Source organism: Cupriavidus sp. CP313, from assembly GCF_054072015.1.
On sequence record NZ_JBSVZB010000026.1, the window covers coordinates 1 to 54920 of the forward strand.

Genomic DNA, 54920 nt, shown 5'->3' on the forward strand with positions numbered 1-54920 from the left:
CAGTGGGTATGCAGTGAATGCGGTGCTGTTCATGATCGCGATGTGAACGCTGCGCTAAATATCCTTGCCCGATCGGGACATCGATCGCCTGCAGAGGGAATCCCCTCTCTTTAGGGCGGGGAGGATGTCAAGGTCTTTCCCTCATCAATGCGCGTCTGCCGACGGGCCCTTCGGCGCTCCAACCTTGCGCATCAGCGGCACCATGGCGGTGGCGATCGCGAAGCAGACCAGGATCAGCAGGAAGATGTCGCCAAAGGTCTGGGTCTGCGCTTCGCGCCAGGCCAGCCCCCACAATTGCCTGAGCGCCGCGGTCTGTGCATCGAGCGCATCGTGCCCGACCGCCACGAACTGATCGCTGATCCCTTGCAACAGGTTGCCCATGGCTTCATTGCGGATGTTCAGGTGCTCTGCCTCGCGCAGGAAGTGCATGTTGCCGCGGTTGTTGAGCGCGGTCGCGCAGGCCGCGATGCCGATGGCCCCGCCCAGGTTGCGCATCAGGTTGAACAGCCCGGACGCAAGCTTGAGCCGATCCGGCGGCAGGCTGCCCAGGGTCAGTGTCACCGTGGGCGCCACCGCGAACTGCTGGGCCATGCCGCGCAGCGCCTGCGGCAGCAGCAGTTGCGCCGCGCCCCAGTCGTGCGTGATGGGCGCGAAGTACCACATCGACACCGCAAACAGCCCCAGGCCGATCATCATCAGCCAGCGCAGGTCGACCCGGTTGGCCAGGAAGGCATAGAGCGGGATCGACGCCATCTGGAACACGCCCGTCGAAAACACCGCCAGCCCGATATCCAGCGCGCTGAAGCCGCGCACGCGCCCCAGGAACAGCGGCGTCAGGTAGATGGTGGCAAAGATGCCGATGCCGGTGACAAAGGAGAAGAAGCAGCCAAGCGCGAAGTTCCGGTCCTTGAGCGCACGCAGGTCCACCACGGGGTTGGCATAGGTCAGCGTGCGCCAGATGAAGCCCACGCCAGACAGGCCGGCGATCCAGGCGGTGGCCAGGATCACGTCGTCGCCGAACCAGTCCCAGCGCGGCCCTTCTTCCAGCGTGTATTCGAGGCAGCCCAGGAACAGCGCCATCAGGCCCATGCCCAGGTAATCGGCACCGCGCACCAGCGACCAGTCGGGCCGGTCGACCTTGACCAGCAGCGGCACGGCGATGGTGACGAAGATGCCCGGCACCAGGTTGATGAAGAACAGCCAGTGCCAGGAATAGTGATCGGTGATCCAGCCGCCGATGGTGGGCCCCAGCGTCGGCGCCAGCGAGGCCAGCGCGCCGACCGTGGCGGCGGCGATGACACGCTGGGGGCCGACGAAGAAGGCAAAGGCCGTGGTGAACACCATCGGGATCATCGAGCCGCCCAGGAAACCCTGCAGCGCCCTGAACACGATCATGCTGTTGATGTCCCACGCCACCCCGCACAGCAGGCTGGTTACCGTGAAGCCCGCCGCGGAGGCAGCGAACAGCCAGCGCGTCGACATCACGCGCGACAGCCAGCCGGACAAGGGAATGACGATGATCTCGGCGATCAGGTAGCTGGTCTGCACCCAGACGGTTTCATCGGCGCCGGCCGAGAGCGCGCCACCGATATCGCGCAACGAGGCGGAAACGATCTGGATATCCAGCAAGGCGATAAACATGCCCACGCACATCGTGCTGAAAGCAAACACCTTGGCGCCGGTGGACATCGTGTCTGGCGTCGCCACCACGGCGGACGCAGGGCTGGTCAGGCTGGCCGTGGTCATCACTGCACCTGCTTGCCTGGCTGCGTGTTGACCTGGGCGATAACCGACAGGCCCGGGCGCAGGATGCCAAGCCGGGCATCCTGCTCATCCAGGCGGATCCGCACCGGCACGCGCTGGACGATCTTGGTGAAGTTGCCGGTGGCATTCTCCGGCGGCAACACGCTGAACTGCGCACCGGTGGCGGGCGCCAGGCTTGCAATATGGCCATGGAAGACCCGCCCCGGCACAACATCGGCTTCAATTTCGACCGGCATGCCGGGGTGCATGTGCGCCAGTTGCCCTTCCTTGAAGTTGGCGTCAACCCACAGCCCGCTGGCCGGCACGATGGACAGCAGCTGGCTGCCGGCACCGGCAAAAGCGCCGACGCGGGCGCGCCGGTTGCCCACGGTGCCGTCCACGGGCGCGCGCAGTTCCGTATAGCCAAGGTTCAGCTTCGCGATGTCGCGCTCGGCAATCGCCTGCGCCAGTGACGCCTGCGCCTGCTGCTTCTGCGTGCCGATCACGTCCAGCTGGCGCTGCGCGGCCAGCAGCGAGGCACGCGCCTTCTCGCCATTGGCCTGGGCCTGCTTGTAGTCCGAGTCAGCCTTCTGCGAGCTCTGGATGGAGACAGCCGCCTTCGCCACCAGGCTGGCGTAGCGCACCTGGTCGTCGCGCGCCCGTACGGTGTCGGCATTGGTGGCCGCGATGCCGGCCTTGGCCTGGGCGATGACCGCCTCCTGCAGGCGCGCGGTGGCATCCAGGTTTGCCAGCAGTGCCTGTTGCGCGGCCACGGCGCCGTCGGCCTTGGCCAGTGCGGCGCGGTAGTCGCGGTCGTCGATGCGGACCAGCACATCGCCAGCGTGGACCGTCTGGTTGTCCGTCACCGCGACTTCCGCGATGTAGCCGCCGACCTTGGCGCCGATCACCGTGACATCGCCGCCGACATAGGCGTCGTCGGTACGCTGCAGGTGGCGAGCCGATGTCCACCAGTGGTAGCCGTATCCGATCGCAGCCAATCCGGCAACAACCAGCGCGCCGGTCGCCAGCAGCCGCTTGGGGCTGGCCTTGGATTTCGAAGCGGGAACGGGTTCGGTACCCGCCCGTTCAGTCAGCGTATTACTGCTCATGGCACTTCCTTTCTGCTTTCAAGGCTTACCCCGCCTGCGAGGCGGCGTAGGTGGAGGGTTCGGTAGGGTTCGGGAGAGTTCAGGTCAGGCTTCGGCCGAGCGGTTCAGCCGCCGCCGCAGGCCGTCGGTAGCCGCCGGGCCGGGGGCGATGTGGAAATCAGGGTCGGTGACGGGGCGGCCGCTGGCGGCATCGACCAGTACCGGCTCGACACGCTCGCCAGTGAGTCGGTTGGCCAGCTGCACGCTTTCGCCCTCGGACGCGAGATGCTTGTTGCCCCAAGCCAGCATGGCCAGCAGGACCGGGCGGAAGTCATGGCCACGCTCGGTCAGGATGTACTCGGAACGCGGCGGGCGGTCGCAGTACAGGCGGCGCTCCAGCATGCCCTCCTCGACCAGCGAGTGCAGGCGGCGGGTCAGCATGTTGGGGGCGATGCCCAGGTTCTGCTGGAACTCATCAAAGCGCGTCACGCCGTAGAACGCTTCGCGCAGGATCAGGACGCTCCAGCTGTCGGCTACGCGGGCCACCGTGCGGGCGATGGGGCACGGCGTTTCAGCAAGCGGGTTTCTGTGCATGACTGGCTTCCTCCGAAAATGGGGTTGCTATCAATTTGAAAGTTAGTCTAGAGTAGTAACTATCATCATGCAAGTTAGTTTTTGGCTTGTGCTTTATTCGTCGCTGTTGAAAGGTGTCCGTCATGCCCCAAAGTCCATTCCGTCCCTCGCTCCGGCGCACCAGCGCCGGTATCGCCCGCCTCCTGCCCACCCTGCTTGCGGCCAGCGCCGCGGCCACCCTGGTGGCCTGCGCGGCCGGCCCCGATTACCGCATGCCGGCCTCGGACATGCCCGCGGCCTACCCGCACGCAGCGGCGCTGGACGCCCGCGACGCGGCCCAGCCGGCGCCGTCTCTGGACAGCTGGTGGCTGGGCTTTGACGATCCCGCGCTGACGCGCGTGATCCAGCGCGCGCTGGAGCAGAATCTCGACCTGGCGGCTGCCATTGCGCGGGTCGACCAGGCCCGCGCCGCGGCCAGCCACGCCGGCGCCGAACTGCTGCCGCAGGCATCGTTGTCCGGCAGCGTGACCAGCCAGCGCCAGTCGCTGGAAGGACCCTTGGGCAGCCTCGGCAAGAACGCGCCGGGCTTTGACCGCAACAAGACGCTGTACAGCGCTGGCGTGGGGGCAAGCTGGGAGATCGACGTGGCCGGCGGCCTGCGGCGCGGCGCCGAGGCCGCCAGCGCGGAGGCCCAGGCCGCGGAAGCCGAGCACCTGGGCGTGCGCGTGCTGGTGGCCGCCGAAGCGGCCGATGCCTACTTCCGCGTGCGCGGCGCGCAGCAGCGCATCGCCATCGCGCAACAGCAGGTGCGGACCAATGCAAAGCTGCTCGAGCTGGTGCAGTTGCGGCTGGCCGATGGCATCGGCGCGGAGCGGGAACGGGCCCAGGCGGAAGCGCAGCTTGCACAGACCCGCGTGACCATCCCGCCGCTGCAGATCGAGCTGGAAACGCAGCTGAACCGCCTCGATGTGTTGATGGGCGCGCATCCGGGCACCTATGCCGCCGAACTCCTGACGCCGACCGAGCGCACCGCCGTGCCGCAGATCGCCGTGGCGCAAGGTCCGGCCAACCTGCTGCAACGCCGCCCGGACGTGATTGCCGCGGAGCGCCGGCTGGCGGCATCCAATGCCCGCATCGGCGTGGCCACTGCCGAGTACTACCCGAAGCTCTCGCTGTCAGCGCTGCTCGGCTTCGAGAGCCTTTCCGCCGGCAAGCTGTTCACGGCGTCCGCATTCCAGCCCGCCGCGATCGCGGGACTGCGCTGGCGGCTGTTCGACTTCGGCCGGGTGGACGCCGAAGTGGCGCAGGCCAAGGGCGCCAACGCCGAAGCCCTGGCCACCTACCTCAAGGCCATGCTGCGCGCCACCGAGGACGTGGAGAACGCGATCATTACGCTGACCCAGCTGGAGTTGCAGGGCAAGGAGCTGACCGTGGAAGTGGCTGCCCACGCCCGCGCGCGCGGCGCCGCCGAGGACGCCTACAAGGGCGGCGCAGTCAGCCTGTTCGAAGTGCTGGAGGAAGACCGCCTGCTGCTGGCCGCGCGCGACCAGCAGGCACGTGTGGGCGCCGATAATGCCCGCGCGGCAGTGGCAACGTTCCGTGCGCTGGGGGGCGGCTGGTAACGTAGCGGGCGGCGGCTCAACCCACCCTGAGCTGCGCCTCCAGGCCACCGCCCTCGCGATTGCGCAGCGTCAGCGAGCCGCCGATCGCCAGCGCAAGCTGGTGAGCAATCGCGAGGCCCAGGCCGGTGCCGCCGGTCTCCCGGTTGCGCGATGCCTCAAGCCGGACAAACGGCTGCAGCACGGACTCGAGCTGCGCTGCCGGGATGCCGGGCCCGCGGTCAAGCACGCTGATGATCACCACGCCGCCGTCCTCGCGGTGCACGCTCAGCTCCGCCGCCCCGCCGAACTTGAGGGCGTTGTCGGTCAGGTTGGTCAGGATGCGGCGCAAGGCGTGCGGGCGCGTCTCGATGGCGCCGCCGGCACTCTGCAGGATGGTGACGGCCTTGCCGGTGTCCTGGTAGTCGTAGACCAGGCTCTCGACGAACGACCCGATGTCGATCCGCGACGGCTTCTCGCCATCGCCATGCGTGGCGCGCGCGTAGGCCAGACCCTCCTTCACCAGCGTCTCGATCTCGGTGAGGTCTCGCACGAGCTTGCGCTTGTCGTCGGAGTCTTCCGCCAGCTCCGCACGCAGCTTCATCCTCGTGATCGGCGTCTGCAGGTCGTGGGAGATCGCGGCCAGGATCTGCACGCGCTCCTCGACAAAGCGGGCAATGCGCTCGCGCATGGCATTGAATGCGCGCGCGGCACGTACCAGTTCGGTGGGCCCGGTCTCGCCCAGAGGCTGGGTCCTGGCATTCGGGTCGAGCGCGTCGGCGGCATTGGCCAGCGCCACCAGCGGGCGGATCGCCAGGCGCACGGCAAGCCAGCAGCACAGGACCAGCAGCAGCAACTGGATCACCAGCACATAAGGCAGCCATTGCGCGACCGGCGTCGGCTTCGGATGCACGTCGATGGTCAGCGGGCTGCCATCGCTGAGGGTCAGGTGGGCCTGCATGCGCTTGCCCTCGCCGGGGATGGACTCGATCCTGACCGGGAAGCGGCCGCCGCTCGCCTCCATGATCCGGTCCGCAACTTCCGTGGCCTGCGCGGACATCTCCGGCACGCCTTGCAGCCCCGGCCCCAGTATGTATTGGTAGGCGCCGCGATTCACGTGCCGCAGCCACTGCGGGCGCTCCGCCGCGGGCAGGCGGTCCAGGATGGCGATCGACGTGGAGACGTCGGTCTCCAGGGTGCCGAGCATGACCTGGCGCGCGGTGATGTAGCGCTCGGCAAACAGTACGCCGAACGACAGGCCATGGGCGACGATGAGCCCGGCCAGCAGGATCAGGAACAGCCGCGAGCCCATCGTACGGGGCCAGGGCAAGGCACGGAGATTCACTGGCGTGCCTCCCGGATCTCCACGGGCGTCGAGAAGACATAGCCCTCGCTGCGCACCGTCTTGATGTAGCGGGGCTCGCGCGCATCGTCCTTGAGGTGCTGGCGCAAGCGGCTGACCAGCAGGTCGATCGAGCGTTCGAACATTTCCGCTTCGCGGCCCTGCGTGAGGCTGAGCAGCTGGTCGCGGTTAAGCACGCGCTGCGGATGGTCGACAAAGACGCGCAGCAGCCGGTATTCCGCGCCGCTCAGCGCGACGATGACGCCATCCTGGTCAATCAGGTGGCGCGCGGTGGTGTCCAGCTGCCAGTCGCCAAAAGCAAGCAGCTGCCCGGCCTCGGTGATCTGCAGGTTGGGCGGAAGCATCCGGGTCCGGCGCAGCACCGCCTTGATGCGGGCCAGCAGCTCGCGTGCGGCGAAGGGCTTGGCAAGATAGTCGTCGGCGCCCATTTCCAGGCCGACGATGCGGTCGGTCTCGTCGCTGCGCGCGGTCAGCATCAGCACCGGGGTGGCTTTGTGCTTGCCCGCCCGCAGTTCACGGCACAGCACCAGGCCATCGTCGCCCGGCATCATCACATCGAGCACGATCAGGTCGACGCTGTTGACGTCCAGGAACGAGCGCATGTGCCGCCCGTCTGGCACCACGGTAACGCGCAAGCCGTTCTTGGTGAGATAGGTGGAGACCAGTTCACGGATTTCGCGGTCGTCATCCACGATCAGGATGTGGTCGGTGTGTGCGTCCATCGGCGTCACCTTGGCATTTTGATTGAAAACCGCCAGGCGCGGCGCCGGGCACAGAAAGAGTAACGCAATACGGCGCGACGGGTATTCCCCCATCGCGCCGTCGGGAACCACCTGCGGTGCGCCGGCGCGCGCCGCGGGTGTGTCCGCTCAATGCCCTGCGCTCTGGCCGCCGTCTACATGCAGGATCTCGCCGGTGACGAACGGTGCGCTGTCGAGATACAGGACAGCATCGACGATATCGCGCATCTCGCCCATATGCCCCATCGGGTGCAGGGCGCCCAGCGCCTCATGGGTTTCCGGCGCGTGCATCGGCGACTTGATGATGCCGGGCGCGACCGCGTTGGCGCGGATGCCTGTCTTGGCATACTCGATGGCAAGCGACTTGGTGGCGGCGTTCAGGCCACCCTTGGTCAGCGAGGCCAGCACCGACGGCACGCCGCTGATCGCATGGTCGACCAGGCTGGTCGTGATGCTGACCACGTGCCCGCTGCGGTGCTTCTCCATTTCCGCGATGGCCAGCTGCGTGATATGGAAGAAACCCGTCAGGTTGATGCCCGTGACGGCCGCGTAGTCCTCGTCGGTATAGCTGGTGAACGGCTTGGCGATGAAGATGCCGGCGTTGTTGATCAGGGTGTCGATGCGGCCGAACCTTGCCACGGCCTCGGCGATGACGCGGCGCGCCGTGGACGGATCGGCGATATCGCCGGCAACTGCCAGGATGTCCTGGTCGTCCGACGGCTTGATGCTGCGCGCCGTGGCGACAACGCGATGGCCACGTTCCCGGAACGCCTTGACCAGTTCAGCGCCAATGCCTTGCGATGCGCCCGTGATGACAACGACTTTCTGTGCTGCGCTCATTTTCTTGAACCTCGATGTAGATTGAATCGGCTTGCTTGCCGATCGGGCCGGCGGCTCCGATGGGTTCCAATCTAGGCAATTCGCTTCCGCATTCGAAGACCCTGGCGGCACAAACAGTCTTGCGCCACAAGCACAAATAGAGCGGGACGAATCCTCCGGCGCGCCTGGCGCGCGCAGCCTCGCAGTCACTTCGGCTCCGGCCACGGCCCGGACATCGACTTCTGCCAGTGGCGCACATATGATGGATGCATCGCTTGATCCGGTGCGGCCTGCGGTCGCAAGCCAAAGAAATGAAACGGCAATTCGATGACCTTCAGCTTGGCAGCATCGAGCTGTTCTGCCTGGCCGCGGAGCTGGGCAGCTTTACCGCGGCGGCAGTGGCCGCGGGCGTGACGCCGCCCGCAGTCAGCCGCACTGTGCAAAGGCTGGAGGAGCGCCTGGGGGTGCGGCTCTTCGTGCGGACCACGCGGCAGATCCGCCTGACCGACGAAGGACGGGTGTATTTCGAGCAGAGCCGCGGCGCACTGGCGCAACTGGTGGACGCGGAGCGGCAGATCAGCGGCCAGCAGGCTGCCCCTGCGGGGCGGCTGCGGATCAGCCTGCCGACCCCTTACGCGCACTATCGCGTGCTGCCGGTGCTGCCAGCATTCCGCGAGCGCTACCCCGAAGTCGAGATCGACGTGCACATCAGCAACCGCAACGTGGACTTCGCCGATGACACCTATGACTTGTCGGTGCGCGGGCGTGCGCCGGATGACTCGAACCTGATCGCGCGCAAGCTGGAAGAGGCGGAACTGGTGGTGGTGGCAACGCCCGGGTATCTGCGGCGTGCCGGCACGCCGCAGTCATTGGAGGACCTGCTCAGGCATGAGTGCATCCAGTTCGAGCGCCCGAGCAGCGGCCGACGGATCCCATGGACGTTCCAGGTCAACGGCGAGGACACGGATATCGTGACCACCGGCTCGTATGCGGCGTCAGAGGACATCCTGGGCGGGGCAACGCTGGTGCGCGCCGGCGCGGGCCTGTTCCAGACCTACCGCTTCGTCGTGGAACAGGACCTGCGCGACGGCACGCTGGTGGAGGTGCTGAAGGACTACGGCGGCAGTACGCGCCCCTTTGTGCTGCTATACCCGTCCGCGCGCCACGTCTCGCGCCGGGTACGGGCGTTCGTCGACTTCCTGGTCGAGAAATTCTCGGCGTAACGGCTCACGCCGCGCTTATGCAGGCCGGATCTGGGCAATGACCACGAGGATCACGGCCGCATTCGCCGGCTGCTGGAAATGCGAGGAAATGGTTCGCGCGTGGCCGGCCTTCTCTGCCAGCACCTCGCCAAACAGGTCCGAGGCACCGTCGAGGACCGCCGGCTGCCCGAACCAGCCGGGCGCGCTGGAGATATGCCCGTCGACACGGACGATGTGGTCCAGGCGCTCGAAGCCACCCAGGTAGGCATGGATCTGCGCCAGCACGTTGAGCGCCGCCAGCTCGGCGGCACGCTTGCCCTGCCCGACATCCAGGTCCTTGCCGATCTGGCCTTGCCAGACCACCTTGCCATCCTGCAAGGGCAACTGCCCGGAGATGAACAGCAGGTCGCCGGCCTGGCTGACCGCGGTATAGCTGCCCAGGGGCTGCGGGGGCTGCGGCAGCACCAGGCCGCGCGCTGCGAGTCGTTCTTGCACAGACATACTGGCTCCAATCAGGTGGGGGTCACGCGACTAACTCTATGTGCGCGCCGGCCTGGGATAAAGGCATGGCGGGGAACAGGAATTGGTACCTGGGGTAACAAGTCGGATGCCCGGCCGGCTTGCATGCCTCGGTACCAGCACGGCCGCCCCTACGCAGGCTGCAGTTCGTCGCCGCGCGCCATGCGCCGGATCGCCTGCGGCGGTTGGCCGAACGCCCGCAGGAAGGCACGCCGCATGCGCTCGCGGTCGCCGAAGCCGGTATCCCGCGCCACCACATCGATGGCATGGCGGCCGCTTTCCATCATCAGCCTGGCCGCCTCCACGCGCAGGTGCTCCACGGCCTTGGCGGGGGTCTGCCCGGTCTCGTCACGAAATGCGCGCGCGAACTGTCGCGGGCTCAGGTGCGCCGCATCCGCCAGTTGTTCCACCGAAAGTTCCTGTTGCAGGTTCTGCCGCGCAAAATCCAGCGCGGCACGAATGCGATCCGAGCGGGGTTCCAGGTCCAGCAGTGCCGAGAATTGCGACTGCCCGCCGGCGCGCCGGTGATACACGACCAGTGACTTCGCCACATCGCGCGCAACCGCGCCACCGGCGTCTTTCTCCACCAGCGCCAGCGCCAGGTCGATGCAGGCCGACATCCCGGCGGAGGTCCAGACCGGGCCATCGATGATGAAGATGCGGTCCTCTTCCACGCCGACGTTCGGGAAGCGCCGCCGCAGCTGCTCCGCGTAGTACCAGTGCGTGGTGGCGCGGCGGCCATCCAGCAGCCCGGCCTCGGCCAGGTTGAAGGCACCGGTGCAGGTGGCGCCGATGCGCCGCGAAGTCCGCGCCGCACGTTGCAGGAACTTCACCAGGGCGGGCGCCGTGGGCAGCACTTCGTTGTCTCCCACCACCAGCACGGTATCGAAGCGGCGCTTGCCGAACGGCTCGGTGCTGACGGAAAAGCCACCGGAACTCAACACGGGGCCGCCATGCTCGGACAGCAGGTGGACCTTGTACAGCGGCTCACCAAGCGAGCGGTTGGCGAACTCCAGCACCGTCGAGACCGCTAGGTTCAGCACCTGGAAGCCGGGATAGAGGGCAAGGGCCACGTGATGCATGTCGGTCTCCTCAGGGCAGTGAAAGGCATTCTGCGCGCTGGCAGAAAAGGTGGCATCTACGACATTGGTGTCATCGCCATTGTGCTCCTAATCTTCGTTACACGCAGCCGGCCGATCCAGCGCCGACCGCCACGAACGTCCCCTCCCTCACTGAATCTGGAGCTTTGACATGACCACGAACAACCATTCCGGCACCGCCCTGATCACCGGTGCTTCGTCCGGCATCGGCGCCATCTATGCGGACCGCCTGGCGCGCAGGGGCCACGACCTGATCCTGGTGGCGCGCAACCGCGCGCGGCTGGAAGCACTGGCCCGCCGCATCACCGACGATACCGGCCGGTCGGTCGAGATCGTGACCGCGGACCTTGGCCAGGCAGCCGATGTACGACGCATCGAAGAGATCCTGCGCACGGATGCGAGCATCACCACGCTGGTCAACAACGCCGGCTTCGGCGGCGCTGCACCGCTGCTGGAATCGGATGTCGACACGATGCAGGCAATGATCGAGCTCAACGTCACGGCCCTGACCCGGCTCACCTACGCCGCCGCCCCGGCCTTCGTCGCGCGCGGCGAGGGCACCATCATCAATATCGCCTCGGTCGTGGCGGTCGCGCCCGAGATCCTGAACGGTGTCTACGGCGGCTCCAAGGCCTTTGTACTGGCCTTTAGCCAGTCGCTGCAACATGAGCTTGCCGGCAAGGGCGTGCGCATCCAGGCGGTCCTGCCGGGGGCCACCCGCACCGAGTTCTGGGACACCGCCGGCCAGCCGGTCGAGAACCTGCCGCAATCGATGGTCATGAGCGGCGACGACCTGGTCGACGCGGCCCTGGCAGGGCTGGACCAGGGCGAGGTGATTACCGTGCCGTCGTTGCCCGACGTGGCCGACTGGAACACGTTCGAGGCAGCACGCGCCACGCTCGGCCCCAATCTTTCGCGTGACCAGCCCGCCGCCCGGTACGGCATTGCCCGGTAACTGACGGCTCCCCGGCGTGCGCGGCCTTTACACCACCTCCCCCGGCGCGCGGTATCCGGAAAGCGCTCCGGCCGCCGCGCGCCTCCTCCCTGCCACCTACGCCCGTTGGCGCCTCCCATGGTCCTTTTGTACCGCTATGTATCAAGCACAGGGGACGATACGTGCCCTGACAGAAACAGGGTCTCCACGCTATAGGGCAGATACACCGGTTTCCTTTAATGCATCTCGTGGACCGACGGCATGCGTCGACAAGACGATCCCCCGGCCGCGCAGTTCAACCCAGACCTCAAGGAAACCGACCATGATTACCGATCTCACCAAGCGCATTGTTCTCGCCCTCGCCCTGGCAGCTGCCGCCGCCGGCGCCCAGGCCGCCGGTCCCGGCGCGCGCGATCCGTTCAGCGAAGGCGCACGTTCCGTGCAGGACGCACGCAACGCGTTCACCGACGGCGCCCGCGCCGTGCAAGACGCACGCGACCCGTACACCGAGGGCGCGCGCAATGTCGATCCGTACGACAAGGGTGAACGCATCCTGGCCGGGTGGGACCGCACGGGTCCGTCCGCTGATCCGGCGCGCTCCGCCGATCCCTACCTGGACGGCGCCCACGCCTGACGCCCCGCATCGCCGCTATTCCGCGGCGCGCGGCGCAGCCGTGGAACCCCGCACGATCAGTTGCGGCGTCAGTTGCACTGTGACGGCATCGGAAGCTGGCTTGTCGATCTTCCTGAGCAGGAGCCGGGCTGCCTCCTCGCCCATTTCGTGGACGGCGATGCGCACGGTGGTCAGCGGCGGCGTCAGGGCGTCGGCGAAAGGCATGTCGTTGTGGCCCACCACCGAGACGTCTTCGGGGCAACGCATGCCGCGCTCGCGCAGGAAGTCATAGCAACCCATCGCCACCAGGTCATTGCCGGCGGCAATGGCGGTCATCTGCGGGAATGCCGCGAAGAGTTGCTCGCAAGCGAGCCGGCCGGCTTCACGCGAATAGCTGGCGGCTTCCATGACTTGCCATTCCCCGCGGCGCAGGCGGTGGCGCTTTACCGCCTGAAGGAAGCCCTCGCGACGCAGGAAGCCGGTCGACAGCGAGGCTGGCCCGGCAATATGCCCAATGCGGCGGTGGCCCAGGCCGACCAGGTGGTCGACCGTCTGCCGCATGGCCAGCAGGTTGTCGCTCACCACGCAGGACACCCGGCCCGTGTCTTCGCCCCGGTTGACCGTGACCACGGGGATATGCTGCTTGAGGCAGTAGGCGAGTATCGGATCGTCCCGTTCCGCGGTGGCAAGCACCAGTCCTTCGACTTGCCGACCGATCATCTGATCGATGATAAAACGCTGCCGGCTCTTGTCGGTACCGGCATTGACCACGATCGGCACGTAGCCTTGCTGCGCCAGCACCGATTCAATCCCGGCCAGGATGGGCGGAAACACCGGGTTGGAGATATCGGGCAGCACCACGCCCACCAGTCCGGAACGCTGGGTGCGCAGCCCCGCCGCGATGCGATTGGGGCGGAAGCCGCGGGCCTCGGCAACCTCCAGGATGCGGGCCGCCACGTCCTCAGCCACCAGGTGCCGCGTGGCCGGGTTCATCACTCGCGAGACGGTCGAGTAATGCACGTCGATCTCGGCAGCCAGGTCTTTCAGGGTGAGGCGCTTGCGCTCGGGCATGACGGCAGTTGGCGGGGCGGCAGCCCGGGGAGAGTTGGAATACGCCATTCTAAGCCACCCCCGCGCCGTCGCCGCACGCCTGCAGGCTACGCTACTGCCCCGCTTTCACGCCGGATTGCCTGACCACCGGCGCCAGCTTGCCGATCTCCGCCTGGATATAGGCGGCAAACTCCTGCGGGGACGAGCGCTTTGGCTCCGCGCCCTGGGCGGCCAGGCGCTCGCGCACATCCGGCGCGGCCAGTGCCTTGCCGATCTCGGCATTGAGCGCATCGACGACTTCCTTCGGGGTGCCGGCGGGCGCCAGCACGCCGAACCAGGAGTCGAACGCGTAGCCGGGGAAGCCGGACTCCGCCACCGTGGGAATATCCGGCAGCGCGCTGGCGCGCCTGGCCGTGGTGACCGCCAACGCCCGCAGCTTGCCCTGCCTGACGAAGGGCATGGCCGATACGCTGGGCGCAAACATCATGTCGCCCCGGCCAGCCATGACGTCGGTCAGCGCTTCGCCCGTGCCCTTGTACGGGATATGGACGATGTCGATGCCGGCCTGCATCTTGAACATCTCGCCGCTCAGGTGGGTGGAGCTGCCGGAACCCGCCGAGTCGAAATTCAGCGCGCCCGGGGTCGCCTTGGCGGCGTTGACGACGTCCCGCACCGACTTGTACTTGCTGCCGGCATTGACCACCAGCACATTGGGGACCGTGGCCACCAGCGAGACCGGTGCGAAGTCCTTCACCGTGTCATAGGAGAGCTTGGGATACAGCGTGGCGTTGATGGCGTGCCCGACCGAAACCAGGATCAGCGTGTAGCCATCCGGCGCCGCCTTGGCCACGCCGGTGGCGCCCAGGGTGCCGCCGGCGCCGGGGCGGTTGTCCACGATCACCTGGTAGGTGCCGCCCTCGCCCATCTTGCTGCCGATGATGCGCGCCAGGATGTCGGTGGCACTGCCCGCCGAGAACGGCACCACCAGCCGGATCGGCTTGCTGGGATATTGCGGTTGCGCGTGGGCGGCGGGTGCGGCCGCCAGCATGAGCGATGACGCCAGCGCCAGCACGGTGCCTTGGATGGATCGAATCATTCTGTGTCTCCTCACTCCAGAAGCGAGCGCGAGCACCGCGCATCGCCGTTGAATGCGGCGCGCCCATGCCGGGCGTGCCGCCCCCTGCCTCAGAAGAAGTGCCGCATGCCGAGCGCGACCGTCTGCGGGTCTGCACCCGCGCTCACGCCCAGTTCATTGATGGCAAAGTCGTAGATCGCATTGCGCTTGTTGTTGATGCGGCTGTAGTACGCATACAGCGCGGTGCGCTTGGACAGCGGATAGTCGTAGCCGACCGTGATCTGCGTGGCGCCCGTTTCCGCGCCACTGCGGAAGAAGCCCACCGTCTCGGTCGCGTTGCCCGCGCCATTGCTGGCAAGGCCAAAACCGACGCGCACGCTGCCCGGCCCGAGCTTCTGCACCAGCGAGGCGTAGTACCCGTTACGGGTCAGGTCACCCGTCGCGGTGCGGTAGTGGAGGCGTTCATAGAGCAGCGCCACGGTGGTGGTCGGGAACTTGTACGAGACGCCCGCCTTCATCGCGTCATCGTTGCGCCCGGCGGTCTGGTAGTGCTGGTGGACTTCATAGGCCAGCGCCACGTTGAGCGGGCCGTTGTCGTAGGCGGCCGAGAACGAATACAAGCCGGGATTGCGCGGTACGGTGGTCTTCTCCTCGTTCACGCCCCACGCCGCGGCGCCGCTGAAGCCGGCAAACGACGGCGACTTGTAGACGATGATGTTCTTCTGCCGGCGGTCGAACGAGCTGGTGTCCTGCACGTTGTCGGAACTGGAGGTGGAGCCGTTGCCGATCAGCGCCATATAGCCGGCAGTGGTCGGATAGTACGGGTCGTAGGCCAGCGTCGATTCGGTGTATGGGGTCTGCCAGTGCCCCAGGAACAGCGTGCCGGCATCTCCCTGCAGCCCCACCCGCGTATTGCGCCCGGCCACCTGGCCCTGGCCGGTATCGAGCGAGAAATTGCTTTCGATCTGCCAGATGGCCTTCAGGCTGCCGCCCAGGCCCTCTTCGCCGCGCATGCCGAAGACTGAGCGGTTGTTGGTCAGGCGCCCAACGCCGCCAAGGCGGGTGCCGTCGGTCGCCGTGTTGGCATAGGAGTACTCCAGTGCCGTATTGATGCGCCCGTACAGTGTCACGGCTGACTGCGCGCAGGCCTCGCCGCCACAGGCTGCGGTCATGGCCAGCATGAGCAGATGGCTACGCTTTCTGATGGATTTCATTTGTCTCCCCTGGTTTGTCGTGGTTGTTGTGGGCGGGCCGTCTGCTCCGCTCTTTTGCAATCGTTTGCAGTCCGGCCCGAAAAGATCAGCCCTTGGGATACGGCATCGCCAGCAGCAGCAGCGCCGGCCGGTTGCCCGGGTTCGACACCTGCCGCGCTTCACCCGGCGCCAGGCGCACGGAATCGAACTGGCCCAGCGTCACGCGCTCGTCGGGCGTGGCGATACAGACTTCGCCTTCCAGCACGACGTAGTGCTTTTCCACCGGCGAGGCATCCATCGACGTATGGCCGCCCGGCAGCAGCACCGAGACCCCCATCCACAAGGCTTCGGACGGTCCCGCTTCATGCCCTTGCAGGCGCAGGCAATGCATGCCTTCATGATTGGCCGGAAAGTAGGCCGGCGCCTGTGCAAAGCGGGTCGTGTTCATGGCTGGAGCACCACGCGTTCGGTCGCGCCTTGCAGGACCGCCCGGTAGGCCTCCTTGGCATTGGAGAGCGAATAGGTGTAGTCCGAGAGGACCGGGAACGGCCGCAGCGCACCCGAGGCAAACATCGGTGCGAGCTGGTCAAGGATGCCCGCGCAGGCGTTGCTGTCCAGCGCAAGGGTGTCGACGCCCACATAGGTGTGCTGGCCACGATAGAAGGCGAAGATGTCGAACGGCACCGGCTTCTCGATGGTCGAGATGAAGATCTGCGTCGCGCCGATCGCCATGGCCTGATTGGCCTGTTCGAAATACGGGCTTCCGACGGTGTTGTAGACGATGTCCGCACCGTGCCCGTCGGTCTCTTCGCGCACCACGGCGGCGATGGATTCGCTGCTGGCATCGATCATGCGCACGTCGCCGGTGGCATGACCGCGATAGGCTTCCGCGGTGCGCTCCACGGCAAAAACGCGCGCGCCGAGCGCCGTGGCAATCTGGATGGTGGCCTGCCCCACCTTGCCATTCCCGCCGCACACCAGCACGGTGCTGCCAGCCTGCGGCATGCCCGCGCGGCGCAGCCCTTCATAGGCGGTGATGAACGGCACACCCACGGCGCCGGCTTCCAGCAGCGTCACCGACGCCGGCTTGGCGCGCACGGCGCTGGCCTGGATGCGCAGATACTTGCCATGCGTGCCATCGCGGCGGATGCCGAGCTCGCCGCCGCTGCCCCAGACCTGCTGGCCCAGCAGTTCGGTGGGACCGTCGACCACCAGGCCTGCGTAGTCGCGGCCCGGCGTGCGCGGCCAGACCGCATGCGGCATCATGCCGAGCGTTGCCTTCACGTCGCTCGGGTTCACGCCGGCGCTGGCCACTTCGATGATGACCTGACCCGGCGCCGCTTCCGGACGCGGCACGCCGAGCAGCTCCAGCTGCAGGACATCGATATTGGCGGCTTTTTCGCTGACTCGAATGGTGTTCATGGTGATTCCTTCCTGAAATGTTTAGTTCTGTATGGCGGGGGATCAGGCGTCGCGCAGCCCAAGCGTGCGCCGGGCCTCGGCCGACGATGCAATCTCGCCGCCGAGCGACCTGACGATGTCGCGCGCCTTGGCGACCAGCGCCGCGTTGCTTGGCGCCAGCACGCCCTTCTCCAGATAGATGTTGTCTTCCATGCCGACGCGCACGTGTCCGCCTGCGAGCCATGCCTGGGCGACGATCGGGAACTCCGCGCGGCCGATGCCGAATGCCGACCAGTGGGCGCCGGCGGGCAGCATGTTGCGCGCGTAGAAGATGGTTTCCGGCGTGGGCGCAAAGCCGTACTTCACGCCCAGCACCAGGGTCCACAGGCCGGGACCGTCCAGCACGCCTTCACGGATGAAGTCGAGCGCCATGTTGAGGTCGCCGGAATCGAAGATCTCCAGCTCGGGCATGACACCGGCCGCGCGGATCACGCTGGCCATCTTGCGTACGTTGGTGGGCGTGTTGATGACCACGTCGCCGCCGGAGTTCATGGTGTTCAGGTCGAGCGAGCAGACGTCCGGGCGCAGCGCCGCGATATGTTCGACGCGCTTCGCCGGATGCAGCAGCGTGGTGCCCGGCGCGGCCACCCGCGGCTCGTCCTCGCTCGGCACGAAGCGGCCGCCGGGTCCGGTGGTGAGGTTGATGATCAGCGAGCGGTTGCGTTTGCGGATGCGGTCGATGACATCGGCGTAGTAGTCGAGCGACATCGACGGGCGCCCGGTTTCGGGGTCGCGCACGTGGATGTGGGCGGCAGCTGCGCCGGCCTCGGCGGCTTCCAGCGCGGCGTCGGCAATCTGGGCCGGCGTGACCGGCAAGCCGGGGTGCTGCTCCGGGGTGACGATATTGCCAGTCACCGCGCAGGTGATGATGGTCTTGCGTGCGTGCATGAGCGAAGGTCAGTGATGGAAATGCGGTTGGGTAAACAAGCAGGGCCTGGCCTATCCAAGCTGGCGGCCGCCGTCCACGACGATGGTGGTGCCAGTGGCAAAGCGCAGTGACGTCGCGCAGGCCGCGATGGCATCGGCCACGTCCTGTGCCTGGCCGACGCGCTTGAGCGGCGTCGACTTGGCGGCGCGCTCGTTGAAACCGCTGTCGCGTCCCGGCACGAAGGCGGTATCGACCACGCCCGGTGAAACGTTCAGCACGCGGATATGCGGCGCCAGCGCGCGCCCGAGCGACATCGCCATGACATCGAGCCCGGCCTTGGCGGCGCAGTACGCAACGTTGCTGCCCTGCCCCGTGCGGCCGGCGATGGACCCGACATTGACCACCAGCCCGTCGCCATTGGCGCGCAGGTGCGGCGCGAACGCACGGATCGCAGCAAACTGCCCGCGCCAGTTGATGGCAAACAGTTCATCGATCAGCGCATCGTCCAGGGCGTCGAGGTCGGCGTGCGGGATCGCCCGCGTAAAGCCTGCAGTGTTCACCAGGATATCGACGCGGCCGTAGTGATGGCTGACCTCGTCGGCCAGCGCGCGCAGCGAGGCGCTGTCGGCAACCTCGGCCACGGCGGCAAGATGGTTGCCGGCCGGCAAGGCCGCCGCGGCACTGGCCGCCTTGTCGGCGTCGCGCCCGGTCAGCACGACGCTGGCGCCAAGCCGCGCCAGCGTTTCACCGGCGGCAAAGCCGATCGCGCCGGTGCCGCCGAGGATCACGGCCACCTTGCCGGAAAGAGAAGTAGCACTCATGGTTTCGATGTGGGAATGGTTCAACGTAAGTCGATCGGGCCGTCAGTCGATCGGCGGCTTCGGGAAGGTCTGCTCGCCAGGCTCGAGCGTGAAATCGAACGCCAGCGTGTAGAACGGCGCCGGCACATCGCCCCACGGGCTGGGGCCTTGGTGGTGCAGCCGGAGATCGCCAACCAGTTGCCGATGCACGCCGAACGTGACATCGGATTCAAGCTTGTCCGGCGTGTCGGCAAACACCTGGGTGACGAGCGTCCGGTAGCCCGGCGCCGCGACGATGAAATGGATATGCGCCGGCCGGTAGGGATGGCGCTGCTGCGCGGCCAGCAAGGTGCCTACCGGGCCGTGGGTCGGCACCGGATAGCCGGCAGGCCGTACCGTGCGAAAGTGATAGCCACCGCTTTCATCGGTATGGAAGCAGCCGCGCAGGTTGCGGTCGGGCTGGGTCGGATCCTGGTTGTCATACAGTCCCACCGGCGACGCCTGCCAGATCTCGACCAGCGCGCCTGGCAGCGGCGTGCCATCGGTCGCCCGCACGGTGCCGCTGACCAGCAGCGGCAAGCCAGGCGCGTCGTCCTGCACCACGCAGTCACCGCAGTCATAACGCGGCGCGTTGGCGCGATAGAACGGGCCGAGCAGCGCACCGGGCGTGCGCCCGTCCCTGGTGCTGTTGTTCATGGCGGTCACCAGGGTCGACAGCCCCAGCACGTCGGCAGCCAGGACAACCTCGTTGTGTTTGGCATTGGTCGCATGGCCGAGACTGGCGATATACCCCAGGGCAAGCTCGAATTCCTCGTCGGACAGCCGCACCTCGGACAGGAACCCGTGAAGGTGCCGCACCAGGGAATCCATGACGAAGCGCAGGCGGGGATTGGTGGTATTGGCCATGGCCGCCTGGACCACGCCTGTCACCGAGTGTTCGTCCTCGATCAACGCCAGACGCTCGCCTTGTGGCGCCTGCCGCTCGCTGGAAGTTTCCATTTTTTGCCTCCTTTGCAAACGTTTGCATTATCGGCGGTTTCGACGGATGGTCAAGGTCGAAGTTGGTCACCGCCACAACTTGCAACGGCTGCCATTCGACCAGAATCACAATCAAAACAAGGGGGTACGGAGGATTTTCAGGAGAAACCCTAGGTGAAAGCAGAGGCGCTGAATGTGGCGCATAGGCCTGTCCGAGTCCCCTGCCGATGCGGCTCCCCAACCCGTTCGCGCATGAATTTGTACCCGTCTGTATCACGCAGCCGCAACGATACGTGTTCCGACAGAGACACCCCTCGCGCGCTACGGGCCCGATACATCGATCGCCTTAAATGCATTCCGTGGCCCGGCGGCGAACATCAACGATGCCAGTCCCTGCCGCGCAATACCGAACCCATACCCTTGAGGAAAAAGATCATGACCACCCACATCGCCAAGCGTTTTGTCTTCGCCATCGCCCTGGTTGCCGCCGCTGCCGGTGCGCAGGCCGCCGCACTGCCCCAAGTAGGCGCGCGAGACCCGTTCACCGACGGTGCCCGCTCCGTACAAGAGGCACGCAGCCCGTACAGCGATGGCGCGCGTGCAGTCGACCCGTTCACGGACGGTGCGCGCAACGTTGACCCGTACTACGACGGCGCGCGCACCCTGTCCGGTTTGGACCGCACCGGCGTTTCGGCGGACCCGGCGCGCAGTGTCGACCCCTATCTTGACGGCGCCTACGCCTGAACCCCAACTTTCTGAATGACCAAGGAACACATCATGACCCGTATCGAAAAAGTGCTGTACACCGGCAAAGTCCACATCACCGCAGGCGGACGCGACGGCGAAGCCCATAGCGATGACGGCCGGCTGAACCTTCAGCTGTCCTCGCCGGGCACCAAAGGCCCGGGCACGAACCCGGAGCAATTGCTCGCCACGGGATGGTCGGCGTGCTTTATCGGCGCGATCGGGCTGGCCGCCGGCAAGATGAATGTGAAGCTGCCGGCCGAGCTTTCGGTCGACGCCGAGGTTGACCTGGGCATGGCTGGCGAGGCCTATTTGCTGCAGGCCCGGCTCAATGTCCACATCCCCGGCATCGACCGTGAAGTGGCCCAGGCACTGGTGGATACCGCGCACCGGACCTGCCCGTACTCGAAGGCCCTGCACGGCAACGTCCACGTCGAAACCAACCTGGTCTGACGCACACCGTGACCTGCCTGAGGCAACCGGGCAGGTCATCTTCCAGAAGGAGGCTCCCATGCCGAAGATTGGCATTTCGGTGCAGGCTGCGGCACTGAATATCCCGCCAGGCACGTTCCATGGCATTACCCTGATCGGGGCCGTGGTGGCTGCCGTTACGACTTTTCTGACGCTCACCGCAGCGCTACCCGCCTGGGCCATGTTCCTTGGTTGGGTCGCATTCAACACAGGCTCGCAGACGGCGCGCGAAGGCGCAGCGAACCTTGCGGCATTCCTGCTCGGCATTGTCTTCGGTGCTGCGACCGGACTGCTGATTGGATGGCTGACGCCGCGCTTCGGTGACCTGGCTACACCGCTCGCGGTGTTCGGCGACGTGGTACTCGTGCTCAGCCTGCGCGCGCTGCCACGGATCAACAATCCGCTTGCCTATTTCCTTGGCCTGATCAGTTTCTTTGCTGCGAGCCAGCCACCGTCGCTGATGTTGCTAGGGGCGCTGGCCGCTGCCGGTGTGCTCGGCGCGATCGGCGCCGGTATCAGCAACGTGCTGCAAGCGCGACTTGCGCGCGCAGTCTGAGCCGGGTTGTCTGCGCCTGCGACGGCCGTCGCAGGCGCCTCCTTCCCGGTTCCTGACATCCCTTCCAATTTCCACGAGCACGAATCATGCGCACGCTTCTTCGCACCGCAATGGTTGCGGCCGGCATCGCCGCGATCTATTTCATCGGCACGGGCGCCAACGCCCTCCGCCCCAGCGTCGGGGACCAGGGCGGCGCGCCCGAGTTCGCGGGCATCAACCAATGGCTGAACTCGCCGCCGTTGTCGATGGACGCATTGCGCGGCAAGGTCGTGCTGGTCGACTTCTGGACCTATTCGTGCATCAACTGCATCAACACCTTGCCGTACGTAAAGCAGTGGCACGAGAAGTACAAGGACCAGGGGCTGGTCGTCGTGGGTGTGCACACGCCAGAGTACCCATTCGAAAAATCGACCGACAACGTGCAAGCAGCGCTCAAGCGCTTCGATATCCGTTATCCGGTTGCACAGGACAATGCGTATGCCACGTGGTCGGCATTCCGCAACCAGTACTGGCCGGCCAAGTACCTGATTGATGCCAACGGCCGGATCGTCTACCAGCACTTCGGAGAGGGAGGCTACGCCGAAACCGAAGCAGCCATCCGCAAGCTGCTGGCGGACCGCAAGTAACCGCACGACCACGCGAGGGGAGTTCATTGTATCTACCCTGCCGAAGGATGGATGGACACGCTGAATCCATGGCCATCCTCTCTCGCATCTGGCGGCGGCGCCTCAACAGTACGGTACCTATTCGCCTGATGACGGCACAAGCAAGCAATACCGGCGGTGCCTGATCGAAGGCAGGCCAAAGGACACTGATCATGACCCTGCTGATACTCGCCTACCTTGGGGGTGTACTGACCATCCTGAGCCCGTGCATCCTGCCCGTCCTGCCCTTTGTCCTCAGCCGCACCGGCCAGCCGTTCCTGCGCGGCAAGCTGCCGATGCTGGCCGGCATGGCACTGACCTTTTCCGCCATTGCCACGCTGGCGTCGGTGGGCGGCGCATGGGCCGTGCGCTTCAACGAGTACGGGCGCCTCGCCGCCCTGGTCCTGCTGGCAGTCTTCGGGCTGTCCCTGCTCCTGCCGAAGCTGGCGAATACCCTCGCGCGGCCTGTGGTGGCGCTCGGCAACCGGCTGGCTGCCAGCAGCTCGACCACGGCGCCTTCGTCCTCGCAGGCTTCTCCATGGAGCTCGCTGCTGCTTGGCGTCGCCACCGGCATGCTGTGGGCCCCTTGCGCCGGCCCGATCCTCGGTCTTGTGCTGACAGGTGCGGCCCTGAATGGCGCGAGCGTATCGACTTCGCTGACGCTGGCGGCCTATGCCGCCGGGGCAGCCACCTCTCTAGCCGCCGCGCTCGGCATCGGCGGCCACGTCCTCACTGCAATGAAGCGGTCAATGGGCGCTGGTGAATGGCTGCGTCGAGGTCTGGGTGCGGGTGTGCTGGGCGGGGTACTTGTCATCGGACTCGGTGCCGACACCGGCCTGCTGGCACGCTTGTCCGCCAGCGGACCGGCATGGATCGAGCAGGCGCTGGTCGATGCGCTGCGCAAGGAGCGGCTTGCGCCGCAAGCGACGAATGACGCCAACCGCGGTGGCGTGCTGCTTGCCGCAAATGACACACCCGTGCTCGTCCCGAGCCACTTGCCCGTGGAGGGTCGCCTGCCTTCGCTCGATGGTGCAACGCAATGGATCAACTCCCCGCCGCTGTCGCGCGACCAGCTGCAGGGCAAGGTCACACTGGTCTATTTCTGGACCTACTCCTGCATCAATTGCATTCGCACCCTCCCCTACCTCCGGGCCTGGGCGGAGAAGTACAAGGATCGGGGCCTGACGGTAGTCGGCGTGCATACGCCCGAGTTCGCCTTCGAGAAGGCACCGGCGAACGTCCGCCGCGCGATCGCAGATTTCCGCATTGGCTTCCCCGTGGCAGTCGATAACGACTACCGCATCTGGCGCGCATTCAGGAACAGCTACTGGCCGGCCGCCTACTTTGTCGACGCCCACGGCAATATCCGCCACCACCAGTTCGGCGAGGGCAACTACGCCAATTCCGAGCGCGTCATCCAGTCGCTGCTGGCGGAGGCGGGCAATCGGTCGGTGGCACGCGATGTGGTCGCCCCCGACGCGCGTGGCGCGCAGGCGGCACCGGACCTTGACAACATTCGCTCCGTCGAAACCTACGTCGGTTACATGCAGGCGGAGAATTTCGCCTCTCCTGGGGGCACCCGGCAGGACGCACCGCGCGCGTACACAGTCAGCAAGCTTCGCCTCAACGAGTGGGGCCTGTCAGGCAGCTGGACCGTCGGCGCCGAGCAGGCAACGCTCAACCGCGCCGGCGGCGGGATCGCCTATCGCTTTCACGCGCGCGACCTGCACCTTGTGCTGGGGCCTGCAGCCGATGGCCGGGCAGTGCGTTTTGTAGTAACGGTCGACGGCAAGCCCCCAGGCGACAGCCACGGCGCGGACACCGATGCAGCCGGCAATGGCGCGGTCACACAGACACGGCTCTATCAGCTGGTACGCCAGGCGGGCGACGTAGGCGAGCGCACTTTCACGATCCGGTTCCTGGACCCCGGTGCCCAGGCTTATGCCTTCACCTTCGGCTAGTGTCCTGTCCCGCAAATAGCTTGATAAATGAAATCGTCCAGTTGCTCGTCAGGCTAGGCGCGAGGAGGCGCCATAGCCGTAGCTATGGCAACGACGAGCAACGACGCATGGCGGGCAACTGGGCGATTTCATATCGAGTTTATTTGCGGGACAGGACACTACGAAACAAGCGCAGAGCGCTGCTCAATCTTTGCTTGCTTCCTGCCCGATGTGCCGGACATCGGTGCCCTTGACGATGTAGATCGTGAATTCGGCGATGTTCGTGGCGTGGTCGCCGATGCGTTCGATCGCCTTGGCGATGAAGAGATAGTCGAGCGACACGGAGATCAGCTTCGGGTTCTCCATCATGTAGCTCATGAGCTTGCGCACGAAGCCGCGGAATTCTTCATCGAGGGCGCGATCTTCTTGCACGATTTCTGCCGCGGCAGCGGCGTCGAGCCTGGCAAAGGCATCCAGGGCCTTGCGGAGCATTTCGACAGCGAGCGCAGTGGAGACGCGGAGCTCGGAAAAGTCGATGGTCGGGCGCGACACCTCGCAGATGATGTGCTTCGAGCGCGTCGCGATGTGGTAGGCCTCGTCTCCTGCACGCTCCAGGTTGGTGATGGTCTTCGAGATTGCCATCAGCAGTCTCAGGTCGCGAGCCGTGGGCTGCCGCCGGGCGATGATGTCGCTGCAATGCGCGTCAATTTCGACTTCCTGCCGGTTGACACGCGCCTCCGTCGCGATGACGTTCTCCGCAAGGCTCACATCGAATGTCTCCAATGCACGGATTGCCGACTGAACCTGTGCCTCGATCAGCCCGCCCATCTGCAAGACTTCCGTGGAGATATCGGCGAGGTCGGCATCGAACTGGCTGGACAAGTGTTTCTCGGTCATGGGGCGTCCCCGTTCAGCCGAAACGTCCGGTGATGTAGTCTTCCGTGGCCTGCTGAGTTGGCTTGAGGAAGATCTGGCTGGTCTGGCCATGTTCGATCAGCTCGCCGATGTACATATAGGCGGTGTAGTCGGACACCCGAGCCGCTTGCTGCATGTTATGGGTCACGATCAGGATGGTGACGCGTGCCCGCAGCTGGCTGATGAGTTCTTCGATACTGGCCGTGGCAATCGGGTCCAGTGCCGAGGTGGGCTCGTCGAACAGCAGGATCTCAGGGTCGGTGGCCAGGCATCGTGCGATGCAAAGGCGCTGCTGCTGTCCGCCGGACAAGGTCATAGCCTGGGCCTGAAGACGGTCCTTGACCTCGTCCCACAGAGCAGCATCCCGCAGGGCCACCTCAACGCGTTCATCGAGCATGGACCGACTCTTCGCCCCTCGCAGGCGCAGCCCATAGGCAACGTTTTCGTAGATCGACTTGGGGAAGGGATTTGGCTTCTGGAAGACCATGCCGATGCGCATGCGCACTTCTATGGGATCGACTCTGGGATCGAGGATGTTGGTGTTGTCGGGATAGAGGCGGATGTCGCCCTCGTACCGGTTGCCCGGGTAGAGGTCATGCATGCGGTTGAAAGATCGCAACAAGGTCGACTTGCCGCAGCCAGAGGGGCCGATCAGGGCAGTGACACGCTTCTCCTGGATGGGCAGGTTGACGTCCTTGAGCGCCTGGAAGGTTCCATAGTAGAAGCTGAAGTTGATCGCAGCCGCCTTCACGGGAGTCGGATCCAGGGCATGCGCCTTCAGCTCTTGCGCGATGGCATTGCGTGCCGGAGCGGCGTAACCGGCCTGGTCTGACACGGGAATGGCGTTGCTTACCACTTGATGTCCCTCCTCAGGCGATAGCGAATCCAGATCGCAAGTCCGTTCATCGAAAGTGTCATCAGGACCAGGATAAACCCGGCTGCCGCGGCGTTCTGCTGAAAGGCTTCCTCGGGGCGGGATGTCCAGTTGAACATCTGGATCGGCATCACGGTGAATCCTGACCAGAGCCAATCGAGATTGATCCAGGGGAATCCTGGCTCGAAGGGCGACGGGGGCAGGAAGGCGATAAAGGTGAGTGCGCCGATGGTGATGATGGGGGCAGTCTCGCCAATGGCGCGCGACATGCCAATGATGACACCGGTCATGATGCCGGGCATGGAGTATGGGACGATGTGGTCGCGGGTTACCTGCCACCGGGTGGCACCCAGTCCGTAAGCGCCTTCACGAATATGCTGCGGGATGGCGCGGATCGCCTCGCGTGTGGCCACGATAACGACCGGAAGAATGAGCAGAGCGAGCGTCAGGCCGGCGGAGAGGATGCTCTGGCCGAAGCCAAAGGCATAGACGAAGATCCCCAGTGCGAGCAGGCCATAGACGATGGAAGGCACGCCAGCCAGGTTGGTGACGTTGATCTCGATCACGTCGGTGATCAGGTTCTTGGGTGCGTACTCTTCCAGGTAGGTGCCGGCGGCAATCCCCAACGGAACGGCGGCGATGGCCGTCACCAGCATCACAAGCAAGGATCCGACCCAGGCGGAAAGTATGCCGGCCTGCGCAGCCCGCCTCGACGGGAAGTTGGCGAAGAACTCCGGTGTGAGACGTTCCCAGCCCGTGTAGGCCATCTGGACGAAGAGCGCAACGAAGGTCAGGATGCCGACAAGCAGGGCGATAAAGCCTGCAATGGCGAAGAACAGGTCCCAACGCTTATTGGACTTGATGATGACGCGCATCGCGTCGAGTGGCGGCTGGTGCATGGACGTACCCTTCAATAGGCCTCGCGATAGCGGCGGCGAATGATGTGCCCCAGAATGTTGAAGAGCAGCGTCATCAGCATCAGCGTCAACCCCGCGGCGAAGATGGATTGGTAGCCGATAGAGCCATGCGCGAGGTCGCCCAGCGCCACCTGCACGATGTAAGCGGAGATGGTCTGGGCAGGCTCCATGGGATTGATGGTGAAGTTTGGCTGCATGCCGGCGGCCACCGCAACGATCATGGTTTCGCCCACGGCACGGGAGATCCCCAGGATGTAGGCGGATAGGATTCCGGACAACGCGGCCGGCACGACGACTCGCACCGACGTCTGGAAGCGTGTGCCGCCCATGGCATAGGAGCCTTCGCGGATGCTCATTGGCACCGCCCGCATCGCGTCTTCGGCCAGCGAACTGACATAGGGGATGATGGCGATGCCCATCACGAGCCCGGCCGAAAGCATATTGAAGCCCGGCAGCGAAGGGATCAGCGCTTGCAGCAGCGGCGTGATGACCGTGAGGGCGAAGTAGCCGTAGACGATGGTGGGTATGCCGCCAAGCAATTCAAGGAACGGCTTGATGACTTCCCGGAGCGAGGGATTGGCGAACTCCGAGAGATAGATGGCAATCACGGTGCCAAGCGGAATGGCGACGGCCAGCGCGACCAGTGATGTGGTCAAGGTGCCCAGCAGTAACGGCAGGATGCCGTAGCGGGGTTCTGCGAAGAGCGGCGTCCACAGCGTATCGGTGAAAAATTGCCGGACGGGAATGCTGCCGAAGAAGTGCGCCGACTCGCTGACCAGGACCCACACGATGCCCACGGTCGCAATCACCGAAACCGAGGCGGCAAGAAAGAGGACGCCCTCGATCACGCGTTCCTTTGTGTTCCGGAAGGCTTTTCTGGCAAGCCGCTCGCTGACCACATGTGGGGTGATGTCCGTGGGAGCGGTTGCGGTAGAGGGTTCTGGCATGGCAGCCTTCAGGCGAGCATCCTGGCCCTGGCGCGGGTGCCGGCCCGCGCCAGGCATCGGTTACAGCTTTGCTTCGCGAGCCAGCAGCGAATCGATGGTGGCCGCCACGTCGGGTTCACCGCCAAACACCGTGCCAAGCTTCTTCTTCGCCAGGTGCTCCGCTGCAATCGTATAGGCCCTGGCGGGGAGGGGCACATATTTCACCTCGGAAGCCAGGCGCGCCCCGTGCTGAAGGTAGTAGGCAACGAAGTCCTTGACCTCGGGCTTCTCGAGCGACTTCTCATTGACGTAGATGAAGATCGGCCGCGAAAGCGGATTGTATGAACCATCCAGGACGGCACTGGCGCCCGGAGCCACGGCCTTGCCGCTCTTGTTGACGATAGAGACGGCCCTCAGTTTGCTCTTGTTCTCTTCATAATAGGCGTAGCCAAAATACCCGAGGCCGTTCACATCGCGCGAGACGCCCTGCACCAGGACATTGTCGTCTTCGGAGGCGGTGTAGTCGCCGCGGGAAGACTTGGCCTTGCCGACAATGGCTTCCGTGAAATAGTCAAAAGTACCCGAATCCGAGCCTGCGCCGAACAGCTTCAGGGGTGCGTCCGGGAACGAAGGATCGACTTGCTTCCAGGTCGTGACCTTGCCTTGTGCCGCCGGCTCCCACATCTTCTTGAGCTGCTCCACAGTCAGTTGCCTGACGAAAGTGTTCTTCGGGTTGACGACGACAGTCAGCGCGTCGAAGGCAATAGGAAGCTCGTAGTATTTGACGCCCGTCTGCGCGCACGCTTCCATTTCCTGCTTCAGGATAGGGCGCGAGGCGTTCGAGATATCGGTCTCGCCGCGGCAGAATTTCTTGAAGCCGCCGCCGGTGCCGGAGATGCCCACAGTGACTTTGGCCGCCCCTTTCCTGGCCTTCTGGAAATCTTCCGCTACGGCTTCGGTGACCGGATAGACGGTGCTGGAGCCGTCGATCTTGACAATGGCCTGGCCGTGCACGGCCTGGGTGCTGATCGCAAACGCAGCAACCGCCAGTGCAGCGTGAGGATTGAAGCGCATCTTGAACCCCCTTCGTGTCGATGGGTGGACAGAGCCAGAATAGAAACTGCGATTCTGCAAATCTAGTTCTATGAATGCATTGCGACTAAACGATGACAGTGAAGTGACTGTCCGTGACAAGTGCGTAAAACGTCCCCCCATGGTCTTGCGGGATGACGTGAACGCCTCTACAGGTCGCTGCTCGATCACCTTCAGAAGGGCTTTCCGTGCGACGTTCTAACGTTTGCGCGCGTAGAGACTCGGTGGTTGGCCGACGTGCCGGCTGAACGCGGTGCTGAAGGTACTTGCCGAGCCGTAGCCGACGCGTTCAGCAACTTCGGCGATCCCGAAGTCATGGCGACGGAGCAGGTCCTTCGCCACGGCCATGCGCCAGGCGACCAGGTATTCCATCGGTGGCATGCCCACGGCGCGCGTGAAGCGCTCAAAAAAGGTCGAGCGCGACAGCGCGGCCTTCTTTGCGAGTTGAGCCACCGTCCACGAGCGTGCAGGATCGGCGTGCATCTGGTGCATCGCTGACGCGAGTCGCGCATCGGCCAGGCCGCGCAGCAACCCCGGGGGCGCGTCCTCCCCCGACGTTGAGCGCAGCGCTTCGATCAGCAGCACCTCCACCAGGCGCGTGAGCACGAGGTCGCGGCCCGACCTCCGTTCACCCGATTCCTCGCCGACGAGCCGAACGATTGCCGAAAGCCGCTCGGCGCCGCGCACATGCACCAGCGCCGGCAACAGCGACACCAGTAACGCAGCATTGGACGAGTCGAATACGAAGTAGCCGCCGAGCATACGCACGTCGGGACGTCCACCGCGCCTGCCGTGACGGACTTCGCCCATCGGCGCGGACGTCACTTTCGGGTCGATGCGCTCAGGCGCCACCGGCTCAAAGCCCGACAAGGTGAAGCCCGGCGTTGCCGGCAGGAGCACGAAGTCGCCCGCCTCAAGCGTGAGGGCATGCTGGCCGTCGACGGCGAGACGACAACTGCCCTCGAGCACGGCGCAGAAGCTTGGCTGGCCGTAGTCAGCGTAGCGAGCACCCCAGCGACCGGCGCCGCTGATGCATTTCGAGAACACGGCACGCGGCTGAAGCAGCGAGATGACTTCTGACAGGGGATCGCTCATCGCCGGACGATTGCAAATGAAATCTGGACTTTTCATTGTAGGCAGTCCGCCGCATCCCCGCTATCGTTGCCGACATCAAAACCACCACCGAGACCCCCATGAAAACCGTGCTGATTACCGGCTGCTCCTCTGGCTATGGCCTTGAAACCGCGCGCCACTTCCACTCGCAGGGCTGGAACGTCATCGCCACCATGCGAACGCCGAACCAAGACCTGTTGCCCCGATCCCACCGGATCCGCGTGCTGGCGCTCGACGTGACGAAACCCGACAGCATCGCCGCCGCGCTTGCAGCGAGCGGGCCCATCGACGTGCTCGTCAACAACGCGGGCATCGGCCTGTTTGGCGCCTTCGAGGCCACTCCGATGGCCACGACGCGCGAGGTGTTCGAGACCAACACGTTCGGTGTGATGGCGATGACCCAGGCGGTGCTGCCCCAGTTCCGTGCGCGCAGGTCGGGCGTGGTGGTGAACGTGACCTCGAGCACGACGCTGGCGCCGATGCCGATGGTGGCCGTCTACACCGCGAGCAAGATGGCCATCGAAGGCTTCACCGCGTCGCTCGCGTTCGAGCTCGAAGCGTTCAACGTGAGCGTGAAGCTGGTCGAGCCAGGCTACGGACCGACCACGCGCTTTACGAGCAACGGGGGACCGCGCATGGAGGGCCTGATCCCCGAGGCGTACGCGCCTTTCGCGCAGCGCATCATTGCTTCATTCTCGCAACCGGCAGCGGTGACGACCGAGGCCGATGTGGCCGAAGCGGTGTGGCGTGCCACCAGCGATACGTCCGGGCTGCTTCGGTTTCCGGCAGGTGCCGATGCGGTAGCGCTGGCTCATTCGGGATAAGCGGCGAAGGGCGTCTGGCCCTTCGACGGTTCGCCGCACCAGGTATCGGAGCCCAATCGCCCCGGATGCTGGCACATCCCGACACGCCCGAGGCATAATCGTGAAACTGGTTTCACCGAGACCCGAACCCTATGCCTCGCCCTGTTATCCGACCTGTGTCCGACCAGAAACCTGCAGAGAAACTCACCATCCAGGACGTTGCCGACTATGCGGGCGTCTCCAAGGCAACCGTATCGCGCTACCTGAACCGTGGCGGCGAGCAGTTGTCCGCGGACGTAGAGGCGCGCGTCGCCGCGGCCATCCGCGCGCTCGGCTACAGCCCCAGCCCGATGGCGCAGGGGCTCAAGCGCGGCAAGTCGCGCCTGATCGGGCTGGTGGTCGCGGATGTCTCCAATTCGTTCTCTGTGGCCGTGCTGCGTGGCGTAGAAAAGGCCTGTCGCGACGCCGGCTATATGGTGATGCTGTTCAACCTCGGCAATGACGAGCAACTTGAGCGCGAAGCCATCCGCTCGCTGTCGGCCTACCGGGTTGAAGGCTTTATCCTGCACACGCTGGGCCACGATGCCGGCGCCCTGGCCGATGCGGCGCAGTTGGGCAAGCCAGTCGTACTGGTCGACCGCAAGGTCGGCGATGCCGAAGTCGACCTGGTGGCCCTGGACAACCAGACCGCCGTCCAGGAAGCTGCCGGCCACCTGGTCGAAGCCGGCTATCGGCGCCTGCTGTTCATCAGCGAGCCGATCAAGGCCATCAGCTCGCGCAACGAGCGGGCCCGGGCCTTCCAGGGCTTTATCGCCGAACACGCGGACACGGTTGGCGGGACCGTTTTTGAAGCCCAGCGGGGTGACGACGATGCCCTGGATGAAGCGCTCCGCGCCCTGCGCCGTGGCGCCGGACAGGCACCGATTGCCGTGCTGGCGGCCAACGCAGTGATCTCGCTGCGCGTGGCCGCATCGGCCGCCAGACTGGGTTGGCAACTTGGCGCCGACCTGGGGCTGATCGGTTTCGATGATCCGGAATGGGCTGCACTGGTCGGTCCTGGCCTCAGCGCCATTTCCCAGCCCACCGACGATATCGGGCGCGTCGCCACCAACTGCCTGATCGAGCGCCTGCAAGGCGCGCAACTGCCGCCGCGCCGGGTGCTGTTGCCCGGCACGCTGGTCACGCGCGGATCCACCCGCCGCGCCTGATTGCAGAGCCCTTCCCCACCGGCGTCCGCCGTGCCCGCCTGATCCACGCCTGCACCCGCTTCGCACGTCCAACGGGTGCCTGACGTGCCTGTTTCCGCATCCGCCAAACGCAGCTTTTGCCCGTAAGGGTTTCCACTGCTGGATCTCTGAAACCGGTTTCCTATAATTCTGAAACCGGTTTCAAGACGGTGCTTGCCAAACGCTGCGACGCCAGCGACACATTCCATAACCGTGCAGGAGACATTGATGAACGTCCAACGCTTGTTGCGCCGCGTAGCCGCGCCCGTGCTGACTCTGCTGGTCCTGACCAGCGCCGCTTTCACCGCCCAGGCGCAGACCGTCGCCGAGATCGTCAAGAAGGGCAAGGTCACCATCGGCGTGGTAACCGGCGCGCCGCCCTTCGGCACCACGGACGCCACCGGCAAACCCGCCGGCTATGACGTCGACGTGGCCAACCTGCTGGGCAAGTACCTGGGCGTGCCGGTCGATATCGTTCCGCTCACCTCGCCCAGCCGGATTCCGGCGCTGGAGGCCGGCAAGGTCGATTTCCTAGTCGCGACGCTGGCGCCGACGCCCGAGCGGGCGCGGGCCATCATGTTCAGTGCGCCCTACAGCGCGTTCGAGCTGACCATCTTTGCGCCCGTCGCTGCCAAGTACGCAAAGCTGACGGAGCTCGGGAAGAAGAAGGTTGGCGTCACGCGCGGCACCACGCAGGACACCGCGCTGACCCGCCTGGCCGTGCCCGGCATGAATATCGTCCGCTTCGAGGACGATGCCACCTGCGCGCAGGCGCTGATCAGCAACCAGGTCGAAGCCATTGCCCTGCCCAATACCACCGGCAACGAGATCATGAAGGCGCGCGGCGCCGGCAAGTTCGACGCCAAGTTCGCGTTCTCGGTGCAACCCAATTCGATGGCCGTGCGCAAGGACGCTTTCGAGCTGCGCCAGTGGCTCAACACCACCATCTCCTACGTCAAGCTGAATGGCGAACTCGACGCCATTGCGCAGAAGTGGACCGGCAAGGCGCTGCCCGCGCTGCAGGCGTTCTGAACCAGGCCGTCTGAGGTTGCGCGCCGGCGCCAGCCGGCGTGCCAGGAGACCCACATGAACTACCAATTCGAATGGACCCCGGTGCTGTCGCAGCTGGATCGCTTCGCGGAAGGCGCGGCGATGACGCTGGCGCTCAGCTTCGGCTCGATCCTGCTTGGCACCGTGGTCGGCACCGCCGGCGCCATTGCTGCCGCGTTTGGCGGCCTCTGGCTGCAGCGCGCCACCAGGGCATACGTCGAAGCCATCCGCAATACGCCCTTCCTGATCCAGCTCTTCATCATCTTCTTCGGCTTGCCAACCGTGGGCCTGCAGATCGATGCCGTCACCGCCGCGGTGATTGCGATGACCGTCAACCTCGGCGCCTACTCGACGGAAATCATCCGGGCCGGCCTGCAGGCGGTGCACCGCTCGCAGCTCGAGGCCGCCGCCGCGCTGGGCATGACACGCTGGCAGTTGATCCGCCACGTCGCCCTGGTGCCGGCCTTCGAGAAGGTCTATCCGGCCCTGACCAGCCAGTTCACGCTGATGATGCTGACGTCGAGCGTGGTGTCGACGATCTCGGTGGAAGAGCTGACGGCGGTCGCCAGCCAGGTCGATTCGCAGACCTTCCGCACCTTCGAGAGCTACATCCTGGTCATGTTCATCTATATCGGCCTGGCACTGCTGCTGCGCGCCATGTTCGCCGTGATCGGCAACCTGGTGTTCAAGCGGCGCCGCGTGGTGGCGCGCGCACGAAAGCTGGCCCGCACAGGCCGGATCGTGCCGCTGGCGCAAACGGAACTGACGGCAGCGGTTGCAGGGAGCGCGAAATGATTACCGAGTTCTCCTGGAATCATCTTGAAATCCTGCTGCTGGCAGCACGCTGGACGCTGTGGGTGACCTTGCTCGCCTTCGTCGGCGGCACGCTGGCCGGTTTCCTGGTGGCACTGGCACGCACCTCCGGAAGCCCGCTGCTGCGCCTCGCCAGCACGGCCTATATCCAGGTCGTGCAAGGAACGCCGGTGCTGATCGTGCTGTTCCTGAGCTACTACGGGCTCTCCGTGCTCGGGCTCAAGCTGTCGCCGATGGTCGCGGCCATGCTGGCGATGTCGATCTACGCCAGCGCCTATCTTGGCGAGATCTGGCGCGGCTGCATCGAGGCCGTGCCGCAGGGGCAGTGGGAAGCCAGCGAAGCGCTCGCCCTCACCCGCTGGCAGCAGCTGCGCTACGTGGTGCTTCCGCAGGCCGTTCGGCTGGCCTTGCCGCCCACGGTGGGGTTCTCGGTCCAGCTGGTCAAGAACACCTCGATCACTTCCATCATCGGCGTCATCGAACTGACCCGCGCCGGCCAACTGATCAACAACGCGACCTTCCAGCCTTTCGCGGTCTTCGTCGTCGTCGCACTCATCTACTTCGCGCTCTGCTTCCCGCTGTCGGCGGCAGCCCGGCGCATGGAAAGGAGGCTCCATGTCAATCGTTGAAGCACAAGGCGTGCACAAATCGTATGGCTCCGTCGAAGTCCTGAAGGGCGTTTCGTTTGCGATCGATCCCGGCCAGGTGGTCGCCATCATCGGCCGCAGCGGCTCCGGCAAGAGCACCATGCTGCGTTGCCTGAATGGCCTGGAGACGATCAACGCCGGCAATATCACCGTCGCCGGGCACAAGCTGGATCACGACCGCAAGCGTTTGCTCGACCTGCGCCGCGACGTGGGCATGGTGTTCCAGAGCTACAACCTGTTTCCGCACCTGACCGTGGGCCAGAACATCGCGCTGGCGCCGGCCATCGTGAAGAAGCTTGCCGCAAGCAAGATCGACGGCATCGTCGACCGGGTGCTGACCCAGGTCGGCCTGCTGGACAAGAAGGACTGCTACCCCGAGCAGCTCTCGGGCGGCCAGCAGCAGCGTGTGGCCATCGCCCGTTCGCTGGCGATGGAGCCCAAGGTGATGCTGTTCGACGAGGTCACCTCCGCGCTCGACCCCGAGCTGACGGCGGAAGTGCTTCGGGTCATGGAGAACCTGGCCGCCTCCGGCATGACCATGGTGCTGGTCACGCATGAGATGGAGTTCGCGCGCCGCATGGCGCATACCACCATCTTCATGCACCAGGGCAAGGTCCACGAGGCGGGGCCGTCGAAAACGCTGTTCGCGCAGCCGCGGACACCGGAACTGCAGCAATTCCTCAGCGCGGGAGCACTGAAATGAGCCAGTGGCAAGCAGATGGTTCTTCACGCCCGCCGGTGCTGATCTCGCTGACTGCCTATGGCGCCGACCTCGCCCTGCGCGACGGACAGGCTGCGCTGGCACGGATCGCCGCGGCAGCTGGCGCGGACGGCGTGGAATTCCGCGGCGAACTCCAGTGCGGGCACAAGGAAGAAGTCAGGGAACAACGCGAGGTCGCCGGGGAGCATGGACTGAGCGTGGTCTGGTCCAGCCCTGAGGGCCTCTGGAATGACGCAGGCAGCCTCGATACCGCCGCGCTCGACCGTGCCTTCACCACCGCGCTGGCGCTCGGTGCGACCCGGGTCAAGATGTCGCTTGGCGGCTATCGGGAAGGCACGCCGCTGGAAGCGCTGCTTCCCTGGCTGCGGCACGATGGCATCGAACTCGTCGTGGAAAACGACCAGACCGCCCAAGCCGGCACCGTACCGCCGCTGCGCGATTTCTTCGCGCGTACCACCGCGCTTGGCGAGAGCGTGCCGATGACCTTCGACATGGGCAACTGGCACTGGACCGGCGAAGACCCGCTCGATGCCGCGCAGGTCCTCGGCGCCGGCGTCGGCTACGTGCACTGCAAAGGCGTGCAGCGCACGCCCGCCAAATGGATCGCGGTGCCGCTTGACCAGTCGGCGGCACCATGGCGCAGCGTCTTGCGCCGCCTGCCCACGCACGTTGCGCGTGCGATCGAGTTCCCGCTGCAAGGCGAAGACCTGGTGCAGGTCACCCGCCGTCATGTCGAACTGCTGCGCTCGGTGGAGATCCCCGCATGAGCCCCGATCTTGACGTGGTCACCCTGGGCGAGGCGATGCTGATGCTGGTCGCCGGCGAAGCCGGCCCGCTCGAAGGCGCGCAGACCTTCCACAAGCGCACCGCCGGTGCCGAGACCAATGTGGCCATCGGCCTGTCGCGCCTGGGCCTGAAGGTCGGATGGGCCAGCCGGCTGGGCGACGACTCGATGGCCCGCTACCTGCTCGGTGAAATGCAGCGCGAAGGCGTGGATTGCAGCCAGGTGGTATGCGAGCCCGGTGAGCGCACCGGCTTCCAGTTCAAGGGCCGGGTCGACGACGGCAGCGATCCTCCCGTCGAATACCACCGCCGCGGCTCGGCGGCGAGCCGCATGAACCCGGAACACCTGGACGACCGGTGGCTGCGGCGCTCGCGGCACCTGCACGTCACCGGCGTGTTCCCCGCGCTGGCCGCAGGCACGCAGGCTGCCACGCGCCAGGCCATCGCCACCATGCGCGCCGCCGGCCGCACGATCTCATTCGATCCCAACCTGCGGCCCACGCTGTGGGCCACGCCCGAGTTGATGCGGGAGACGCTGAACGACCTCGCGCAGCAGTGCGACTGGGTACTGCCCGGCATCGAGGAAGGCCGCTTCCTCACCGGCCATGCCGAGCCGGAACGCATTGCCGCTTTCTACCGTGCGCGCGGCGCCAGGCTGGTGGTGGTGAAGCTTGGTGCCGACGGCGCCTATTTCGATGGCGAAAGCGGCACCGGCCATGTCGAGGCATTCAGCGTCGAGCGTGTCGTCGACACCGTTGGCGCCGGCGATGGCTTTGCCGTGGGCGTGATCAGCGCGCTGCTGGAGGGCCGCCCGGTGGACGAAGCCGTCCGGCGCGGCGCCTGGATCGGCGCCCGGGCGGTGCAGGTGCGGGGCGATACCGAAGGCCTGCCGACCCATGCCCAATTGGCGGCCGCCAGTTTGTGAAGCCACAGCAAGGATTACCCATGCGCAAGAATGTTCTGGTGTTCCGCCCGATTCCCGATGACCTGCTCGCCAGGATCGAGTCGGAGCATGACGTGATCGTGGCCGACCCGCGCCAGCCGGCACAACGGCCGGCTTTCCGCGCCGCGCTGGCAAAAGCCCACGGCCTGATCGGCTCCAGCGTGAAGCTGGGCGCGGTGGAACTCGCCGAAGCCGGCCGACTGGAGGTGATCTCGAGTATTTCTGTGGGCGTCGACAACTACGATCTCGCCTACCTGCACCGGCGCGGCATCACTCTGTGCCATACGCCCGGCGTACTCACCGAGACCACCGCCGACACCGTCTTCACGCTCATCATGGCCACGAGCCGCCGCTTGGTCGAGCTCGCGGCCCACGTAAGCGAAGGCCGCTGGACCGCCAATATCGGAGAAGGACTGTTCGGCTGGGACGTGCACGGCAAGACCCTGGCGATCCTGGGCTTCGGACGCATCGGCCAGGCCGTGGCGCGCCGCGCCGCGCTCGGCTTCGGCATGGAGGTGCTCTACGTCAACGAGACCGCCGCGGAGCCGCCCGACCTGGTGGGACGCGCCATCCGGACGGAAATCGACGACGCCTTGCGCCGAGCCGATATCGTCGCCGTCACGCTGCCCCTGACCGAGAGCACGCGCGGCCTGATGGGCCTGCGCGAGTTCGCGCTGATGAAGCCGGGCGCCATCTTCGTCAACGGCGCCCGCGGCCAGATCGTGCAGGAAGACGCGCTGCTAGCGGCGCTCGAGAGCGGCCACCTGCGCGCGGCCGGGCTGGACGTCTTCGCCACCGAGCCGCTGCCGCAGGATTCGCCGCTGCGTAGCCATCCCAAGGTGACCGCCCTGCCCCATATCGGCTCGGCCACGCACGAGACCCGGCGTGCCATGGCCGATCTCGCCACACGCAACCTGCTGGACGCGCTCGCCGGGCGGCAGCCCGCCGCGCGCTTCGACCTGGCGGCCATTGCCGCCCAGGCAGCCGCCTGATTTTCCGCGCAAGGACAACCCGCAATGCCCGGTTCCATTCCCACGCTGTGCGGCTCGATCATGGGCGAGCCCTTCACCTTCAATGTGCGCATCCACAATGCCGCCTACCGGGCGCTCGGGATCGACTACACCTTTGTGTGCTTCGGGGTGCAGGACGTGCCCGGCGCCGTGCAATCGATCCGCGCGCTCGGCGTGCGCGGCATGAATGTCTCGATGCCGCACAAGCAGGCCGTGATCGCGCATCTCGACCATCTCGACGAGACCGCCCGTGCCATCTGCGCGGTCAACACCATCAACAATATCGATGGCGTGCTGACTGGCTACAACACCGATTGCATCGGCGCTGTCCGGGCGTTCCAGGAGGTGACGGATGTGGCCGGCAAGCGCATCGCGCTGCTGGGCGCGGGCGGCGCGGCGCGGGCGATGGCCTATGGCTTGCGCGAGGCCGGCGCGAGCGTGACCGTGTTCAACCGCACCGCGGCGCGCGGCGAGGAACTGGCCGCCTCGCTTGGCCTGCGCTTTGCCGGCGGGCTGACGGACTTCCGCGCGGCGGACTTCGACATGCTCGCCAACGCGACCGCCGCGGGCTTTCGCGCGCCCGATGTCAACCCGGTCGCCGGACAGCTCGCCGCACACCTGATCGTCATGGACGCTGCCTTTATCCCGGTCAGAAGCAAGCTGATCCGGGATGCCGCCGCACTTGGCTGCCGCACCATCGACGGCACGCGCATGATGCTGCACCAGGCGTGCGCCCAGGTCGAGTTCTACACCGGCTGCGCACGCGCGCCGATCGAGGCGATGGAGGCGGCGCTGCTTGAGGAGATTGCCCGCCTGTCTTGAGCCCCCCGCCGCCCTTGGCGCTTCTGGATCGATGCGGACGCGCTGCCTCACTTGCGGAGGTTGGTCTTCGCCACCAGTGCCTTCATCACCGCGTTGTCTGCCGCGATCATCGCCTTGAACGTCGCCGCGTCGGCATAGGCAATGCCCAGGTTCTGCCGGCGCAGCGCTGCCACGAAGACAGGATCCGCCACAGCTTTGCGGCTGGCGGCCGCCAGAGTTTCAAGCACTTCGGGTGGCGTGCCTTTGGGCGCGGCCAGCCCGCGCCATGTGCCGATCGAGAGGTCGATACCACGTTCACGCAGCGTCGGAACGTTCTCGAAACCCCTGACCCGCTGCTCGGCCATCACCGCGAGCGTCTTCACCTTGCCTGCGGCGACATAGGCCGATACCTCGGCGGGACTGACGGCCACCGCGTCGATATGCCCGCCCATCAAGGCCACCAGGGCCGGCGCCGCACCGGAGAACGGCACATGATTGAACCTGACGTGCGCCTTGTCCTCCAGCGCCGTCGCCGCCAGGTGCCAGATCGAGCCCGGACCGGAATTCCCGACCTGCACCTCCCCCGCGTGCGCCTTGGCGAATTCCAGGAACGCCTCGATGGTGTTCCAGCGCGAGTCAGCCTTGACCGTGATGGCAGACGGATCGGCATTCAGGCGTGCGATCGGCACCAGCTGGGCGGCGTCGAGCGTGGTCGGCCCGAGATGCGGGACGATCACGGCTTCGGCGATGATGATGCCGAGCTTGTAGCCATCCGGCTTCGCGCGGGCCACATCCGTCATGCCGATTGCGCCGCTGGCCCCTGGCTTGTTCACCACAGTCAGCGGCTGTGAAAGGTACTTTCGCATGGCTTCGCTGAAGGCCCGCGCAACCGTGTCAGTACCACCGCCCGCGGCGCTCGGGACCACGAGTTCGACAGGATGATCCGGGTAGGGAGCCGCGGGCGCCTGGCCGACGGCAGCAAGTGAGGCCAGCAGGGCGGCCATGTGAAACAGCTTGCGGGGCAATCGCATCCGTGGCTCTCGATTCAGGTCAGGCAGTCCGATGTCACGACGTGGATGCCGGGCGCCGCACCCTTCGCACACGCCACCATGGCCCTGGCGATCTGCTGCGCGGGATTAAGGCGCCAGCGACGAGGCAATACCGGCCCGAGCACTGTCAGCGCGGTCACCATGGCGCGTTCCCCGAAGCGGAACTCCGCGCGCTGCCCGCCGATCAATCCCGGGCGGACGCAGGTCAGCGACGCAAAGCCAAGCCCCGCCAGGTCGCGCTCCAGTTCGCCCTTCACCCGGCTGTAGAAAATGCGTGAGGCCGCGTCCGCGCCGATCGCGGAATTCAGCACGTAGGCTGGCGTGCCATGGTGCCTGGCCAGGCGCGCGACGGCGAGTGGATAGTCATGGTCCACGCGCCGGAATGCCTGCTCGGAGCCGGCAGCCCGCATCGTGGTGCCGAGCGTGCAGATGACGGCATCCGCCTGCCACCATGGCGCATCCTCCGGCAGCCGGTCGAAGTCCACCACCGGCGCCAGCAGCTTCGGGTGCGCGGGCAACGCGCGCCGGCCCGGCGCCACTACGCTACTCACGCCCGGGTCGGCAAGCGCCTGTTCCAGGACGTGGCTTCCGACCAGTCCGGTCGATCCCACCAGCAGCAGCTTCATGTTCAGCCTCTCCGTCAGTGCGGCGCTCAGCCATGATGCGATGCTTCCAGGGTATCGCGCTTGATCTTCTTTGCCAGCGACCACTTGTGGACTTCGGTCGGGCCATCGTAGATGCGAAACGCACGCACTTCACGGAAGACCTGTTCGACGATGGTGTCGCGCGACACGCCCATGCCGCCGAGGATCTGCACGCAGCGGTCAGCCACGCGGAACAACGCATCGGACACGGCCACCTTGGCCATCGAACTCTCAGCGGTACCCAGGGAACCGCCGTCGAGCACCCCGGCGCACCAGTCGATCATCAGTGCGGCCTGCTGCAGGTCGATCAGGTTCTCGGCCAGCATGAAGCCCACGCCCTCGTGGTCGATCAGCAGCTTGCCGAAAGCCTTGCGCGTGGTGGCGTAGGCGCGCGCGATCTCGTCGGCACGTGCCACACCCCCGAACCAGCGCATGCAATGCGACAACCGCGCCGGCGACAAGCGAACCTGCGCATAACGGAAGCCCTCGTCCACCTCGCCCAGCACCTGGTCCTGCGGCACGCGCAGGTCGTCGATCAGGACCTGCGCATGCCCGCCCGGCATGGAACTGTCGATGGTGTCGAGCAGGCGCTCGATGCGGATCGCCGGATGCGGCAGGTCGACCAGGAACATGGTGGCCTGCGCGCGCTCACCATCGCCGGTGCGCGCCATCAGGATGCCGACCCTGGCCCCTTCCGCACCGGTGATGAACTTCTTGCGTCCGCGGATCACCCATTCGTCGCCGTCCCTGACCGCGGTGGTCTGGAGCATCGACGGATCGGAACCGGCCCCGCCTTCTTCCGCTGGCTCGGTCATGAAGGACGCGGAGCGGGCGTCGCCGCTGACCAGCGGTGCAAGGAAGCGTTGCTGCTGTGCGTCCGTGGCGACCTTGCCCAGCAGGAACATATTCCCCTCGTCCGGGGCCATGGTGTTGACCGCGACCGGCCCGAGGGGCGACAAGCCCGAGCGCTTGAGTACGGCCGCGGTTTCGAGCTGGGTCAGGTGAGACCCGTCGGCCAGGATATGTGGCGTCATGACGCCGGCCGCGCGCGCCTTGTCGCGAAGCTCGGCGACCAGCCCGGCCGTCGGGCCATGGGCTTCGCAGCGCACATCGCGCTCATAGGGCACCACGACGTCGCGGACAAAGCGCTCGACGCGATCGGCAATGACACGGCTTCTTTCTGTGGGACAGGCGGTGAACATGGTGAGCCTCATTGTCAGGACAGGATCAGATTGTAGGACGGCACACCGCGGGGCCGCTGTCACGGAAGGCCACTCGCACAAGGAAATTCCCGACAGCTGGCCTTCAGCCCGCTTCCTGTCGCCTGACTGAGTAATCGCATTACGATTACTAGTATGTGGATTTCACCTATACATATGCTTATTACAATCGACTAGTATTGCTTCAATCGAGCACGAGGGCACAAAGCGATGTCACTTGTATTGAAGCTGAAAGACCTGTTGGGACACGATGCGGTTCTCACCGAACCCGCCGACGTTGCCGCCTACATCGAGGACTGGCGCGGCCGCTACACTGGCCCGGCGCTCTGCGTGGTGCTGCCGGCCTCCACCGCGCAAGTCGCCGCGGTGGTGCAGGCCGCGGCCCACGCCAACGTGCCCGTGCTGCCGCAAGGCGGCAATACCAGCTTGTGCGGCGGCGCCGTACCGGCCCCGGACGGCACGCCGCCCATCGTCATCAGCCTGGCACGCATGCGGCGCATCCGCGCGATCGATGCGGCCAACAACTCGATGGAAGTCGAGGCAGGCTGCGTGCTGGCCGCGATCCAGCAGGCGGCCGCGGAACAGGGGCGCCTCTACCCCGTGAGCCTGGGCGCCGAAGGCTCCTGCCAGATTGGCGGCAACATCGCCACCAATGCGGGCGGCACCGGCGTGCTGCGCTACGGCAACACCCGCGACAACGTGCTCGGCCTTGAAGTGGTCCTCCCTGACGGCCAGGTCTGGAACGGCCTGTACCGCTTGCGCAAGAACAACACCGGCCTCGATCTCAAGCACCTGTTTATCGGCTCCGAAGGCACGCTGGGCGTGATTACCGCCGCCACGCTCAAGCTGCACCCGCTGCCCACCGCGCACGCCATGGCGTGGCTGGCGGTGCGCACGCCGCAGGCGGCACTGGAGATGCTGGGACGCTTCCAGCAGCGCTGTGGCGCCACCCTGTCCGCCTTTGAAATGCTCAACGACGTGCAATTGCAGATCGTGCTCGATCACGTGCCCGGCCGCCGTGCGCCCTTGCCTGCCAGCCATCCCTGGCACGTGCTGGTGGAACTTGCCGACACTGGCCGGCGCGAGCTGCTCGACGAGGTGCTGCAGGAAGTGCTGGAGCAAGGCGTGGCCGAAGGCCTGGTCGACGATGCCGTAGTGGCCGCCAGCGGCGCGCAGCGCGAAGCCATGTGGCAGGTGCGGCATAGCGTCTCCGAAGGCAACAAGAAGGCGGGCCTGGGCCTGAACACCGATTGCGCCGTGCCGGTCTCGGCGGTGCCGCAATTCATTGAGCGCGCCACCGCGGCGGCGCATGCGGTCCTGCCCGATTTGCCGATCATCGTCGTGGCCCACCTGGGCGATGGCAACGTTCACTTCATCCCGCTGGTGCCTTTCCCGCAGTGGGAAGCGCTGCCAGGGCGCGATGCCGTGGCCGCCCGCATCAAGCACGCCATCGACCAGGTGGCTTACGAACTGGGCGGCACCTTCAGCGCGGAACATGGCATTGGCCAGGTCCTGACCGAGGAAATGGCGCAGTTCAAGCCGGCGGTCGAGATCGCCATGATGCACGGCATCAAGCGCATGCTCGACCCTCGCGATCTGTTCAACCCCGGCCGGCTGCTGCCGTCCCCACCTTCCCAGCAATAACGGCAATCAAGGAGCTCGCATGAACGACCACAGCCCCATCAACTCTTCTCGCCGGCGTGCCCTCAAGGTCGCCGCTGCCGGCCTTGGGACGCTTGCCGCGCCCGCCGTGCTGCAATATGCGCGCGCGCAGTCCAAGCGCATCGTGGTGCGCGACGACGGCGGCATCTACACCAAGGCCTACAGCGCGGTGTACTACAAGCCGTTCACCGAGAAGACCGGCATCGAGGTCGTGGGCGTGCAGGCCAACGCCGAACCGGTGGCGCAGATCCGCAGCATGGTCGAGACCAGGAACTACACCTGGGACATGGCCAAGATCAGCCAGCCGGCCATCCTGCTGCTGACGCAGGGCGGCAAGGTCTACCTGGAAAAGCACGGCCTGGAGGGCGACGCTACCGTCAAGACCATTCCGGCGCATTTCATGTCGCCCTATGGCGTGGGCACCAACGTCTACAGCACGGTCCTGGCCTATCGCACCGACGCCTTCAAGGGCCGCAAGGCACCGTCGTCGTGGGCCGACTTCTGGAACGTCAAGGACTTCCCCGGCCGCCGCGCCCTGCGCAAGCACCCGTTCGACACGCTGGAAGAGTCGCTGATGGCCGCCGGCACGGCGACCTCTGCGCTCTATCCGCTCAATGTCGACCAGGCCATCGCGAACCTGGAGAAGATCAAGGCAAACGTGGACGTGTGGTGGAACTCCGGCGCCCAGGTAGAGCAGATGCTCAAGTCCGGCGAGGTCGACATGGTGGCCACCTGGGTGTCGCGCGCACAGAGCGCGGCCGCCGCCGGTGCCCAGGTCGGCATCGTCTGGAACCAGAACCTGTGGGGCGTGGACAACTGGTCCATCCTGGCCGGCACGCCGAATGCGCAAGCCTGCCGCGAATTCATCAAATTCGCGTCCGACCCGAAGCGCATGGCCTCGCTGGTGGAGTACTTCCCGGCAGGCGTGACCCAGCCGGATGCCTTCAAGTACATCAAGCCCGACGTCGCGAAGAACTGCCCGACCCACGCCGACAACATCAAGTCGGGCGTGCAGATCAACGCCAAGTACTGGCTCGATAACCAGGCCGCGGTGATGGAAAGGTTCAACGGCTGGATCCTCAAGTGATCTGAACCTCTTCACCAGACACCACAAGCAACGACACCATGCCGAACTTCAAACTCAAGATTTCCGGGCTGACCAAGCGTTATGGCGACTTCGTCGCACTGGCCCCGACCGACCTTGAAGTGGCCGAGGGGGAATTCCTTACCCTCCTGGGCCCTTCGGGCTCGGGCAAGACCACGCTGCTGAGCCTGATCGCCGGCCTGGCCGTGCCGGACGGCGGCCAGCTGCTGATCAATGGCAAGGACGTGACCTATGGCGCCCCCTACGAGCGCGATATCGGCATGGTGTTCCAGAACTACGCGCTGTTCCCGCACATGACGATTGCGGAGAACATCGCCTTCCCGCTGAAGATGCGCCGTGTCGACGCGGCCACGGCCAGGCGCCAGGCACTGGAAGCACTGGAAATGGTCCGCCTGCCCCACGTCGCGGCGCGCTTCCCGAAGGAACTCTCGGGCGGCCAGCAGCAGCGCATCGCGCTGGCCCGCTGCCTGGTCTACAAGCCGTCGATCATCCTGATGGATGAACCGCTGGGCGCCCTGGACAAGAAGCTGCGCGACCACATGCAGCTGGAAATCAAGCGCATCCACCGCGAGCTGGGCACGACCATCGTCTATGTCACGCACGACCAGGAAGAGGCGATGACGATGTCTGACCGCATCTGCCTGATGAACGGCGGCAAGATCGAGCAGCTTGGCACGCCGTCGGACCTGTACTTCCGCCCGCGCACGCTGTTCGTGGCCGACTTCCTGGGCGAATCGAACCTGTTCGAGGGCACGGTCACGGAAGTGCGCGGCGACCACGTGGAGGTGGCCCTGGCACAGGGCGGCGCCGTCGCCCACGCGGTCACCAATGCGCCGGTGGCAGCCGGGGGCAAGGTGCGGGTCATGGTGCGGCCGCAGAACATCGCCATGGCCAACGGCGTCACCGCTGCCAATGCGGTCAGCGGCAAGGTGCTGGACAGCATGATCACCGGCAGCCTGACCAAGCTGTACGTGGAATCCGACGCCGCCGGCCAGACCCCGGTGGTGCTGTCTTACCCCACCTCGATGGGCGCTTCCCGGCATGCGGTCGGGCAGCAAGTCACGCTCACCTGGCAGCGCAGCGACGCTGTCGCCGTCCCGGATTCCCTATGACCGCCGTCGCCCTGCAACGCCGACCCCGACCCTGGCTGCGGCCCGCCTTGCTGGCCGCGCCGCTGGTGCTCCTGTTCGTGGTGCTGCTGGCCTACCCGGTCGGCCAGCTGCTGCTGCTGAGCGTCTACAGCGACGGTGCCTTCACGCTGGCCAAGTATCGCCAGCTGTTTGCGTCGTCGGTGTACGTCGACGTGATGCTGATCACGCTGAAGATCTCGCTCTGGACCACGCTGCTCTCCGTGGTTGCCGGCTATCCGGTGGCCTACCTGATCTCCTCGCTGTCAAAGGACAAGAAGGCAAAGTGGCTGTTCTGGGTGCTGCTGTCGTTCTGGACCAGCTTCCTGGTACGCGCCTTTGCCTGGATCGTGATGCTGGGCCGAAATGGCGTGGTCAACCAGCTGCTGACCGCCGCGGGCCTCCAGGACGCGCCTTCCAGCCTGCTGTACAGCCTCGGGGCCGTGCTGGTGGCGATGGTGCACGCGCTGATGCCGCTGGCGGTGCTGACCATGCTGTCGGTGATGGAGAACATCGACCGCAACCTCCCGCGCGCGGCACTTACGCTTGGGGCACGGCCTGGCACGGCGTTCTGGCGCGTCTACTTCCCGCTCTCGATGCCGGGCGTGGCGGCTGGCGCCATCATGGTGTTCGTCACCGCCGTCGGCTTCTTTATCGTGCCCGCGCTGCTGGGCGGACGCAAAGAGATCATGGTCGCCCAGCTGATCATCGACCAGGTGCAGCAGACCATGAACTGGGGCTTCGCCGGCTCGATCTCGGTGTTGCTGCTGCTGGTCGTGCTGGCGGTGTTCGCCCTGTATGACAAGGTGCTCGGGCTCTCGTCGATGGCTGGCGGATCGGAGCAACGCACCCGCTCCGCTGCCGCGCACGATGGCGTGCTGCATCGGCTCGGCGACAGCGTGCTTGGCGCACTGGGAGCGGTCAGCGACAAGCTGCTGGCCCTGGTGCCGCGCGGCCGGCGCGAGCCGCAGCCGGGCGACTCGCTGCCGCTGCGCACGATCGTGCTGCTGGTGCTGCTGTTCCTGAGCGTGCCCGCGCTGCTGATGATCCCGCTGTCGTTCGCCGACAAGTCGGGCCTGAACTGGCCGCCGCGCGGCTTCACGCTGCAGCACTACCAGGACATGCTCGCGTCGCCGCTGTGGATGCAGGCCGGGCTGCGCTCGCTGCTGGTTGGCCTTGGCGCCGCGGTGCTGGCGCTGCTGGTCGGCACGCCGGTGGCCTTCCTGCTGGCGCGCTCGCAGATGCGGGGCAAGTCGCTGCTGCTGGCGTTCGTGCTGTCGCCGATCATCATCCCGCGCATGATCATCGCGGTGGGGATGTTCTACTTCTTCGCCAAGGTCGGGCTGGTCGGCACCTCGCTGGGCCTGATGATCGGCCACACGGTCATTGCCGTGCCCTACGTCGTCATGACGATGATGGCGGTGCTGCGCAACTACGACACGCGGCTCGACCTGGCGGCGCAAAGCCTGGGCGCCAGGCCCTGGCAGACGCTGCGCTACGTGACGCTGCCGATCCTCGCCGCGGGCCTGTTCTCGTCCTTCCTGTTCGCCTTCGCCACCTCGTTCGATGAGCTGACGATCGCCCTGTTTGCCTCTGGCGGACTGAGCGCCACCCTGCCCAAGCAGTTCTGGGACGAGGTGACGCTGCAGCTTTCACCGGTGATTGCCGCGGTGTCTACCTGCCTGTTCGTCTTCGTTACCCTCCTGATCACCTGCGCGGAGCGCTTGCGCCGCAAGAGCGCCGGACGCTGAGACCCCTATCCATGAACAACAAGCTTACCGCCGCCGGCCTGCGCGGCATCTTCCCCGCCATCCCGACCCCCGTGACGGCCGACGACAGGATCGACCAGGACGCCACGCGCAAGCTGATGGCCTACCTGCTGGGCAATGGCGTTTCCGGCGTGGTGCCGCTGGGCGGCACCGGCGAATACGGTGCCCTGGCGCGCGAAGAGCGCGTCCGCATGGCGGCCCTTTGCGTCGAAGCAGCGGCTGGCCAGGTTCCCGTCATTCCCGGCGTGCTCGACCCGGGGTTCCACGATGCGCTGGATGCGGGCAAGGCCTTTGCCGGCGTCGGCGCCTCGGCCCTGATGGTGCTGACGCCCTATTACACCTCGCCGACCCAGCAAGGCATCCGCGACTATTTCCTGCGCTATGCCGACGCCTCGCCGGTGCCGGTCATGATCTACGAGATCCCCTACCGCACGCGGATCGCGATCGCGCCCGAGGTGCTGCACGAGCTGTCGCGCCACGAGAACATCATCGGCATGAAAGCCTGCAACACCGACATGTACCACTTCCTCAAGGTGGTGGCGGGTGTCGACGACAGCTTCAGCGTGTTCAGCGGCGAGGACAGCCTGTTCCCACTGCACATGGCGGCGGGTGCCAGGGGTGGCGTGGTCGTGACCGCCTCCGTGCTGCCGCGCACCTGGCGTGCCATCTATGAACTCGGCGTGGCCGGCAAGACCGCGGCAGCGGTGCGCCTGCACCGCGAGCTGATTCCGTTGCTGGACCTGGCCTTCTCCGAAACCAATCCGGGGCCGCTGAAATCCGTGCTCGACCTGGTGGGCGTGACCGCGCCGAAGGTGCTGGCACCGCTGGTAGCGCCGGCACCCGGGCTGCAGGCACAGCTGCGTGCCGAACTGACGCAGCGGCTGCAAGCCGAGGCGGCCCTCGCCTGAGGCGCCGACGACCATGCTGCCGGCCATCAAGGACTATCGGGAACTGGCGCGGCGCCGGCTGTCGCGCTTCGCCTTCGACTATCTGGAGGGAGGCGCGGAGGACGGGCGCACGCTGGCACGCAACCTGGCCGCATACCAGGCACTGCTGTTCCGGCCGCGCGTGCTGCGCGACGTCACGGAGATCGATCCCGGCATGGAGATCTTCGGCCGCAAGTACAGCCTGCCGTTGCTGGTAGGCCCCACGGGGCTGAACGGACTGTACTGGCCGAAGGCCGAAGAGGCGCTGGCACGGGCCGCACACGCAGCGGGCCTGCCCTTCGTGATGTCGACGGCATCGACCTCGCTGATCGAAGACGTGCGCGCCGCCACCGACGGCGACTTGTGGCTGCAGCTCTACGTGCAGCGCGACCGCTCCATCGCCGAGAACATGATGGCGCGCGCACGCGCCGCCGGCTTCAGCACCCTGATGCTGACCGTCGACACCATGGTGCACGGCAAGCGCGACCATGACATCCGCAACGGCTTTCGCATGCCGGTGCCGTGGACGCCCCGGCTGCTGGCCGACCTGGCGGCCCATCCGCGCTGGTGCCTGCGCATGCTGCGCCAGGGCGGCTCGCCGCAGCTGGTCAACCTGGCCCGCAGCAGCGGGCTGGCCAACGACCTGAAGACGCAGGCGGCAGGGTTGAGCCGGCAGATGGACATGTCGCTGTGCTGGGACGACATCGCCTGGCTGCGCCGGCACTGGCACGGGCCCGTCATCATCAAGGGTATCCTTACGCCGGCCGACGCAGAAATCGCCGCCCGCCAGGGCCTGGATGGCATCGTGGTCAGCAACCACGGTGGCCGCCAGCTGGAAGGCGCGCCCAGCGCGGTCGAGATGCTGCCCGCCATCGTCGCGGCGGCGGGCAAGATGCAAGTATTCGTCGATGGCGGCGTGCGGCGCGGCGCCGACATCGCCAAGGCGCTGGCAATGGGCGCCCGCGGCGTGCTGGTAGGGCGCGCACCGCTGTACGGGCTGGCGGCGCGCGGTCCCCGCGGCGTGGCGGAAGTCCTGGCCATCCTGCGTGGAGAATTCGAGACCACGCTGCGGCTGCTCGGCATTCCGCAGGCAGCACATCTGGACATTGCCGCGCTCTCGGACGACCATGCCGCGCGGCTGGCCGCACTGTAAATGGTGAAGACAATGGCAAGGACGAGCAGGAGGTTGTGTGGATTCAGGTAATGAAGGCAACGGGCTGCGCACAAGGCGCGAGCGTTCGTCCCTGTTCGTCGGTTCGGTGGAAAAGGCCTTCCAGGTGCTGGAGGCCTTCCACGGCCCGGACCGCCGCCTGATGTCGATGGCGGAGATCGCCCGGGCGGCCGATCTCGACCGCAGCGCAACGCAGCGGCTGGTGCACACCCTGGAACAGCTGGGCTACATCCGGCGCCTGACTGATTCAGCGATGTATGGGCTTGCGTCCAAGGCACTGGGCCTGTCGTACAACTACCTGCGCTCCAACGACCTGGTCGAGCGCGCATCGCCCTACCTGCTCGATATCAGCCGCACGCTGGGAGAAACCGCCAACCTGCAGGAACTCGACGGGCACGAGATCGTGTTCCTGGCCCGCTTCCCCGGGCAGCACCTGATCAACGTCGATTTCGGGGTCGGGTACCGGCTCCCGGCCGTGTACACCGCGTCCGGGATTGCGATCCTGTCGAAGCTGCCCGAAGCGCAGCGCCGGGAGGTGGTGCAGGCGACCGCACTGACCCCCATCACGCCGTTCACTGAAACCGACCCCGACAAGCTGATGACGGCGATCCGCGAGGCCGGTGAACGCGGCTATGCCGTGGCCATGAACCAGACCGTGGTCGGCGACATCTCCGTCGCAGCCGCAATCACCGACCACCGCGGCCTGCCGGTGGGGGCCATCAACATCTCCGTCCCGTCCACGCGCTGGACGCTGGAAACCGCCCAGGCCAAGCTGGCCCCGCATGTGCAAGTGGCGGCCATGTCGATCTCGCAGGCGAAGCGGATGAGTTTTCAGACGGCATGAGCGATGCCAGAAGCCAAGCCAGCGCCTGAGGGAAGCCAACGCTCCTCGCTCGAGGCACTGCTGACTGAAGTGCGCGGCTGCCGCGCCTGCGCAGGGCATCTGCCGCTCGGCCCGCGCCCGATCGTGCGCGTCGGGGCCGACGCACGCATCCTGATCGTCGGCCAGGCGCCGGGGATACGCGTGCATGAAACCGGCATTCCCTGGAACGACGCAAGCGGCGACCGTCTGCGGCAGTGGCTTGGGGTCGATGCCGCCACCTTCCTCGACGAGTCGCAGTTCGCGATCATCCCGATGGGGTTCTGCTATCCCGGACGCGGCAAGAGCGGCGACAACCCGCCGCGCCGCGAATGCGCGCCACTGTGGCTCGACCGGCTGCTGGCGGAACTGCCGTCGATCGAGCTGACTTTGCTGGTCGGCCAGTACGCGCAGCGCCATTTCCTCGGGGCACGCCGCAAGCCGACGCTGACCGAGACCGTCAGGGCATGGAAGGACTACGCGCCCGACTTCGTGCCGTTGCCGCATCCGTCACCGCGCAACCAGCCGTGGTTCAAGCAGCATCCCTGGTTTGAGGGCGAGGTGCTGCCGATCTTGCGCGAGCGGGTCGGGCTGATCTTGCGGCATGGGCCGGGACGAAACGGCTAGGCGCGTCCGGGACCACTGCCGCGCCCGGCCCGAGGGAGTGCGCCCCCCCGGCCGGCATCAATCGCTGGCGGTGAAGCCGGAGGCCTCGACCACCGGCTTCCATTGCGCGCGCTGCACCTGAATGAGATTGCGCAGGGCTTCGCCCGACTTGCCATTCATTTCCATGCCGAGTGCCGACATCTTCTCGCGCACCGCCGGATCCTTCACCGCGTCCAGCAGGGCTTTCTCGATCCTTGCCACGGTAGCCGGCTGGGTACCCGCCGGCACGAAGGCGGCGTACCAGCCAGACGCCGCCTCGAAGCCAGGCGCGCCTGCCTCGGCCAGCGTTGGCACATCGGGCAGCAAGGCCGAGCGGCGGGTTCCGGTGACACCGAGGAAGCGGATCTTGCCTGCCCGGTACAGCTCCATCTGTCCCGCCACGGCATCGATGCCCAGCGGCAGCGTCCCGCCGATCTCATCGGTCAGCATCATCACCGCGCCCCGATAGGCCGTCGGCAGCAGCGGGACACCGATCGCCTTGCTGAGCGACAGCACCCCGAAATGAATGCTGCCGCCGAGTGTGACCAGCCCCACCCCGCCCTTGCCGGGCTGACGCTTCACCCACGCCAGGTATTCCTGCATGGTCCGGTATGGCTGGTTGACGCCGGCCGAAGCCACCAGCGGCACGTCGGCCAGGTAGGCAACCGGAACCAGGTCTTTGTCGGGATCGTAGGGCAGGCGCTTGTAGGTCAGCGGAAAGATGGTGATCGGCGCCACAGGCGAGATCAGCACGGTCTTGCCATCCGGCGGCGCGCGCATGACGTTCTCCAGCGCCAGCCGCGCCGAAGCGCCTGGCCGGTTCTCGACCAGGACCGGCGCGTCCAGCGAGACACGCAACTTCTCGGCCAGCGTGCGCGCGAGAATGTCCAGCCCACCACCGGCCGCGAAGCCGATGACAATGCGCGTGGGCACGTCGCCGCTGGCGGCGGCAGCGGGGATGGCACCGGCGCCAAGGGCCAATGCCAGCGCGGCGGCCAGCCGTCGCAAGGTGGTTCGATACGGCATGAGGGTCTCTCTGGTTGACGGCATAGGGATGCGCTCAGGCAGGCTGGCGCGTGGTGTGCGCCTCCAGCGGGTAGATCGGGCGGCGCAGATTGCGGAAGGGAAACTGGCTGTAGTCCGAACTGCAGACCCCCGGACCAGCGACCAGCACGATCTCCTTTGCAATCGGCTCGAACCCGGCGCGGAAGTGCTGGCGCGACTTGATCAGGATGAACCTGCGGCGCGACAGGTCGATGCCCGCGTGCGTGAAGACGCCGGTATCGAAGGGTTCCTGCGGCTTCTCGCAAACGACCACAAGCGTGCCGCCGACATCCAGCACCACGGTACGGCCCAGGCTCAGCTTCATGCCGGTGAACATCGGGCCAGTGACCTGGTAGTTGCCGTCGGTAATGCACTGCACCCGGCCGCTCAGCCGGAGCGGGCGGCCCTTCAGGTCCAGCGCCGGCATGTCGATCTTGCCTCCCACATCCAGCGTGACGGACTGCCCGACGCCGGCGGTAATCAACTCCGCCACGGCACCCGGATCCCAGAACGGCCCGGCGACCACGCCTTGGAGCCCCTGGCGCAGGACTTCGCCCAGCACCGTCATTCCATCCGTCGGCCCGCCCGCGCCACAGTTGTCGCCATGGTCCACCAGCACGACCGGGCCCTGCGTGAGCGTCTTGGCGCGCGCGATGGATTCCGCCATCGGCTCGATCGGGAAAACGAAATCAGCCCGGCGTTCCCACGCCATGCCGCAGAGTTCGTCGAGCAGCTGCCGCCCTGCTTCGATCCTGGCGGCATCAGCCACGATCACCACTGCCAGGCCGGTATGCGGGATATCGGCAAGCGGAAAGCCACCGAACACCGAGGCGTTGAGCACCTCGCCATCGCGCTCGGCCGCCATCGCACGCTCCATGATGTCCTTCATGGGTTGCGCGCGCGGGGTCTGGCGCAGCATGTGGGTGAGCATCGGCAGCGTGCGCCACAGCAGGACCGGGCGGGCCTCGCCTCGCAGCGCCGCCATCAGGGTACGGGCGGCGCGTGCGCCGGTCTCGTACACGTCCACGTGGGGATAGGTGCAGTAGCCGGCGATCACGGTCGCGTTTTCAACCAGCGCAGCGCTGAAGTTGGCGTGGAAATCCAGCGATACCGCGATCGGCACCTCGGGCGCGGCGGCACGGATGCGTGCCAGCAGTTCGCCTTCGGCATCCGGATAGCCCTCGGCCACCATGGCGCCGTGCAGGTCCAGCATCACGGCATCGCAGCCTGCACGTACTGCCTCGACAATGCTGGCCGCCATCGACTCGAATGCTTGCGCTGTCACCATGCCACTGGGCACCGCATTCGCCATCAAGGGCATCACGAACTCGTCGCCCTGGCGGCGTACCAGATCGATGAACGCGGCCGCGGCGCTGTTGGTGCCCTGGCAGGCACGCACCGCGTCGTCGCCGTAAAGCGGGCCAGCGGTGCTGCCGCGGTTGAACGCGCTCAATGGCGTGACAATCGGCGAAAAGGTATTGGTTTCATGCCGCATCAGGGCAATGACAAAGCGCATGGACTGGCTCCGACAGCGTGAAAGGTTCAGTTGGATTCGAGATCGACCGCGCGCGCGATGGCGCCGTAGCGGATCGTTTCCGCTTGCAGGAAGCGGCGGGCCTGCTCGGGGGTGGAAAGGACCGGCTCATAGGCAAGCGTCTGCAGGCGTGCGGCAAAGTCCGCTTCCTGCACGCTGGCCTTCACTTCCCTGTAGAGCCGATCGATGACCGGAGCCGGCGTACCCGCCTTGACCACCAGCGCAAGGTTGCCGCGTACCTGCAGCGCGTCCGTGCCGCCCGCCTTCTGCGTTTGGAGGGCGGGAAACTGCGTGATGGGCTCCGCCTGCAGCGTGGCCAGAGGCTTGGCCTTGCCATCCTGGACGTAGTTGACCGAAGAGCCGATCACATCGACATGCGCATAGGTCTGGCCGCCGATCAGGTCCGCCATGGCCGGCGGCGAGCCGCGGTATGGAACGATGGTGAAATCCAGGCCATTGCGGCGCTTCCAGTCGGCCAGGCGAAGGTGCGCGGCCCCCGCGACGACGTTGATGCTGATCGACACCTTGCCGGGATTGCGCTGGATATGCGTCTTCAGCTCACCCAGCGTCATCTCCTTGCGGTCGGCCCGCGTGATGATCCAGTGCGGCACGGTGCTGACGATGGTCACCGGCGTCAGGTCGGACTCGGGGCGATAGCGCAGGCCCTTGATCGTGAACGGATTGATATTGAGCGTGCCGTCGCTGGCCAGCAGCAGCGTATTGCCATCGGCCTTCTCCTTGAGCACCGACGACACGCCCGGCACGGTCGCGCCGCCGGCGATGTTCTCCACCACCACCGGCTGCCCCAGCCGCTGTTCCAGCTTGCGCGCGAGCGTCCGGCCGATGATGTCGTAGGAACCGCCGGCCGGGAACGGCACGACCAGGCGCAGCGGCCGGTCGGGCCACGCGGCCGCGGCACTTGCGCAAGTGGCCGCAAGCAAGGCTGCGCCGGCAAGCATGCCGCGCATGATCGAGCGCAAATGGCTCACTGCTTTCATAGGTCTCCTCCTGAGGTCTGACGCCTCGTGATGGCTTGGAATGAATCAGGTGATGCGCCGACTATATGGGATCCGTTCCGATACCAAAAGCGAATAAAAATCGCTGTTTGTTGAGCAAATGGTTAACTTGTAGAATGAGCCACCCACCCCCGCCGATCATCGCCTGCCCCATGCCCGCCGAAGCCTTCGCCCACACCCTGCTTGGCCGCCTCAAGCTGCGCCACCTGCGCATCATGCTGGCGCTGAGCGAGATGCCAACCGCCGCCGCCGTCGCCACGCGCTTTCATGTCAGCCCCGCCGCGGTGTCCAAGACACTGGCCGAGATCGAAGACATCGTGGGCATGCCGCTGTTCGAGCGCAGCCGCCGCGGCCTGCACCTGACCGAGCCCGGACGGGAGATGGCGGCCCATGCGGCGGTCTTGCTGGCGCAGCTCGAACGGCTCGCCGAATCGCTGCAGGCG

General features: G+C 66.1%; 57 protein-coding genes (1 of these 57 running past the window's edge). 29 read left to right on the top strand and 28 right to left on the bottom strand.

The annotated features are described in order from the left end of the window. A partial coding sequence (locus ACW4E8_RS28965; RefSeq protein ID WP_456807744.1) for a zinc ribbon domain-containing protein occupies positions 1-114 on the top strand: 114 nt, incomplete at its 5' end. A 30-nt stretch (positions 115-144) separates the two neighbouring features. Here ACW4E8_RS28965 and ACW4E8_RS28970 read toward each other — a convergent pair. From ACW4E8_RS28970 to ACW4E8_RS28980, 3 genes are all read right to left on the bottom strand, one after another. After that, the gene (locus tag ACW4E8_RS28970; protein WP_456807645.1) at positions 145-1746 is read right to left on the bottom strand and encodes a DHA2 family efflux MFS transporter permease subunit; all 1602 of its coding nucleotides are present in this window, start codon (positions 1744-1746) and stop codon (positions 145-147) included. Further along, positions 1746-2852 (bottom strand): HlyD family secretion protein, encoded by a 1107-nt coding sequence (locus tag ACW4E8_RS28975; protein WP_456807646.1) that lies wholly within the window; start codon positions 2850-2852, stop codon positions 1746-1748. The genes ACW4E8_RS28970 and ACW4E8_RS28975 overlap by 1 nt, the downstream gene beginning before the upstream one ends. 84 nt (positions 2853-2936) lie before the next feature. Next, positions 2937-3425 carry a winged helix-turn-helix transcriptional regulator gene (locus tag ACW4E8_RS28980; protein WP_456807647.1) on the bottom strand — a complete coding sequence of 163 codons (489 nt, stop codon included), beginning with the start codon at positions 3423-3425 and terminating at the stop codon, positions 2937-2939. 122 nt (positions 3426-3547) lie between these two features. Here ACW4E8_RS28980 and ACW4E8_RS28985 point away from each other — a divergent pair, with 122 nt between their 5' ends. After that, positions 3548-5026 (top strand): efflux transporter outer membrane subunit, encoded by a 1479-nt coding sequence (locus tag ACW4E8_RS28985; protein ID WP_456807648.1) that lies wholly within the window; start codon positions 3548-3550, stop codon positions 5024-5026. Between the two features lie 16 nt (positions 5027-5042). On the opposite strand, the gene ACW4E8_RS28990 is transcribed toward ACW4E8_RS28985, so the two are convergent. The 3 genes from ACW4E8_RS28990 to ACW4E8_RS29000 form a co-directional block, all read right to left on the bottom strand. Next, positions 5043-6347, bottom strand: coding sequence for a sensor histidine kinase (locus ACW4E8_RS28990; RefSeq protein ID WP_456807649.1), 1305 nt, complete (start codon positions 6345-6347; stop codon positions 5043-5045). Beyond that, positions 6344-7087, bottom strand: a complete 744-nt coding sequence (locus ACW4E8_RS28995; RefSeq protein ID WP_316156991.1) for a response regulator — start codon at positions 7085-7087, stop codon at positions 6344-6346. Before ACW4E8_RS28995 ends, ACW4E8_RS28990 begins: the two co-directional genes overlap by 4 nt. Before the next feature lie 147 nt (positions 7088-7234). Then, positions 7235-7945, bottom strand: a complete 711-nt coding sequence (locus ACW4E8_RS29000) for an SDR family NAD(P)-dependent oxidoreductase (RefSeq protein WP_456807650.1) — start codon at positions 7943-7945, stop codon at positions 7235-7237. A 290-nt stretch (positions 7946-8235) separates the two neighbouring features. Here ACW4E8_RS29000 and ACW4E8_RS29005 point away from each other — a divergent pair, with 290 nt between their 5' ends. After that, positions 8236-9147, top strand: coding sequence for a LysR substrate-binding domain-containing protein (locus ACW4E8_RS29005; protein WP_456807651.1), 912 nt, complete (start codon positions 8236-8238; stop codon positions 9145-9147). A 15-nt stretch (positions 9148-9162) separates the two neighbouring features. On the opposite strand, the gene ACW4E8_RS29010 is transcribed toward ACW4E8_RS29005, so the two are convergent. Together ACW4E8_RS29010 and ACW4E8_RS29015 are read right to left on the bottom strand one after the other, a co-directional pair. After that, a complete protein-coding gene (locus tag ACW4E8_RS29010) occupies positions 9163-9627 on the bottom strand; it encodes a RidA family protein (RefSeq protein ID WP_456807652.1) in 465 nt (154 codons plus the stop codon). 149 nt (positions 9628-9776) lie between these two features. Beyond that, positions 9777-10727 (bottom strand): GlxA family transcriptional regulator, encoded by a 951-nt coding sequence (locus ACW4E8_RS29015; protein WP_456807653.1) that lies wholly within the window; start codon positions 10725-10727, stop codon positions 9777-9779. Positions 10728-10896: 169 nt separating this feature from the next. On the opposite strand from ACW4E8_RS29015, the gene ACW4E8_RS29020 reads away from it, so the two are divergent. Both ACW4E8_RS29020 and ACW4E8_RS29025 read left to right on the top strand, forming a co-directional pair. Next, entirely contained in the window at positions 10897-11700 is an 804-nt protein-coding gene (locus tag ACW4E8_RS29020; RefSeq protein ID WP_456807654.1) for an SDR family NAD(P)-dependent oxidoreductase, read from the top strand. 301 nt (positions 11701-12001) lie between these two features. Next, positions 12002-12313, top strand: a complete 312-nt coding sequence (locus ACW4E8_RS29025; RefSeq protein WP_456807655.1) for a hydroxyquinol 1,2-dioxygenase — start codon at positions 12002-12004, stop codon at positions 12311-12313. Between the two features lie 15 nt (positions 12314-12328). Here ACW4E8_RS29025 and ACW4E8_RS29030 read toward each other — a convergent pair whose 3' ends face one another. The 8 genes from ACW4E8_RS29030 to ACW4E8_RS29065 all read right to left on the bottom strand — a co-directional run bounded on the left by ACW4E8_RS29030 (position 12329) and on the right by ACW4E8_RS29065 (position 19738). Further along, complete coding sequence (locus ACW4E8_RS29030) at positions 12329-13363, bottom strand: LacI family DNA-binding transcriptional regulator (RefSeq protein WP_456807656.1); 1035 nt, start codon at positions 13361-13363, stop codon at positions 12329-12331. A 91-nt stretch (positions 13364-13454) separates the two neighbouring features. Beyond that, positions 13455-14438, bottom strand: a complete 984-nt coding sequence (locus ACW4E8_RS29035; protein WP_456807657.1) for a tripartite tricarboxylate transporter substrate binding protein — start codon at positions 14436-14438, stop codon at positions 13455-13457. Between the two features lie 89 nt (positions 14439-14527). Continuing rightward, positions 14528-15631 (bottom strand): porin, encoded by a 1104-nt coding sequence (locus ACW4E8_RS29040; RefSeq protein WP_456807658.1) that lies wholly within the window; start codon positions 15629-15631, stop codon positions 14528-14530. Between the two features lie 85 nt (positions 15632-15716). Next, positions 15717-16058, bottom strand: coding sequence for a cupin domain-containing protein (locus tag ACW4E8_RS29045; RefSeq protein WP_456807659.1), 342 nt, complete (start codon positions 16056-16058; stop codon positions 15717-15719). Next, a complete protein-coding gene (locus ACW4E8_RS29050) occupies positions 16055-17032 on the bottom strand; it encodes a quinone oxidoreductase family protein (RefSeq protein WP_456807660.1) in 978 nt (325 codons plus the stop codon). Before ACW4E8_RS29050 ends, ACW4E8_RS29045 begins: the two co-directional genes overlap by 4 nt. 42 nt (positions 17033-17074) lie before the next feature. After that, complete coding sequence (locus ACW4E8_RS29055) at positions 17075-17959, bottom strand: 3-keto-5-aminohexanoate cleavage protein (RefSeq protein ID WP_456807661.1); 885 nt, start codon at positions 17957-17959, stop codon at positions 17075-17077. 51 nt (positions 17960-18010) lie between these two features. Beyond that, positions 18011-18760: an SDR family NAD(P)-dependent oxidoreductase gene (locus tag ACW4E8_RS29060; protein WP_456807662.1), complete on the bottom strand. Its 750-nt coding sequence runs from the start codon at positions 18758-18760 to the stop codon at positions 18011-18013. 42 nt (positions 18761-18802) lie between these two features. After that, the gene (locus ACW4E8_RS29065) at positions 18803-19738 is read right to left on the bottom strand and encodes a dioxygenase family protein (RefSeq protein WP_018309048.1); all 936 of its coding nucleotides are present in this window, start codon (positions 19736-19738) and stop codon (positions 18803-18805) included. Between the two features lie 414 nt (positions 19739-20152). Here ACW4E8_RS29065 and ACW4E8_RS29070 point away from each other — a divergent pair, with 414 nt between their 5' ends. From ACW4E8_RS29070 to ACW4E8_RS29090, 5 genes are all read left to right on the top strand, one after another. Then, a complete protein-coding gene (locus ACW4E8_RS29070) occupies positions 20153-20461 on the top strand; it encodes a hydroxyquinol 1,2-dioxygenase (protein WP_456807663.1) in 309 nt (102 codons plus the stop codon). A gap of 33 nt (positions 20462-20494) precedes the next feature. Beyond that, positions 20495-20914, top strand: coding sequence for an organic hydroperoxide resistance protein (locus tag ACW4E8_RS29075; RefSeq protein ID WP_456807664.1), 420 nt, complete (start codon positions 20495-20497; stop codon positions 20912-20914). Between the two features lie 58 nt (positions 20915-20972). Next, positions 20973-21488: a DUF1097 domain-containing protein gene (locus tag ACW4E8_RS29080; RefSeq protein WP_010810278.1), complete on the top strand. Its 516-nt coding sequence runs from the start codon at positions 20973-20975 to the stop codon at positions 21486-21488. Positions 21489-21574: 86 nt separating this feature from the next. After that, positions 21575-22114 (top strand): thioredoxin family protein, encoded by a 540-nt coding sequence (locus tag ACW4E8_RS29085; protein ID WP_456807665.1) that lies wholly within the window; start codon positions 21575-21577, stop codon positions 22112-22114. Between the two features lie 191 nt (positions 22115-22305). Further along, entirely contained in the window at positions 22306-24093 is a 1788-nt protein-coding gene (locus tag ACW4E8_RS29090) for a cytochrome c biogenesis protein DipZ (RefSeq protein ID WP_456807666.1), read from the top strand. A gap of 183 nt (positions 24094-24276) precedes the next feature. Here ACW4E8_RS29090 and phoU read toward each other — a convergent pair whose 3' ends face one another. From phoU to ACW4E8_RS29120, 6 genes are all read right to left on the bottom strand, one after another. Next, complete coding sequence (phoU, locus tag ACW4E8_RS29095) at positions 24277-24969, bottom strand: phosphate signaling complex protein PhoU (RefSeq protein ID WP_456807667.1); 693 nt, start codon at positions 24967-24969, stop codon at positions 24277-24279. Positions 24970-24982: 13 nt separating this feature from the next. Continuing rightward, entirely contained in the window at positions 24983-25768 is a 786-nt protein-coding gene (pstB, locus tag ACW4E8_RS29100; protein ID WP_456807745.1) for a phosphate ABC transporter ATP-binding protein PstB, read from the bottom strand. Between the two features lie 68 nt (positions 25769-25836). Next, complete coding sequence (gene pstA / locus ACW4E8_RS29105; protein ID WP_456807668.1) at positions 25837-26736, bottom strand: phosphate ABC transporter permease PstA; 900 nt, start codon at positions 26734-26736, stop codon at positions 25837-25839. 35 nt (positions 26737-26771) lie between these two features. Next, positions 26772-27725: a phosphate ABC transporter permease subunit PstC gene (gene pstC / locus ACW4E8_RS29110; protein ID WP_456807669.1), complete on the bottom strand. Its 954-nt coding sequence runs from the start codon at positions 27723-27725 to the stop codon at positions 26772-26774. A gap of 60 nt (positions 27726-27785) precedes the next feature. Then, complete coding sequence (locus ACW4E8_RS29115; RefSeq protein WP_456807670.1) at positions 27786-28778, bottom strand: PstS family phosphate ABC transporter substrate-binding protein; 993 nt, start codon at positions 28776-28778, stop codon at positions 27786-27788. Positions 28779-28994: 216 nt separating this feature from the next. Beyond that, on the bottom strand, positions 28995-29891 hold the full coding sequence (locus ACW4E8_RS29120) for a cupin domain-containing protein (protein ID WP_456807671.1): 897 nt from the start codon (positions 29889-29891) through the stop codon (positions 28995-28997). A gap of 98 nt (positions 29892-29989) precedes the next feature. On the opposite strand from ACW4E8_RS29120, the gene ACW4E8_RS29125 reads away from it, so the two are divergent. The 10 genes from ACW4E8_RS29125 to ACW4E8_RS29170 all read left to right on the top strand — a co-directional run bounded on the left by ACW4E8_RS29125 (position 29990) and on the right by ACW4E8_RS29170 (position 38727). Beyond that, positions 29990-30733, top strand: coding sequence for an SDR family oxidoreductase (locus ACW4E8_RS29125; RefSeq protein ID WP_456807672.1), 744 nt, complete (start codon positions 29990-29992; stop codon positions 30731-30733). Between the two features lie 131 nt (positions 30734-30864). Then, a complete protein-coding gene (locus ACW4E8_RS29130; RefSeq protein WP_456807673.1) occupies positions 30865-31920 on the top strand; it encodes a LacI family DNA-binding transcriptional regulator in 1056 nt (351 codons plus the stop codon). Positions 31921-32166: 246 nt separating this feature from the next. Further along, positions 32167-32970, top strand: a complete 804-nt coding sequence (locus ACW4E8_RS29135; RefSeq protein ID WP_456807674.1) for a transporter substrate-binding domain-containing protein — start codon at positions 32167-32169, stop codon at positions 32968-32970. Positions 32971-33024: 54 nt separating this feature from the next. Next, on the top strand, positions 33025-33783 hold the full coding sequence (locus ACW4E8_RS29140) for an amino acid ABC transporter permease (protein ID WP_456807675.1): 759 nt from the start codon (positions 33025-33027) through the stop codon (positions 33781-33783). Then, positions 33780-34430, top strand: a complete 651-nt coding sequence (locus ACW4E8_RS29145) for an amino acid ABC transporter permease (RefSeq protein WP_340523540.1) — start codon at positions 33780-33782, stop codon at positions 34428-34430. Before ACW4E8_RS29140 ends, ACW4E8_RS29145 begins: the two co-directional genes overlap by 4 nt. Continuing rightward, the gene (locus tag ACW4E8_RS29150) at positions 34417-35151 is read left to right on the top strand and encodes an amino acid ABC transporter ATP-binding protein (RefSeq protein ID WP_456807676.1); all 735 of its coding nucleotides are present in this window, start codon (positions 34417-34419) and stop codon (positions 35149-35151) included. Before ACW4E8_RS29145 ends, ACW4E8_RS29150 begins: the two co-directional genes overlap by 14 nt. Next, complete coding sequence (locus ACW4E8_RS29155; RefSeq protein ID WP_456807677.1) at positions 35148-35936, top strand: sugar phosphate isomerase/epimerase family protein; 789 nt, start codon at positions 35148-35150, stop codon at positions 35934-35936. Before ACW4E8_RS29150 ends, ACW4E8_RS29155 begins: the two co-directional genes overlap by 4 nt. Then, a complete protein-coding gene (locus ACW4E8_RS29160) occupies positions 35933-36877 on the top strand; it encodes a sugar kinase (RefSeq protein ID WP_456807678.1) in 945 nt (314 codons plus the stop codon). The genes ACW4E8_RS29155 and ACW4E8_RS29160 overlap by 4 nt, the downstream gene beginning before the upstream one ends. A 20-nt stretch (positions 36878-36897) precedes the next feature. Then, positions 36898-37887: a 2-hydroxyacid dehydrogenase gene (locus ACW4E8_RS29165; RefSeq protein ID WP_456807679.1), complete on the top strand. Its 990-nt coding sequence runs from the start codon at positions 36898-36900 to the stop codon at positions 37885-37887. Between the two features lie 24 nt (positions 37888-37911). Continuing rightward, the gene (locus tag ACW4E8_RS29170) at positions 37912-38727 is read left to right on the top strand and encodes a shikimate dehydrogenase family protein (RefSeq protein ID WP_456807680.1); all 816 of its coding nucleotides are present in this window, start codon (positions 37912-37914) and stop codon (positions 38725-38727) included. A 47-nt stretch (positions 38728-38774) separates the two neighbouring features. Here ACW4E8_RS29170 and ACW4E8_RS29175 read toward each other — a convergent pair whose 3' ends face one another. The 3 genes from ACW4E8_RS29175 to ACW4E8_RS29185 are packed head-to-tail and all read right to left on the bottom strand — an operon-like array spanning position 38775 to position 41601. After that, complete coding sequence (locus ACW4E8_RS29175) at positions 38775-39737, bottom strand: tripartite tricarboxylate transporter substrate binding protein (RefSeq protein ID WP_456807681.1); 963 nt, start codon at positions 39735-39737, stop codon at positions 38775-38777. Between the two features lie 14 nt (positions 39738-39751). After that, the gene (locus ACW4E8_RS29180) at positions 39752-40381 is read right to left on the bottom strand and encodes an NAD-dependent dehydratase (RefSeq protein WP_456807682.1); all 630 of its coding nucleotides are present in this window, start codon (positions 40379-40381) and stop codon (positions 39752-39754) included. Between the two features lie 26 nt (positions 40382-40407). Beyond that, entirely contained in the window at positions 40408-41601 is a 1194-nt protein-coding gene (locus tag ACW4E8_RS29185) for an acyl-CoA dehydrogenase family protein (RefSeq protein ID WP_456807683.1), read from the bottom strand. A 228-nt stretch (positions 41602-41829) separates the two neighbouring features. Between ACW4E8_RS29185 and ACW4E8_RS29190 the strand changes: the two genes are divergently transcribed. From ACW4E8_RS29190 to ACW4E8_RS29225, 8 genes are read left to right on the top strand one after another with little or no spacing between them, the layout of a single operon-like run. Then, positions 41830-43263 carry an FAD-binding oxidoreductase gene (locus ACW4E8_RS29190; RefSeq protein ID WP_456807684.1) on the top strand — a complete coding sequence of 478 codons (1434 nt, stop codon included), beginning with the start codon at positions 41830-41832 and terminating at the stop codon, positions 43261-43263. 19 nt (positions 43264-43282) lie between these two features. Further along, positions 43283-44368 carry an ABC transporter substrate-binding protein gene (locus ACW4E8_RS29195; RefSeq protein WP_456807685.1) on the top strand — a complete coding sequence of 362 codons (1086 nt, stop codon included), beginning with the start codon at positions 43283-43285 and terminating at the stop codon, positions 44366-44368. Positions 44369-44406: 38 nt separating this feature from the next. Beyond that, a complete protein-coding gene (locus ACW4E8_RS29200) occupies positions 44407-45498 on the top strand; it encodes an ABC transporter ATP-binding protein (protein ID WP_456807686.1) in 1092 nt (363 codons plus the stop codon). Beyond that, positions 45495-47264 (top strand): ABC transporter permease subunit, encoded by a 1770-nt coding sequence (locus ACW4E8_RS29205; protein ID WP_456807687.1) that lies wholly within the window; start codon positions 45495-45497, stop codon positions 47262-47264. The genes ACW4E8_RS29200 and ACW4E8_RS29205 overlap by 4 nt, the downstream gene beginning before the upstream one ends. A gap of 11 nt (positions 47265-47275) precedes the next feature. Next, the gene (dapA, locus tag ACW4E8_RS29210; RefSeq protein WP_456807688.1) at positions 47276-48190 is read left to right on the top strand and encodes a 4-hydroxy-tetrahydrodipicolinate synthase; all 915 of its coding nucleotides are present in this window, start codon (positions 47276-47278) and stop codon (positions 48188-48190) included. Positions 48191-48203: 13 nt separating this feature from the next. Further along, a complete protein-coding gene (locus tag ACW4E8_RS29215; protein WP_456807689.1) occupies positions 48204-49361 on the top strand; it encodes an alpha-hydroxy acid oxidase in 1158 nt (385 codons plus the stop codon). 37 nt (positions 49362-49398) lie between these two features. Continuing rightward, a complete protein-coding gene (locus tag ACW4E8_RS29220; RefSeq protein WP_456807690.1) occupies positions 49399-50223 on the top strand; it encodes an IclR family transcriptional regulator in 825 nt (274 codons plus the stop codon). 3 nt (positions 50224-50226) lie between these two features. Continuing rightward, entirely contained in the window at positions 50227-50865 is a 639-nt protein-coding gene (locus tag ACW4E8_RS29225) for a uracil-DNA glycosylase family protein (RefSeq protein ID WP_456807691.1), read from the top strand. A gap of 57 nt (positions 50866-50922) precedes the next feature. Here the strand turns inward: ACW4E8_RS29225 and ACW4E8_RS29230 are convergent, their stop codons facing one another. The 3 genes from ACW4E8_RS29230 to ACW4E8_RS29240 are packed head-to-tail and all read right to left on the bottom strand — an operon-like array spanning position 50923 to position 54459. Further along, positions 50923-51909, bottom strand: coding sequence for a tripartite tricarboxylate transporter substrate-binding protein (locus ACW4E8_RS29230; RefSeq protein WP_456807692.1), 987 nt, complete (start codon positions 51907-51909; stop codon positions 50923-50925). Between the two features lie 34 nt (positions 51910-51943). Then, positions 51944-53443, bottom strand: coding sequence for a M81 family metallopeptidase (locus tag ACW4E8_RS29235; protein WP_456807693.1), 1500 nt, complete (start codon positions 53441-53443; stop codon positions 51944-51946). A gap of 26 nt (positions 53444-53469) precedes the next feature. Then, positions 53470-54459: a Bug family tripartite tricarboxylate transporter substrate binding protein gene (locus ACW4E8_RS29240; protein WP_456807694.1), complete on the bottom strand. Its 990-nt coding sequence runs from the start codon at positions 54457-54459 to the stop codon at positions 53470-53472. Between the two features lie 134 nt (positions 54460-54593). Here ACW4E8_RS29240 and ACW4E8_RS29245 point away from each other — a divergent pair, with 134 nt between their 5' ends. Next, positions 54594-54920 carry the 5' end (the start) of a LysR family transcriptional regulator gene (locus tag ACW4E8_RS29245; RefSeq protein WP_456807695.1) on the top strand. It continues 717 nt past the right edge of the window, so only the first 327 of its 1044 coding nucleotides appear in the window; it begins with the start codon at positions 54594-54596; the stop codon falls past the right edge of the window.

Bases quoted from the DNA above. Each gene is read 5' to 3' on its own strand.
- ACW4E8_RS29240 (WP_456807694.1), bottom strand. From the start codon at position 54,459: ATGAAAGCAGTGAGCCATTTGCGCTCGATCATGCGCGGCATGCTTGCC.
- ACW4E8_RS29070 (WP_456807663.1), top strand. From the start codon at position 20,153: ATGACCACCCACATCGCCAAGCGTTTTGTCTTCGCCATCGCCCTGGTT.
- ACW4E8_RS29235 (WP_456807693.1), bottom strand. From the start codon at position 53,443: ATGCGCTTTGTCATTGCCCTGATGCGGCATGAAACCAATACCTTTTCG.
- ACW4E8_RS29010 (WP_456807652.1), bottom strand. From the start codon at position 9,627: ATGTCTGTGCAAGAACGACTCGCAGCGCGCGGCCTGGTGCTGCCGCAG.
- ACW4E8_RS29185 (WP_456807683.1), bottom strand. From the start codon at position 41,601: ATGTTCACCGCCTGTCCCACAGAAAGAAGCCGTGTCATTGCCGATCGC.
- ACW4E8_RS29155 (WP_456807677.1), top strand. From the start codon at position 35,148: ATGAGCCAGTGGCAAGCAGATGGTTCTTCACGCCCGCCGGTGCTGATC.
- ACW4E8_RS28985 (WP_456807648.1), top strand. From the start codon at position 3,548: ATGCCCCAAAGTCCATTCCGTCCCTCGCTCCGGCGCACCAGCGCCGGT.
- ACW4E8_RS29190 (WP_456807684.1), top strand. From the start codon at position 41,830: ATGTCACTTGTATTGAAGCTGAAAGACCTGTTGGGACACGATGCGGTT.
- ACW4E8_RS28975 (WP_456807646.1), bottom strand. From the start codon at position 2,852: ATGAGCAGTAATACGCTGACTGAACGGGCGGGTACCGAACCCGTTCCC.
- ACW4E8_RS29065 (WP_018309048.1), bottom strand. From the start codon at position 19,738: ATGGAAACTTCCAGCGAGCGGCAGGCGCCACAAGGCGAGCGTCTGGCG.
- ACW4E8_RS29040 (WP_456807658.1), bottom strand. From the start codon at position 15,631: ATGAAATCCATCAGAAAGCGTAGCCATCTGCTCATGCTGGCCATGACC.
- ACW4E8_RS29090 (WP_456807666.1), top strand. From the start codon at position 22,306: ATGACCCTGCTGATACTCGCCTACCTTGGGGGTGTACTGACCATCCTG.
- ACW4E8_RS29195 (WP_456807685.1), top strand. From the start codon at position 43,283: ATGAACGACCACAGCCCCATCAACTCTTCTCGCCGGCGTGCCCTCAAG.
- ACW4E8_RS29230 (WP_456807692.1), bottom strand. From the start codon at position 51,909: ATGCCGTATCGAACCACCTTGCGACGGCTGGCCGCCGCGCTGGCATTG.
- ACW4E8_RS29000 (WP_456807650.1), bottom strand. From the start codon at position 7,945: ATGAGCGCAGCACAGAAAGTCGTTGTCATCACGGGCGCATCGCAAGGC.
- ACW4E8_RS29180 (WP_456807682.1), bottom strand. From the start codon at position 40,381: ATGAAGCTGCTGCTGGTGGGATCGACCGGACTGGTCGGAAGCCACGTC.
- ACW4E8_RS29130 (WP_456807673.1), top strand. From the start codon at position 30,865: ATGCCTCGCCCTGTTATCCGACCTGTGTCCGACCAGAAACCTGCAGAG.
- ACW4E8_RS29020 (WP_456807654.1), top strand. From the start codon at position 10,897: ATGACCACGAACAACCATTCCGGCACCGCCCTGATCACCGGTGCTTCG.
- ACW4E8_RS29125 (WP_456807672.1), top strand. From the start codon at position 29,990: ATGAAAACCGTGCTGATTACCGGCTGCTCCTCTGGCTATGGCCTTGAA.
- ACW4E8_RS29085 (WP_456807665.1), top strand. From the start codon at position 21,575: ATGCGCACGCTTCTTCGCACCGCAATGGTTGCGGCCGGCATCGCCGCG.
- ACW4E8_RS29025 (WP_456807655.1), top strand. From the start codon at position 12,002: ATGATTACCGATCTCACCAAGCGCATTGTTCTCGCCCTCGCCCTGGCA.
- ACW4E8_RS29205 (WP_456807687.1), top strand. From the start codon at position 45,495: ATGACCGCCGTCGCCCTGCAACGCCGACCCCGACCCTGGCTGCGGCCC.
- ACW4E8_RS29035 (WP_456807657.1), bottom strand. From the start codon at position 14,438: ATGATTCGATCCATCCAAGGCACCGTGCTGGCGCTGGCGTCATCGCTC.
- ACW4E8_RS29060 (WP_456807662.1), bottom strand. From the start codon at position 18,760: ATGAGTGCTACTTCTCTTTCCGGCAAGGTGGCCGTGATCCTCGGCGGC.
- ACW4E8_RS29120 (WP_456807671.1), bottom strand. From the start codon at position 29,891: ATGAGCGATCCCCTGTCAGAAGTCATCTCGCTGCTTCAGCCGCGTGCC.
- pstC (WP_456807669.1), bottom strand. From the start codon at position 27,725: ATGCCAGAACCCTCTACCGCAACCGCTCCCACGGACATCACCCCACAT.
- ACW4E8_RS29200 (WP_456807686.1), top strand. From the start codon at position 44,407: ATGCCGAACTTCAAACTCAAGATTTCCGGGCTGACCAAGCGTTATGGC.
- ACW4E8_RS29170 (WP_456807680.1), top strand. From the start codon at position 37,912: ATGCCCGGTTCCATTCCCACGCTGTGCGGCTCGATCATGGGCGAGCCC.
- pstA (WP_456807668.1), bottom strand. From the start codon at position 26,736: ATGCGCGTCATCATCAAGTCCAATAAGCGTTGGGACCTGTTCTTCGCC.
- ACW4E8_RS29165 (WP_456807679.1), top strand. From the start codon at position 36,898: ATGCGCAAGAATGTTCTGGTGTTCCGCCCGATTCCCGATGACCTGCTC.
- ACW4E8_RS29160 (WP_456807678.1), top strand. From the start codon at position 35,933: ATGAGCCCCGATCTTGACGTGGTCACCCTGGGCGAGGCGATGCTGATG.
- dapA (WP_456807688.1), top strand. From the start codon at position 47,276: ATGAACAACAAGCTTACCGCCGCCGGCCTGCGCGGCATCTTCCCCGCC.
- ACW4E8_RS29015 (WP_456807653.1), bottom strand. From the start codon at position 10,727: ATGCATCACGTGGCCCTTGCCCTCTATCCCGGCTTCCAGGTGCTGAAC.
- ACW4E8_RS29225 (WP_456807691.1), top strand. From the start codon at position 50,227: ATGCCAGAAGCCAAGCCAGCGCCTGAGGGAAGCCAACGCTCCTCGCTC.
- ACW4E8_RS29050 (WP_456807660.1), bottom strand. From the start codon at position 17,032: ATGAACACCATTCGAGTCAGCGAAAAAGCCGCCAATATCGATGTCCTG.
- ACW4E8_RS29055 (WP_456807661.1), bottom strand. From the start codon at position 17,959: ATGCACGCACGCAAGACCATCATCACCTGCGCGGTGACTGGCAATATC.
- ACW4E8_RS29075 (WP_456807664.1), top strand. From the start codon at position 20,495: ATGACCCGTATCGAAAAAGTGCTGTACACCGGCAAAGTCCACATCACC.
- ACW4E8_RS29005 (WP_456807651.1), top strand. From the start codon at position 8,236: ATGAAACGGCAATTCGATGACCTTCAGCTTGGCAGCATCGAGCTGTTC.
- ACW4E8_RS29115 (WP_456807670.1), bottom strand. From the start codon at position 28,778: ATGCGCTTCAATCCTCACGCTGCACTGGCGGTTGCTGCGTTTGCGATC.
- ACW4E8_RS29145 (WP_340523540.1), top strand. From the start codon at position 33,780: ATGATTACCGAGTTCTCCTGGAATCATCTTGAAATCCTGCTGCTGGCA.
- ACW4E8_RS29135 (WP_456807674.1), top strand. From the start codon at position 32,167: ATGAACGTCCAACGCTTGTTGCGCCGCGTAGCCGCGCCCGTGCTGACT.
- ACW4E8_RS29140 (WP_456807675.1), top strand. From the start codon at position 33,025: ATGAACTACCAATTCGAATGGACCCCGGTGCTGTCGCAGCTGGATCGC.
- ACW4E8_RS28995 (WP_316156991.1), bottom strand. From the start codon at position 7,087: ATGGACGCACACACCGACCACATCCTGATCGTGGATGACGACCGCGAA.
- phoU (WP_456807667.1), bottom strand. From the start codon at position 24,969: ATGACCGAGAAACACTTGTCCAGCCAGTTCGATGCCGACCTCGCCGAT.
- ACW4E8_RS29215 (WP_456807689.1), top strand. From the start codon at position 48,204: ATGCTGCCGGCCATCAAGGACTATCGGGAACTGGCGCGGCGCCGGCTG.
- ACW4E8_RS29030 (WP_456807656.1), bottom strand. From the start codon at position 13,363: ATGCCCGAGCGCAAGCGCCTCACCCTGAAAGACCTGGCTGCCGAGATC.
- ACW4E8_RS29045 (WP_456807659.1), bottom strand. From the start codon at position 16,058: ATGAACACGACCCGCTTTGCACAGGCGCCGGCCTACTTTCCGGCCAAT.
- ACW4E8_RS28980 (WP_456807647.1), bottom strand. From the start codon at position 3,425: ATGCACAGAAACCCGCTTGCTGAAACGCCGTGCCCCATCGCCCGCACG.
- ACW4E8_RS29080 (WP_010810278.1), top strand. From the start codon at position 20,973: ATGCCGAAGATTGGCATTTCGGTGCAGGCTGCGGCACTGAATATCCCG.
- ACW4E8_RS29150 (WP_456807676.1), top strand. From the start codon at position 34,417: ATGTCAATCGTTGAAGCACAAGGCGTGCACAAATCGTATGGCTCCGTC.
- ACW4E8_RS29175 (WP_456807681.1), bottom strand. From the start codon at position 39,737: ATGCGATTGCCCCGCAAGCTGTTTCACATGGCCGCCCTGCTGGCCTCA.
- ACW4E8_RS28970 (WP_456807645.1), bottom strand. From the start codon at position 1,746: ATGACCACGGCCAGCCTGACCAGCCCTGCGTCCGCCGTGGTGGCGACG.